Source organism: Prosthecodimorpha hirschii (genome assembly GCF_001305515.1).
Taxonomy (GTDB): domain Bacteria; phylum Pseudomonadota; class Alphaproteobacteria; order Rhizobiales; family Ancalomicrobiaceae; genus Prosthecodimorpha; species Prosthecodimorpha hirschii.
In genome coordinates this window covers 4,652,677-4,695,524 of sequence record NZ_LJYW01000001.1, presented here as the reverse complement: position 1 = coordinate 4,695,524, position 42,848 = coordinate 4,652,677, and the positions used below count along the sequence as shown (strand labels likewise).

The following is a 42,848-nucleotide window of genomic DNA, read 5'->3' as shown; positions in this document are numbered from 1 at the left end:
CGTCCACGAACGCCTCGATCGCCTTGTCGTCGTTGCCGATCTGCCGCCACGTGCCGCCCCGGCCCTCGTAGACGTCGAGGACCATCTTGGAGACGTCGATTCCGATCACGTCAGGGTGTATCTTCATGGCGCCTACCCCTGTGCTGCGGGGTCCGCGGCAACGGCCCCGATCAACTGTTCAGGCTGGGTATTTGCAGGCGGGCGGGGATCACAGCCGGCTCACGGTCGACAACGACCAGGGACCCAACGATCTCCCGCCCGCCAACCCACAATGCCACACTCGGCACACACAGGGACCCACTCTGCTGGCGACGCGTCGCAAGGCATTGGTTCTCATCAAGATTTTGACGCGGCTGCGATCGCAATGGGCCCCGGATCGGCGGCCCTGCGGGCCTTGTCCGGGGATGCACTGAGAGATCGAGGGCAGCCCCGAACCTCGCGACGCGGAGAACCAGCGAGCGGAAAGTCCCGGGAGCGGGCGCACCGCCCCCGAAGGGCCGCATTCCCGGCCGGAGCGCAAGCGGAGAGCCGGGACCCACTCCCCCGGGAGACGTGCCGCAAGGCATTGGTTCTCATCAAGATTTTGACGCAACTGTGATGCGAGTAGGCCCCGGATCGGCGGCCCTCATGGGCCTTGTCCGGGGATACGCTGGGAGATCGGGGGCCAACCCCGCAACCCGCGACGCGGAAGACCAGCGAGCGGAAAGTTCGGGGAGCGGGCGCACCGCCCCCGACGGGCCGCATTCCCGGCCGGAGCGCAGCGCAGAGCCGGGACCCACTCTCCGGGCAACGCGCCGCAAGGCATTGGTTCTCATCAAGATTTTGACGCGCCTGTGATGCGAGTAGGCCCCGGATCGGCGGCCCTTCGGGCCTTGTCCGGGGATACGCTGGGAGATTGGGGGCCAACCCCGCAACCCGCGACGCGGAGGACTAGCGAGCGGAAAGTTCGGGGAGCGGCCGCACCACCCCCGAAAGGGCCGCGTTCCCGGTCGGAGCGCAGCGGAGAGCCGGGACCCACTCTCCGGGCGACATGCCGCAAGGCCTTGGTTCGCATCACGATTTTGACGCGGCTGCGATTGAAATGGGCCCCGGATCGGCGGCCCTCACGGGCCTTGTCCGGGGATACGCTGGGAGATTGGGACCAACCCCGAACCTCCCGACGCGGAGGACCAGCGAGCGGAAAGATCGGGGAGCGGCGGCGCGCCCCCCGAAGGGCCGCATTCCCGGCCGGAGCGCAGCGCAGAGCCGGGACCCACTCCCCCGGCGACGTGCCGCAAGGCATTGGTCCGCATCAAGATTTTGACGCGGCTGTGATGCGAGTAGGCCCCGGATCGGCGGCCCTCACGGGCCTTGTCCGGGGATACGCTGGGAGATTGGGGGCCAACCCCACTTCTCGTAAAGAGTAGCACCAGCGAGCGGAAAGTTCTGGGAGCGGGCGCACCACCCCCGAAAGGGCCGCATTCCCGGCCGGAGCGCAGCGCAGAGCCGGGACCCACTCTCCGGGCGAACTGCCGCAAGGCCTTGGTTCTCATCAAGATTTTGACACGACTGCGATCCCCATGGGCCCCGGATCGGCGGCCCTCACGGGCCTTGTCCGGGGATACGCTGGAAGATTGGGAGCAGCCGCGCAACTCGCGACTGCAGGGATTGGGGAGCTGAGGCACCATCACGAACCGGTGAGGCTTGATCTATTTATTTGCATTTCGCACTTTGCAAATTATATGTAGCGCCATCAGCCGATCGGAGACCGGTCGGCATGGCACCGGCAAGAGGTCCGTCATGGCCATCATCACCCGCTATCCCTTTCTCACCCAGGCTCGTGTCGAAGCCGCGTCCTTCCTGGCGGTGTTCCGGCAGGGACGGCTGGTGCGCTCCGGCCGCGGCATCGCCGCCTGGTTCGCGAGCGGGGGACCGACCTCGCTGGTCGAGATCCCGGCCGACGATCGCGATCACGTCCTGAACGTCTCGGCCACCACGGCCGACTTCCAGACCGTCAGCGCGCTCGGCCTCGCGACCTGGCGGGCGGTCGACCCGGTTCTCCTGGCCGGGCGCATCGACTTCACGGTCGAGCCGAAGACCGGCCAGCATCGCGGCGAGCCGATCGCCCAGGTCGAGAGCCTGATCGACGGTCTGGTCGCCTCGGCGGTCGAGCGCTTCGTCGCCGCCCGCACGGTCGCGCAATTGCTCGAAGAGGGCATCGGCGCGCTTCTGGCCGCGGTCGAGCGCGAATTCGCGATGACCGGCCGGCTCGCCGCGATCGGCATCGAGATCGCCGGCATCCGCCTGACCGACCTGTCGCCGGCGCCCGAACTGGTCCGCGCGCTGCGCCAGCCGACGATCGAGAAGCTCCAGCAGGGCGCCGACGAGGCGACCTTCGCCCGCCGCGCCGCCGCGGTCGAGAAGGAGGCGGCCATCGCCGAGAACGAGACCCGCGCCAAGATCCGGCTCGAAGACGAACGCGGCCGGCTGATCGCCAAGGAACGGGACAACGAACTGGCCCGCGCGCATATCGCGCAGGAAACCGCCCGCATCGAAGCGGAGGGCGAGGCGCATGTGCGCGAAATCCAGTCGCTGGCCGCCGCGGCCGCGCTGGCGACCTCGTCGGAGGCCGAGGCCCGCGCGCTCGAGCGGACCGATGCCGTCCGGCTGGCCACCGAGCAGGCCCGCGCCGAGATCGCCAAGGGCCTGCCGCCGGTCGTCACCCTCGCCCATGCGCTGGAAACCGGGCTCGCCGCCGCCAAGATCGGCACGCTCAATCTCGGCCCGGACGCGGTCGGCCTGATCGGCCAGACCTTCGCCAAGGCGGTCGCCGGCAAGACCTGAATGCCGCAGCTTCCAGGCGACCCCATTCGCCCTTCGGTCCCCTTCTCCCCCTTTCAGGGGCGAAGGGGACCGGGCCGGGGGATCACGGGCCGGCGAATTCCATCGATCCATCAGCGAGTTGTTCCCTTCTCCCCCAAGGAGGAAAAAGAGACGGGACCGGGAAATCCGGATGTGGCGAGCTCCCCAAATCCATCAGCGCTTGGCCCCCTTCTCCGCCCGCAGGGGCGAAGGGGAAGCGGCCGGGGGAACCGGCAAACCGAGATCCTTCGAACCGTCCGGGCCCTGTCCTCTTCCACCCGTCGGAACATATCCCTGCCTTGGGGCGGCTCGCCGGGTTCCCCTCCGAGCCCAACCCATCACCACCGACCGCCCAGCCTCAGGAGGCCGCCATGGCCGTGCTCACGCCCCGGATCGTCATCGTCCGCCGCGAGACCGATCTCGATCGCGTCCGCGCCACCCATGCCTCGATGGCCACCGCCCGCTTCGTGCTGGAAAGGCGCGGCCTGTCGCTGGAGGCCGTCGAGGCCGAACATGCCGCCTTCACGGAGGTGCTGCGGCGGGTGCGTGCGGCGATCCCGGCCGACTGGCGCCAGGCCATGCTGATGCGCGCCGAGGTCGAGCGTTTCGTGTTCGGCCCGGAGGATGTCGTGGTCGCGGTCGGCCAGGACGGGCTGGTCGCCAATGTCGCCAAGTATCTGACCGGGCAGACCGTGGTCGGCATCGATCCGCGCCCGGGACGCAATGCCGGCGTACTGGTCCGCTTCCGCGTCGAGGCGGCGAAGGAGGCGATCGCGGCGGCTGCCGCCGGCCGGCTGACCCTGGAGGCGCGCACCATGGCGGAGGTCCGGCTCGAATCCGGCGAGCGCCTGACCGCGCTCAACGAGATCTATCTCGGCCACCGCACCCACCAGTCGGCGCGCTACCGCATCGCCTTCGAGGGCGCCAGCGAGCGCCAATCCTCCTCCGGCCTGATCGTGGCGACCGGCACCGGCGCGACCGGCTGGGCGTCCTCGATCGCCCGTGCCACCGGCCGCCGCCTCGACCTCGCCCCGACCGACGCCAAGCTGCAGTTCCTGGTCCGCGAGGCCTGGGCGAGCCCGTCGACCGGCGCCGACCTCGTCGCCGGCACCGTCACCCGCGCGCCCGTCACCATCACCTCCGAAATGGACGAGGAGGGCACCATCTTCGCCGACGGCATCGAATCCGACCGCCTCGCCTTCCCCTGGGGCCGCATCGCCACGGTCGCAGTGGCGGAGCAGAGGCTGATGCTGGGGGTCGGGTGACGGTCGTGCGGTGCGGTGTCAGTCCTTCGTATCGGAATCGAGCTTCCGTTCCAGCGCGGTCACGACCGCGTGGGTCGTCCCGATGTCTGGCACCGAAAGACCCTCGGAGAGGCGGTTGATCCAGGGAGCCTGCAGCCGCATGGCCGCTGCGAACGCGTCCCGTCCGCGGGCGGTGAGCACGACCAGTTGGGCCCGGCGATGATGGGGATTGGCCTGAAAGTCGACCAGCCCCTCGGCCGCCAGATCGTTGACGATCCTCTGCACATTCTGACGGTTGGCGCCCATGTCGCGGGCCAGCCAGGCGACCGGTTGGGGACGCTCGGCGGCGACGATGGAGCCTAGAACCTGCCAGCGGGCGCTGGTCAGTCCGAGCCCGGCCACGAGCCGATCGCCGGCGGCGAGCATCCGATTGCTCAGCCGGAAGAGGTCAAGGATGAGCGCCGTCAAGGCTGCACCGGCCTCGGAACGCTCCGGGTCGCATATCGGCATCACAGCTTCCTTTTGACATCATAATGTCAATTCGATACATACACTCATATTGACTGAATAGTGACATTCCAAGAGGAGCTTGTCATGCTCGCATTCCGTCCTCTGGATGCGGCTTATCCCGCCCAGGCGCAGCTTGCGCTCCAAACCGGGCCGGTCGCCCTGGCCGATCTGTCCACGCTCGACCCAGCGGACGAGCCGGCCTTCCTGACAGTCTGGGCGGAGGATGCGGCGGTCATGAAGGCCCATCCGGGCTTCATCTCGACCCAGTTGCCTCGCGGCATCGGCAACCGCCCGACCCATTCCGACCACGCGGTCCGGGAGTCCAACGCCCATTTCCGGACCGCGTTCGGCAGTCCCGAATTCCAGGCCACGTTCGGCGCCCATCCGCCGTCCGGTATCGCGTCTCGGCATCTCTTCGCGAAGGTTGCCGTGCCGGGCATCTGCGTGGCGTGACAAGACCCGCAGCGCCCCGATCCCTGCCACCACCCTCACCGACCCAGGAACCGATCATGCTGAAACGGCTTCATCCTGTCGCAGGCGCCATCGCGGTCCTGACGATCGCGCTCTTCTGGCTGTCGACAGTCGTCTCCGAACTCCTCGGCACGCCGTCGATGATCGTGGCCGTGAAAACGGCGATCCCGTGGGGGTTTCTGCTCCTGGTCCCGACCCTCGCCCTGACCGCGGGGACCGGCTTCAAGCGCGCCGGAAATCGGCGCGGCAGCCTGGTATCTGCCAAAATCCGGCGAATGCCCTGGATCGCCGCCAACGGCCTCGTCATTCTGGTGCCATCGGCCCTGTTCCTGGCGTGGAAAGCTCAGGCCGGGGCATTCGACGCGACCTTCTATGCAATCCAGGCGCTCGAACTCATCGCCGGCGCCGGCAATCTGATCCTTCTTGGTCTGAACATGCGCGACGGCCTCACGATGTCGGGCCGCCTGCGATCCAGACCCGCGTGACCCGGCGCCGGTCTCGTCGCAGGCCCGTCACCACACGTGCTTGACAGACCGAGGCCATCCACTATTCTATACAAATGACTTCTATTATAGACGACACCGGCACCCTGATCGCCCGTCGCATCCGGCTGGAGCGGGAGGCGCGGGGGTGGTCGCTGGCGGATCTGGCGGAGCGGGCCGGGGTCGCCAAGGCGACGATCAGCAAGATCGAGCGCGAGGAGGCGAGCCCGACGGCGGTGGTGCTGGTGCGGCTGGCGCGGGCCTTCGACCTGACGCTGGCCGGGCTCCTGCTGCGCGCCGAGGATGGCGGCGGGCGGCTGATCCGCGCGGCCGACCAGCCGGTCTGGCGCGATCCGGAGACCGGCTACCGGCGCCGGCAGGTCTTCTCGCGGCCGGACCACCCGGTCGAGATCGTCGAGGTCGAGATGCCGGCCGGCGGGCGCGTGACGTTGCCGTCGGACTCCTATGCCCGCATCCGTCAGGCGCTGTGGGTGCTGTCGGGCCGGCTGGTGTTGACCGAAGGCGGCACCCGCCACGCGCTGGAGGCCGGCGACTGCCTCGGCTTCGGCCCGCCGGCTGAGGTCACCTTCGCCAACGTAACCGACCGGCCCTGCCGCTATGTCGTCGCCCTCGCCCGGACCTGAAGCCATGGCCCTCGAAGCCCCCATGCCCCTCGACGAGACCACCCCCGCCGTCGCGATCCGCCCGCTCGACGCCACGCCCGAAACGATCGCGGCGCTGGCCGATCTTCTGATCGAGACCGTCGCCCATGGCGGCTCGGTCAGCTTCATGCACCCGCTGGCGCGCGCGGACGCCGAGGCCTTCTGGACCGGCTCGCTCGCCGCGGCCGCACGCGGCGGGCGCGTCGTGTTCGGCGCCTTCCTGGGCGACCGGCTCGCCGGCACCGTGACGCTGCTGCTCGACTGCCCGCCCAACCAGCCGCATCGCGGCGAGATCGCCAAGATGATGACCGCCGTCGCCGATCGCCGCCGCGGCATCGGCCGGGCGCTCTTGGAGGCGGCCGAGCGCGTCGCCGTGGCGCGCGGCCGCACGCTTCTGGTGCTCGACACCGCCACCGACGAAGGCGCCGCCTGGCTCTACGAGAAGGCCGGCTTCCACTTCGCCGGCGAGATCCCCGACTACGCCCTGAAGCCCCATGGCGGCCTGACCGGCACGCTGATCTACTGGAAACGCATCGGCGCGGCGGCGTGACGCGCGCCTTCAGCTGCGCCCGAACAGGCGCTCGATGTCGGTCAGCTTGAGCTCGACCCAGGTCGGGCGGCCGTGGTTGCACTGGCCGGAATTGGGCGTCGCCTCCATCTCGCGCAGGAGCGCGTCCATCTCCTCGGGGCGCAGGCGGCGGCCGGTGCGCACCGAGCCGTGGCAGGCCATGGTGGAGAGGATGTGGTTGATCCGCTCGTCGAGCCGGGACGAGGCGTCGCGGTCGGCGAGATCGTCGGCGATGTCGCGGACGAGGCCGGCAATGTCGAGGCGCTTGAAGAGGGCCGGCGTCTCGCGCACCGCGATCGCGACCGGGCCGAAGGGCTCGAGCACCAGCCCGGCCTCGGCCAGCGCCCCGGCATGGGCGGCGAGCCGGCCGGCATCCTCCTCGGGCAGTTCGACGATCTCCGGCACCAGGAGCATCTGGCGCGGAATGCCGGCCTCGGCGCGCTGGCGCTTCAGCCGCTCGTAGGTCAGCCGCTCATGCGCCGCATGGGCATCGACCAGGATGAAGCCGTCGCGGGTCTGCGAGACGATGTAGTTCTCGTGAAGTTGCGCGCGGGCGGCGCCGAGCGGGCGGGCGGCGCGTTCGGCGTCCTGGGCCGGATCGGCGGCCCTGATGTCGGCCGAGACGCCGAAACCCGGCGCGAAGCCGGCCTGCATCGCCTCGCCGAAGCCGGAAAGCGGCGCGTCGCCTTGTGGCTCGTCCGGGATGGGGTCAATGCCCGACTGGCCCGGATCCCCGTCCGCCGGATCCTGCGCCCGGTCCATCGGATCAGGCCGGAACGGCGAGACGCGCCAGTCCCAGGCCTCGCGCGGCACGCCGCCGGAGGGGCGGAGCGGATCGCGGCCGTAGGAGGATGGGGAACGGCCGGCGGCCGCGCCGGGGCTCTCGGGCCGGCCGAAGCCGCGCGGCGTGGTCGCGGCCTGATGGTGGCCGGCCGGCGGCGCGGCGTCGGGTCCTAGGCCGGGGCCGAGGCCGGTGCGGAAGGCGGCGAGCGTGGCGGCGCCGACGGTGGTCGAGGCGCGGTGACCGGCCCGCGCCATCGCCTCGCGGATCGCGCCGACCACCAGCCCGCGCACCAGGCCCTGCTCGCGGAAGCGCACGTCGGCCTTGGTCGGATGCACGTTGACGTCGACCTCGTGCGGGTCGAGCCGGATGTCGAGCACCACGACCGGGTGGCGGTCCGCGCGCATCAGGTCCTGATAGGCGCCGCGCAGCGCGCCGAACAGCTGCCGGTCGCGCACCGGCCGCCCGTTGACCATCAGAAATTGCCAGGTCGAGGCGGCGCGATGGTAGGTCGGCAGGCCGGCATAGCCGACCAGTTCGACGCCCTCGCGTGCGGCATCGATCGGCACCGCATTGTCGGGGAAATCCGCGCCGACCACCTGGGCGATGCGGACGAGCCGGGCATCGGCGCCGCGTGCCACCGGCAGGTCGAGCGCGCTGCGGTCGGCGCCGGAGAGCGAGAAGCGCACGTCCGGCCGCGCCAGCGCCAGCCGCTTGACCACCTCGGTGATCGCCGCCGCCTCGGCGCGCTCGGTCTTCAGGAATTTGAGCCGCGCCGGCGTCGAGAAGAACAGGTCGCGCACTTCCACGCGCGTGCCGCGGGCGAGGCCGGCCGGGCGCGGCTCGCCCTTCAGCCCGCCTTCGAGCGTGATCTCCCAGCCATGCGGCTCGCTCGCGTGCCGGGTCGCGATGGCGAGCCGCGACACCGCGCCGATCGACGGCAGCGCCTCGCCGCGAAAGCCGAGCGTGTGGATGTCGAGCAGGTCGTCGGCGCGGAGCTTGGAGGTGCAGTGCCGCTCGACCGCCAGCGCGAGATCGTCGCGGCTCATGCCCGAGCCGTCGTCGGTCACCCGGATCAGGGTCTTGCCGCCGCCGGCCGTGACGATCTCGACCCGTCCGGCGCCGGCATCGACGGCATTCTCGACCAGTTCCTTGACCACGCTCGCCGGCCGCTCGATCACCTCGCCGGCGGCGATGCGGTTGATCGTATCGTCGGAAAGCTGGCGGACGACGGACGGCGCGGACGACATGGGCGGGAAGACCTCCGCGCCCCTTATCGCGGATTCGCGTGCCGCCGTCACCGGCACCGATGCCCCGGGGGCCGCCGGTCGCCAGCGCAGGGCCGGCGATGCCCGCAGCCGCGGCGTCACCGGGGCAAGCCGGGCTCAACAGCGCCATTGCCTCGCGCCCCGCCCCCCGCTACTGATCCGGCGCCCTGCCCTCCCGACGGAACGCGCCGCCATCATGAAAGACGTCCACCCGCCTCTCGTCTCCGGCCTGTCCGTGCTCGCGCCGCGCTATCGCGCCGTGCTGAGCGACGTCTGGGGGGTGCTGCACAACGGGATGACGGCGTTCCAGCCGGCCCACGAGGCGCTCTCGGCCTACCGGGCCGCCGGCGGCAAGGTGGTGCTGATCACCAATGCGCCGCGGCCGGCGGGGCCGATCCACCAGCAGCTCGCCGGCTACGGCGTGCCGCGCCACGCCTATGACGACATCGTCACCTCCGGCGACGTGACGCGCGACCTGCTCGCCACCCGTCCCGAACGGGCCGTGATCCATATCGGCCCGGACCGCGACCTGACCCTCTATGACGGCCTGCCCGGCCGGCTGGCCGACGACACGGCCGGCGAGATCGTCTCGGTCACCGGCCTCCTCGATGACGACATCGAGAGCCCGGACGACTATCGCGACCGTCTCGCCGCCCTGGCCGCCCGCGGGCTGCCGATGGTCTGCGCCAATCCGGACATCGTGGTCGAGCGCGGCGACAAGCTGGTCTGGTGCGCCGGGGCGCTCGCCCGGCTCTACGAGGAGTTCGGCGGCGAGGTGATCATGCTCGGCAAGCCGTTCCGGCCGATCTACGACGCGGCCCGCGCCCGCATCGAGGCGCTGTGCAGCGGCCCGCTCGGCAATCGCGACATCCTGGCGATCGGCGACGGCCTGCCGACCGACATCCGCGGCGCCGACGCGCAGGGCTTCGACGTCCTCTTCGTCACCGGCGGCATCCACGCCGCCGATTTCGGCGATCCGGAGGCCCCCGACCTGGCGCTGGTCGCCGCCCGCCTGCGCTCCGAGGGGCTCGGCGCCGCCGCCGTCATGCCGCGGCTGGTCTGGTAGGGCCGGCGGCCCTTCGATCTAAGGACCGGCCGGCTGGGCGCGCTGCGGCGCCCGGCGCGGCGTCGGGATCGAAATTTTCACTCTGCTTCGCCTCCCGGCGGCGGGAAATCTTGACTTCGCGGCCGTCCGGGCCTATCTCCGCCTCGGCTGCTAGCACTCCCTTTTGGTGAGTGCCAATCCGGCCGGGCACCGCGGTTGCCGCGCGAGCCCCCTCGATTTCAGTAATCCCAAGGGTTCAAAGCCAATGGCCACCAAGACCAAGTTCCGCCCGCTGCACGACCGCATCGTCGTCAAGCGGATCGAAGCCGAGCAGAAGACCGCGGGCGGGATCATCATCCCGGATACCGCCAAGGAAAAGCCCCAGGAGGGCGAGGTGGTCGCCGTCGGCCCCGGCGCGCGCGACGAGAGCGGCAAGATCGTCGCCCTGGACGTGAAGGTCGGCGACAAGGTCCTCTTCGGCAAGTGGTCGGGCACCGAGGTCCGCCTCGACGGCCAGGACCTCCTGATCATGAAGGAAAGCGACATCATGGGCGTGATCGCCTGATCGGCCGGCCGGACTTGTCCGGCCGTCTCTGATCGGCGCTTGAGCTTCGGGCGCGTCGTCGCGCCCAGGGAACAAGACCATGCCCGGATCCCCAGGCCGTCCGCTTCTGACCGAGGAATGGCAGATCGCCCTTGCCACGGTCACGATCATGTCGGTGGCCTGGATCCTCTTCCGCATCGCCCGGCGGATCGCAGAGCGCCTGCGCTCGGATCGCGACCAGGGCGGCGACACCGATTGAAACTCATTCCAGGAGAAATCCCATGGCTGCCAAGGACGTGAAGTTCGGTGGCGACGCGCGTGACCGGATGCTGCGCGGCGTCGACATCCTCGCCAATGCCGTCAAGGTGACGCTCGGCCCGAAGGGCCGCAACGTGGTCATCGAGAAGTCGTTCGGCGCCCCGCGCATCACCAAGGACGGCGTCACCGTCGCCAAGGAGATCGAGCTCGAGGACAAGTTCGAGAACATGGGCGCCCAGATGGTGCGCGAAGTGGCCTCGAAGACCAACGACCTCGCCGGTGACGGCACCACCACCGCGACCGTGCTGGCCCAGTCGATCGTCAAGGAAGGCGCCAAGGCCGTGGCCGCCGGCATGAACCCGATGGACCTGAAGCGCGGCGTCGATCTCGCCGTCGCCGAGGCCATCAAGGACCTGCAGAAGCGCGCCAAGAAGATCAAGACCTCGGCCGAAGTCGCCCAGGTCGGCACCATCTCGGCCAATGGCGAGAAGGCCATCGGCGAGATGATCGCCGAGGCGATGCAGAAGGTCGGCAACGAGGGCGTGATCACGGTCGAGGAGGCCAAGAGCCTCGAGACCGAGCTCGACGTCGTCGAAGGCATGCAGTTCGACCGCGGCTACCTGTCGCCCTACTTCATCACCAACGCCGACAAGATGATCGCCGAGCTGGAAGACCCCTTCATTCTCATCCATGAGAAGAAGCTGTCCTCCCTGCAGGCCATGCTGCCGATCCTCGAAGCGGTCGTGCAGTCGGGCAAGCCGCTCCTGATCATCGCCGAGGACATCGAAGGCGAGGCGCTTGCGACCCTGGTGGTCAACAAGCTGCGCGGCGGCCTCAAGGTCGCGGCCGTCAAGGCGCCGGGCTTCGGCGATCGCCGCAAGGCGATGCTCGAGGACATCGCCATCCTGACCTCCGGCCAGGTGATCTCCGAGGATCTCGGCATCAAGCTCGAGAACGTCGGCGTCGAGTTCCTCGGCCGCGCCAAGAAGGTGACGATCGCCAAGGAAAACACCACGATCGTCGACGGCGCCGGCAAGAAGAAGGAAATCGAGGCTCGCGTCTCGCAGATCAAGGCGCAGATCGAGGAGACCACCTCGGACTACGACCGCGAGAAGCTGCAGGAGCGTCTGGCCAAGCTCGCCGGCGGCGTCGCGGTGATCCGCGTCGGCGGCGCGACCGAGGTCGAGGTCAAGGAGCGCAAGGATCGCGTCGATGACGCTCTGAACGCCACCCGCGCCGCGGTCGAGGAAGGCATCGTCCCGGGCGGCGGCGTCGCCCTGCTGCGCGCCAAGGCGGCCGTCGCCAAGGTCAAGTCGGACGTGGCCGACGTGCAGGCCGGCATCAACATCGTGATGAAGGCCCTCGAAGCCCCGATCCGCCAGATCGCCGAGAATGCCGGCGTGGAAGGCTCGATCGTGGTCGGCAAGCTGCTCGAGTCCAAGAGCGCCACGGCCGGCTTCGACGCCCAGTCCGAGACCTATGTCGACATGGTCGAGGCGGGCATCATCGACCCGGCCAAGGTCGTGCGCACCGCCCTGCAGGACGCGGCCTCGGTCGCCGGCCTGCTGATCACCACCGAAGCCATGGTCGCGGAGCTCCCCAAGGACAAGCCCGCGATGCCGGCCGGCGGTGGCGGCGGCATGGGCGGCATGGACTTCTGATCAGCAAGTCAGCACGCTGACTGAATCGAGACGGGGAGCGGGCAACCGCTCCCCGTTTTCGTTTGCGGGTCGGCGCCGGAGGTCCGGGCCCGACCCGGCGCCCCGGCCCGTCCCGGAGAGCAGGGCCCGTCCCGGCGACCCGATCCCCGACGGCCAGCCGGCCGCGAACAGGTTCGCGGACCGGCCGGCAAGCGTTCACTCGACCCCAGTCGGCGCCGGGTCCGGTCGCCCGCTGGCACTCTGCATGCCAGACTTCCGCGCGCCGTCCCGCTCTGCCATCATGGCGGCGGGAGGAGCCCGGCATGACTTTCGAAGACGAAATGCGTGTGTTGACCTGCCTGACCGAGGCCTGGTCGGCGGAGAGTTCGTCGCAGTGGAGCCCGCACAATCCGGCGGCCGGCCAGTGCGGCGTGACCGCGGCCCTGGTCCAGGACCGTTTCGGCGGCCGCATCCTGAAGACCCGGATCGGGTCCAGCTTCCACTATTACAACGAGATCGCGGGGCGCCGGATCGACTTCACGGAGTCGCAGTTCGACGAGCCGCCGGATCCCGAAGACCGGCCCGCGCTTCGCGACGAGGCCGCCGCCGACGGCACGCCGGCACAATTCGCCGCCCTGACGGCCCGCTTCGACGCCGCGTGGCGGCGCCGGAAGCAGGGTAGCTCGTGACCGCGTCCGCCCGATCGGTCCGGACGGCGCTCGACCGGCTCAGGCGCTGCGCCAGGTCAGGACCGAACTGGCCGCATAGTTGAACACCGCCCCCATCACGGCGCCGGTCAGGCCGGCGATCCAGGGGACCGGGTGGAAGCCGTGGATCCAGCTGGCGACGCCGACATTGGCGACCGTGCCGATGCTGCAGACCAGATAGAAGGTCAACAGGCCGGAGAAGAAGCGGATGCCGGTCAGCCGCCGGTCGCGATAGGTCAGCTGGTTGTTGAGGATGTAGTTCCAGGTCATCGCCGTCATGACGGCGAAGAACTGGCTCCACTCGAAGCCGTAGCCGAGAATGTCGAGCGCGAAATAGAGCGCCATGATATGCGCGATGACGCCGCTGGCGCCGACCGCTGCGAACATCAGGAAGCGTACCGGCAGCACGCCGCCGGAAATCTTGGAGAAGAGCAGGCCCAGATACTCGGCCGTGACCAGGCTGTCGAGCTTGGAATCGCCGGCATGGCGGCTGCGGAAGGTGAACGGCAGCTCGACGATCTTCATCGGCTCTTCGATCGCCGAGACGATGTCGAGCAGGATCTTGAAGCCTTCGCGCGACAGTTCGCCGGCGACGCCCTCGACCTTCTCGCGCCGGATCATGAAGAAGCCGCTCATCGGATCGGAAAGCTCGACGCCGAGGGCCTGCTTGGCAAGCCGCGTGGCGGTCTCGCTGCCCCATTTGCGGATCGAGGACAGGCCGTCACCCGAGGAACCGCCGCCGACATAGCGGCTGCCGACCGCCAGATCGGCGCCATCCCGGATCGCCTGCAGCATCTGCGGCAGCAGCGCCTCGTCATGCTGCAGGTCGGCATCCATCACCGCCACGATCGGGGCGGAGGAGGACAGCATGCCCTCGATGCAGGCACCCGCCAGACCGCGCCGGCCGACGCGGCGGATGCAGCGCACCCGCGTGTCCTTCGCGGCCATCGCCTTGACCACGCCCGCCGTGCCGTCCGGGCTGTCGTCGTCGACGACGATGATTTCCCAGGCGACGCCTTCGAGCGCCTTGGACAGAAGCTCGACCAGGACGGGGACGTTCTGGCTCTCGTTATAGGTCGGAACCACGACCGAAAGTTCCGGTGCCAGCGAGGCGGCAGGCACGATCGAAATGCGCGGCTCCATTCCCGTCCACCCTTCGCGACCGGTCACCAGGCCGCACCAGATGCGCCGCCCGGGCCTTGGAGCGGCACCCGCTCCTTGCCGGCCGGCGCCACCATCGATCCTGCTACGCTCGCAAGCCCTTGACGATCGGCATTCTGCACGGGATCGGTTGCTCTCGGGTTAGCGCGGGACGCTTTCCGCCGGTGAGCGTCGATCACGAACCCGGGAGGGCGGGCGAGACAGCGCATTGAGACCGATCCGATCGCCGCGTCAAGCGGCAGCCTGAAGCTTCCGTTAATTCCAGCCGGACCGTGAGGGAAGTCGCGCGGCCCGGCCGCGCTTGCCCCGTCGCGCGCCATGGTCTAGGAACGCGGTGCCCGCCCCGCAAGGCGGGCTTTCGGCGTTGATGATCGGCATTCGAGGCAGAACCATGACAGGCGGCGACAGGCTCAAGGCGCGGCTCCCGCGCGGTTTCGTCGACCGGATGCCCGACGAGATCCGCGCCGTCGACGCGATGTTGGCGAAGATCCGCGAGACCTACGAACTCTACGGCTTCGAGCCGGTCGAGACGCCGCTGGTCGAATATACCGACGCGCTCGGCAAGTTCCTGCCCGACCAGGACCGCCCGAACGAGGGCGTCTTCTCGGTCCAGGACGACGACGAGCAGTGGCTGAGCCTGCGCTACGACCTGACCGCGCCGCTCGCCCGCTACGTCGCGGAGAATTACGAGAAGCTGCCGAAGCCCTATCGCAGCTATCGCGCCGGCTGGGTGTTCCGCAACGAGAAGCCCGGCCCCGGCCGCTTCCGCCAGTTCATGCAGTTCGACGCCGACACGGTCGGCGCGCCCTCGGTCGCCGCCGACGCCGAGATCTGCATGATGGCCGCCGACACGCTGGAAAATCTCGGCATTGCCCGCGGCGACTATGTCGTCAAGGTCAACAACCGCAAGGTTCTCGACGGCGTGCTCGAGGTGATCGGGCTCTCCGGCGACGACGCGGCGCATCGCCGGCTGATCGCGCTCAGGGCCATCGACAAGCTCGACCGGCTCGGCGCCGAAGGCGTGCGCCACCTGCTCGGCGACGGCCGCAAGGACGAATCCGGCGACTTCACGCCCGGCGCCCGGCTGACGCCGGAGGCGATCGACACCGTCCTGGCCTTCGTCGGCGCCGGCGGGGCGACGACCGAAGAGACGCTCGCCACGCTGCGCCGTGTCGTCGGCTCCAGCGCGCGCGGCTCGGAAGGCGTCGAGGAACTGGCCGAGATCGGCCGGCTGGTCGCCGCCGCCGGCTATGACGACGGCCGCGTGCGCATCGACCCCTCGGTGGTGCGCGGGCTCGAATACTATACCGGCCCGGTCTACGAGGCCGAGCTGACCTTCGAGATCGTCAACGACGACGGCCACACCGTGCGCTTCGGCTCGGTCGCCGGCGGTGGACGCTATGACGGGCTGGTGTCGCGCTTCATCGGCGAGCCGGTGCCGGCAACCGGCTTTTCGATCGGCGTCTCGCGGCTGACCGCCGCGCTCAAGAGCCGCGGCCTGATCGGCGGCCAGACCGCGCCCGGACCGGTCGTCGTGCTGGTCATGGACCGCAGCGAGACCGCCCGCTACCAGGCGATCGTGGCGCGCCTGCGCGCCGCCGGCATCCGCGCCGAACTCTATCTCGGCGGCTCCGGCATGAAGGCGCAGATGAAATATGCCGACCGCCGCCGCGCGCCCTGCGTGGTCATCCAGGGATCGGACGAACGCGACCGCGGCGTCGTGCAGGTCAAGGATCTGATCGAGGGCAAGCGCCTGTCCGGCACGATCACCGACAACAAGGAATGGCGCGAAAGCCGTCCGGCGCAGTTCGAGGTGTCGGAGGCGCCCGAGGCGCTGGTGCCGGCCATTCTCGCATTGCTGCAGGGCGCGAAAGGCTGAGGAGGCCCCATGGCCAGGACGCCGAAGAAGCCCCCCGCCCCCGGCGAGATCACCCGCATGTTCGAGGAGATGGTCGGTGCGCCGATGGACGAGTGGCCCGATCCGGACGCCCTTCCGGACGAGGACCCGATCTCCGAACTGATCGACCTGTTCGTCGCCGCCGAGGCCGAGATCGTCTCGCCGCCGATCCTGCAGCCCGCCGACGTATTCCTCGATACCGCCGGCGAGGACATCCGCCGCCGCCTGTTCGTGACCACCGGCGCGGACGGCGAGGAACTCTGCCTGCGGCCGGACTTCACGATTCCCGTCTGTCGGGAATATTTGAGCCGCGGCGTGCCCGGCCGGGTCGCCACCATGGCGTATATGGGCTCCGTTTTCCGCCAGCGCCCCGGCGAGAGCGGCGAGTTTCAGCAGGCCGGCATCGAACGCTTCGGCGAGACCGACCGGCCGCGCGCCGATGCCGAGATCTTCCGGATGGCGATCGAGGCGACCGAGTTGTTCGACGTGCTCGATCCCGAGATCCAGATCGGCGACGAGGGCCTGTTCACGGCGCTGCTCGAAGCGCTGGAACTGCCCCTGCCCGTCCGCCGGCGCCTGCGCTCGCTGTTCGGCGACCGCGCCAAGCTCGAAGCCGGCCTGGAGCAGCTGGTCGCGCGCGACGGCGGCGACATCGTCGCCCATGCGGGCTTTCTCGGCGCGCTGGCCGGCGCCAATCCGGAGGCCGCCCGCGCGGTGGTCGAGGATCTGCTGGCCATTGCCGGCATCACGGCGGTCGGCGGGCGGACCGCCCACGAGATCGCCGACCGCTTCCTGCAGCAGGCCGCCCTCAAGGCCGAGGGCGGACTGACCCGCGAAAAGGCCGACACGATCGGCCGCTTCCTGACCATTTCGGGCGATCCGGTCAAGGCGGCACGCGAGCTCGACCGCTTCCAGCGCGAGATGCATATCGACATCGCCGAGGCGGTCGCCACCTTCCGGGCCCGCTCCAAGGCCATGAAGGCGCTCGGCATCGATCTGGCGTCGCTGGCCTTCCGCGCCGATTTCGGCCGCAACCTCGACTATTACACCGGCTTCGTGTTCGAGATCCGCGACCCCGCCCGCCGGGACGGAAAGCCGGTGGTCGGCGGCGGACGCTACGACGGACTGATCGAGCGGCTCGGCGCCCGGGTCTCGGTGCCGGCGGTCGGCTTCTCGATGTGGCTCGACCGGCTGGCCGGCGTGGAACTGGACGGGGGTCTGGCGTGAGCGAGGGCGATCTCGTCATCGGGGTGCCGTCCAAGGGACGGCTGCAGGAGAATGCCGCCGAATTCTTCAAGCGCTCGGGCCTGTCGATCCTGCAGCCGGGCGGCGCGCGCAACTATCGCGGCCGGCTCGGCGGCATCGAGGGCGTCGAGGTCGCCTTCCTGTCGGCCTCCGAGATCACCAAGGAACTCGGCGCCGGCAACATCCATTTCGGCGTCACCGGCCTCGATCTCGTCCAGGAGACCATCCCGGCCTGGGCCGACAAGGTGCATCTGGTCACCGAACTCGGCTTCGGCCATGCCGACGTGGTGGTCGCGGTGCCGATGGCCTGGATCGACGTGGCGACGATGGCGGATCTGGCCGACATCGCCTCGGAATTCCGGCTCCGCCACGGCCATCACCTGCGCGTCGCCACCAAATACATCAACCTGACGCGCCGCTTCTTCGCCCAGCAGGGCATCGCCGCCTACCGCATCGTCGAGAGCCTCGGGGCGACCGAGGGCGCGCCGGCGGCCGGCAATGCCGAGGCGATCGTCGACATCACCTCGACCGGCTCGACCCTGACCGCCAACAACCTGAAGGTCGTCGGCGACGGCGTCATCCTCAAGAGCCAGGCCCATCTGGTCGCCTCGCTGACGGCGCCCTGGACCGTCCGCGCCCGCGCCCAGGCCCGCGCGATCCTCGACCGGATCGCGGCGGAAGCCGCCGCGCGCGGCCTGAGCGAGGTCCGCGCCGCGGTGCCGGATCCGGCCGCCGCCGCCGCGATCGCCGCGGCCCTCGGCGCCACCGCCCCGTTCGGTGCCGACCAGCCGGGCCCGCTCGTCCTGCATCTGCCGACCGCTCGGGTGCCGGGGCTCGCCGCGGCCTTGCGCGAACAGGGCGCCTCGGTCGTCACCGCCGCCCGGCTCGATTACGTCTTCGCCGCCGCCAACCCGCTCGCCGACGGCCTGGTCGCCCGCATCGAGCGCGCCACGGCCTGAGCCATCGGGACGGATCCGGCCGGGCCGGGATCGCCGGCGCGACCGCACGAAGGGTCGGTCGGCGGGACCGTTCGACGGGACCGGTCAGCCCGGCCGCACGAAGACCGCGCGGTCGGCTTCGCATTCGTCGCGCACGAAGCAGCCTTCCAGATGGTCGTTGACCATCCCCATCGCCTGCATGAAGGCATAGACGGTGGTCGGCCCGACGAAGCTCCAGCCGCGTGCCTTCAGGTCCTTGGACAGCGCCTTCGAGGCGGCACTGGTCGGATTGGCGGTCAGCGTCGCGTGGTCGAAGCGCGACGGGCGGGCCGAAGCGTCGGGCTCGAAGCGCCAGACATAGGCGGCGAGCGAGCCGAATGCCTCGGTCACGGCCAGCGCCCGGCGGGCATTGTTGATGGTCGATTCGATCTTGCCGCGATGGCGCACGATGCCGGCATCGGCGAGCAGGCGCTCGACATCGGCCGGCCCGAAGGCCGCCACGGTCGCAGCGTCGAAATGGGCGAAGGCGGCGCGAAAATTCTCGCGCTTGCGCAGGATGGTCAGCCAGGAGAGGCCGGACTGGAAGCCCTCGAGGACGATCTTCTCGAACAGGCGACGGTCGTCGGCGACGGGACGGCCCCATTCCCGGTCGTGATAGGCCTGATAGAAGGGCTCGCCGCCATGCCACCAGCAGCGACAGCGGCCGTCCTCGCCGCGCAACAGACCCTTCGGCAATTCCTCGGCGATCATGCCCGTCTCCCCGGATTCGCGGCGGCGAGACTATCACGGGCGGAATGTCGAGCGATGTCAGGAGTGCGGTGCATCGGCCGGCCGGGCGCGTCCCGTTCGGCCGATGCCGGACCGGTCAGGCGAACAGGGCATCGATATCGTCCTGCGAGGCGATGCCGTTGTCGGTCTCGAGCGCCGGGCCGTTGAGCAGCGCCTGGTCGCCCATGCGGTGTTCGAGTTCGACCTCGATGTCCTTGAAGCTGTCGATGCCGCCCCAGATCTCCATCATGCGGATGATCCGCTCCTCGACGAAGCGCAGCGTGTTGACCACCTTGGTGATGCGCTGGCCGGTCAGGTCCTGGAAATTGCACGCCTCGAAGATCTGGACGACCTGATCTTGAATGTCGGTCGCGACGGCCTGGCTCTCGCCCTTCAGGCTGGAGGCCAGCACGGCGGACTGGTTGTCGATGCGCTCGGCGGCGGCCAGGATCTGCTCGGTCGCCCCCTCCGTGCCGAACACGACGGCGTCGAGTTCGTCGGTGACGCGGGACAGTTCACGGCCGTTGCAGCCGGAGACGTGCAGGGTGGCGATCTCGCGCTTGGTCTTGTGGATCGCCTCGTAGATCGAGTCGAGCTCGACCTTGAGCTTCATCGCCTCCGTGTGCTCCTTGCGCATGGCCTCGATGGCCTTTTCGCTGAGCTCCTGCGTCGGCTGCATGATCCGTCGGATCGCCTGCAGTTCCGCCATGATGTCGCGGTACTGGCGGTCAGGGCCGGAATCGGACGCTGCGACGTCTCCGCGACCGATCGTTTCGATCCGAAACACCTTCCTGGCCGCCATTGATCAACGCCCCGCGCTTTCCATCCCAGTCGAAAGACCATAGATCGATCACGCTTAAGAAACGGTTCCCGCACGGCAGTCGGATTTTCCTCGAATCGCTTGCACCTGCCGCCGGGGCCGTCGTAGCGATGACGGCCCAGAACCGGCCGGGCGGGTCCGGGAGGGAGACGAATGCCTTGCTTCTCTGTCTAAGGCTTGCAGGACTACTGCTGGTAGGCAGCATCGCGGCGGGTGCCGTCACCGCCTCTGCGGCGGTCCACCAGCCGAAGCCGCGCAGCTATTCGGATGCCGAGCTGATCGACGGTTTCGACAAGACGGTGTTCGGCGTCGAATCCGCCGGACGCGGGTCCGGCGACGAAGCGCGGCAGGTCAAGAAATGGGCCGGGCCGGTCGCCTACCGGATCGTCAATCTGTCCAGGACCGACCGGGTGGTGGCGGCCGAGACCTTCATTGCCGGCCTCAACCGGACCGTCCGCAACCTGCGTCTCGAACCGGCGCCGTCGGGCAGCCGCGGTCCCGGCCTGCTCCTGTTCCTGGTCGACCGGGCCGACTACCAGGCTCTCATCCGCCGCACCGTCACCGATCGACGCGAGGCGGCCTTCCTGGTCCGGCAGGACTGCTCGGCAGTGACCGGCGGTCCGAAGCCGCATGTCCTGTCGCAGGCACTGGTCTTCGTCATCGCCGACGAGGGCGACGACAAGTTCCGCCATTGCCTGGTCGAGGAACTGACCCAGAGCCTCGGGCCCGTCAACGACCATGCGTCGCTCGCCGATTCGATCTACAACGACGACAATGCGGTCGACACCTTCACGGTGTTCGACTGGTTCATCCTGAACATGCTCTACGACGAGCGGGTGCGTCCGGGCATGACCCGCCGCGAAGCCCGCCGCGTGCTCGGCGCCGTGATCCAGGATGGCCGCGCGCGGCTGGCGCCCCTGATCTCGGAAGGCTGGCCGGACGACCCGACCCTGCCGCGCACCGCCCGCTGATCCCGCACCGCCCGCTGATCCCGCGCCCCCTCCCGTCCCGACACGGCCAGCCGGAGCCCGGGCGGATCTGCTGCGCAGCCGTGGTTTGGTAAAGGCTTAACCGTCCGCAGGTGCAACCGACGGTTAACCATAAGGGGAGGTTTCCGACGGGCCGGGTCCGTTCACCATGCCGGCATTCACCATTCGGTGGCAACTCGGGCCGAGACTCCGGGACCAAAGCCGGCCCCATGCCGGCTGCGACCGCCGGTATCGTTCCCGAGGCCGGCGGTGGCGCGACTCCCGTTTTGTAACCGCAGCGTCGCCCGGAACCCCTCGCTCCGGGCATTGCAGAGTGTCGCCCATGCCGCACGACCGTGCCGTCCTCCTCGCCCTGACCGGCCTTGCCACGCTCGGCGCGGGTCTCGCCCTTTCCGGGGCCACCCCCGCGACCGCCCAGGAGTCCCGCTTCGCGCCGCGCCCGCCGGTGGTGCTGTCGCCGAACCTGACCGAGCCCTGGATGCTGCAGCTCAGGCCGCGCTATCGCGACATGACCGATGCCGCGCTGCCCGCCCCGGCTGCGGCCATGCCCGCCCCGATCGCCATCGTGGCGCCGGTGGCCACCCCTGAACCGGAGCCGGCGGCCGTTGCGGCACCCGCGCCGCGGTCCGGCTTCTTCGCCGCCTTCGGCCTGGCACCGACCCCGGAGAGCCATGTCGACCAGCAGGTGCCGGCGCCGGCCGCCCGCCGGGCCGTGCGCGAGGTGCGCGACGAATTCCTGCCGACCGTGGTGCCCTATCGCGGGCCGCACGCGCCCGGCACGATCGTGATCGACACCAATGCGCGCCATCTCTTCCTGGTCCAGGAGGGCGGCACCGCGCGCCGCTACGGCGTCGGCGTCGGCCGGCCGGGCTTCGAATGGGCCGGCGAGCACCGCGTCACCCGCAAGGCCGAATGGCCGTCCTGGCGCCCGCCGGCGGAGATGCTGAAGCGTCAGCCGAAGCTGCCGCGCTTCATGGAGGGCGGCCCCGGCAATCCGCTCGGCGCGCGCGCCATGTATCTCGGCTCGTCGATGTACCGCATCCACGGCTCCAACGAGCCCTGGACGATCGGCCAGGCGGTCTCCTCGGGCTGCATCCGGATGCGCAACGAGGACGTGACCGACCTCTACGAACGGGTCAAGGTCGGCACCCGCGTCATCGTGATGTGACGCCCCGCCCGGGGTCCCCAATCTGCCGGGACCCGGCCCACTCTCGGAGGCGATCGCCCGAGGCTCAATGGCCGCTGCGCAGGGTCGCGGCGGCCACCCCGGCGCCGATCAGCAGCGTGCCGCCGACCCGGTTGATCGCCCGGATGGTGCCCTCCCGCCGGACCAGGCCGCGCGCCCGGGCGGCGACCAGCGCGTAGGTGAAGGCGTTGGCGAAGGCGAGCGTCAGGAAGGTCGCCTCGAAGATCAGCATTTGGGTCAGGAAATCCCCGGCCGGGTCGAGAAACTGCGGCAGGAAGGCGACGAAGAAGGTGATGCTCTTCGGATTGAGCGCCGTCACCAGCCAGGCATGGGCCAGCATCCGGGCCGCCGAGGCCGCGTCCCGGCGTGGTTCCGCCTCCAGCCGGCCGCCGGCGCGCCAGAGCTTGACGCCGAGCCAGACCAGATAGGCCGCGCCGATCCACTTCAGCACCGTGAACACCGTCGCCGAGGCCGCCAGCAGCGCGCCGATCCCGAGCATCGACAGCGTCATCGCGGTGAAGTCGCCAAGCGCGACGCCTGCCGCCATCGGCAGCGCGGTCCGCCAGCCGGCGCCGAGCGCGTAGGACACGACCAGCAGGATGGTCGGCCCCGGGATCACCAGGAGGACCGCGGAGGCGGCGGCAAACGCGAGCCAGGTATCGAGGGACATGGGACGCTCCGGAGCAGTGGGCAATCGGCCGTGGGCAGTGGGCGCGATGGTGCGCCCGATCGCCGGCCCGGGCAAGGGACTGAGAGCGCCGATCCGGGGGGCAGCCGGCCAGGCCACGGTTTCCGGTTCGGCCATTGAATCAGAATGTTGCGGCAGGCGATCCGCGCGGCGTTTCGCGGTGCGTCCAAGGTCCCGCGCGGGCGCCGCGGCCCGCGTTCAACCGATGAACGGTGCATGAAATCGGCTCTCAGGGTCCGTGCATGCGCGTGCGGTTAGAACGGGCGTCAAGTCGAGCCGCCCTTCGCCGGCCAACCAGAACCAGAGAGAACCGCCATGATCCGCACCGTCGCCCTCGCCACCCTGTCGATCGCCCTGCTGGCCGGTGCCGCGGGCGCCGCCGAGATCGTCACCAACGGCGCGACGGACGCGAGCGCCTCGCATCCGATCCGGCCGATCGAAGCCTTCGTCGAGGTGGTCGGTCAGGACCGCTTCGCCGGCTATTTCGTCACCGACGAGCATGGCTGCGCGGTCACGCTGATCCGGACCGCCGCCAACGACGAGGCGCTGGCCCATCCGATCGCCAAGATGGCGCTGATCGTGCAGCCCTCGAGCCGCATCGACATTCCCGCAAGCGGCAGCCAGGCGCTGCGAATCGCCTGCGCCAGCGGCGCGGCGGAACTGCAGATCGGCACCCTCGACCGCAACCTGCCGCCGCGCCGCACGCTGCTGGATTGAGGCTGCCGGACTGGGCACGGGACGCGGTCGCGATCCCGCCTGTCGCGGCCGGACGGCCCGCCCGGCCTCGGATCGCGGGCGCCGATTGACCGCAGGTCCCCGCCATGGGACCGTCACTCGGGTCCGGCGGGGGACTTCGGCATGGAAGAGCTGGCGCTCAATTTCAAGAAGTACATCATCATCCCGCAAGGCGCGGTCGTCGTGCTGGTGCCCTTCGTTCTCTGGCACCTGTTCCGCGGCAACCGCATCCTGCCGCTCGCCGTCATCCAGATCCTGGCCGGCGTGCTGCTCGGTCCCTCGGTCTTCGGCGCGCTCGACCCGGACGGCTTCAAGGCGCTGTTCGGCAAGGAGCTGACCGGCGGCGTGCAGGGGCTGGCGCTGGTCGCCGTGACCCTGTTCGGCTTCATCGCCGGCACCGATGCCGACCGCGAGCAGATCGCCCATGCCGGCCGCAGCGTCGTCGCCATCTCGCTCGGCGGCATGGCCTTCACGGCGGCGATCGGTGCCGTGGCCGGCTATTTCGTGGCGCGGGGCTATCCATGCGCCAGTCCGGAGCAGCTGTCCTGCGCGACCGGCCGCAATCCGAGCCTCGTCCTGTTCGCCGCCGCCTTCGCGCTGGCGGTGGCGATTCCCGCGCTGCCGATCCTGGTCATCCTGACGCGCGAACTCGGCCTGATGCGGGCGCGCGTCGGCCAGGTGGCGCTCGCCTCGGCCGGCGTCGGCGACGTGGTCTCCTGGGCCTCGATCGCCCTGATCCTGCCCTTCGCCAAGGGCACCGGCATCGGCGAGGCGCTGGCCGTCGCGGTCGGCGGTGCCGGGCTCAACTACCTATTCCTGCGCCACGGCGCGACGCGCTATTTCGAGCATCTGCTCGCCGTCGGCGCGGCCGAGCGGGTGATCCTCAGCGTGATCGGCATCACCATCTTCCTGTCGGGCACGATCACGGCCGTCGCCGGCCTGCACCCGGTCATCGGCGCCTTCATGGCCGGCATCTTCCTGCCCGAGCGCATCCGCGAATTCGCCGCCGCCAAACTCGACCAGCCGACCCAACTGGTGCTGATGCCCTTCTTCTTCCTGAACACCGGCCTCAACACCAGCTTCGACTTCGCCGATCCGGTGGTCTGGACCCTGTTCGGCGTCGGCTTCCTGGCCTGCACGGTCGGCCGCGTCGCCGGCACCATGCTGGCGGCACGCGCGGTCGGCGAGACCTGGGCCTTCGGGCTGGCGGCCGGCTCGCTTCTGCAGACCAAGGGCCTGATGGCCATCGTGGTGATGACCATCTTCGCCAAGGAACAGGTGGTCAGCCAGACGACCTTCTCGGCCGCCGTCGTCATGGCGCTCGCCTCCACCGCCCTGACCATGCCGCTGGTCCGGCTGATCATGGCGCGCTTCGGCGATGCCGTGCACGGGTCGGGGCGGCGGCCGGCGGCGAACCCTTCGGCCCAGACGGCCTGACGGCGGCACGGTCGCCCGATCGTTCCCGCCGGGGCCGGCCATTCGGAGCCGGCGGGGGTCCTATCCCGGCAGGGCCGTGTCGCCCGCGCCGATCGGCCGCTGCATCAGGACGCTGTCGACCCAGCGGCCGAACTTGAAGCCGACCGACCGCATCAGGCCGGCATGCTCGAAGCCCGCGGAGGCATGCAGGCGGATCGAGGCGTCGTTGGCGCTGTCGCCGATCACCGCCACCATCTGGCGGACGCCGCGCGCCGCGCAGGCCTCGATCAGCGCCGCGATCAGCGCCCGGCCGACGCCCCGGCCGCGTGCGGCTTCGGCGACATAGACCGAATTCTCGACCGTGAAGCGGTAGGCCGGGCGCGGCCGGTAGGGGCCGGCATAGCTGTAGCCGAGCACGGCGCCGTCGCGCTCGGCGACCAGATACGGAAAACCCGCGCCCACGATGGCCGCGTGGCGTCGGGTCATTTCGTCGAGATCGGGGGCCGCCAGTTCGAAGGAGGCGAGGCCGGTCTCCACCGCGAGGGCGTAGATGGCCAGGATGCCGGGAAGGTCGCGGGGCTCCGCCGGGCGGATCGTGAAGTCTGCTACGTGCATTGGTCTTCCGGGGCTGGTCGCGATCGGCCAGAGGCCGATCGCTCGGGAGCGCACCGGAAGGTCGGGCTCGATCCGACCCGCCGCGAGGGCGGGCCGGCCTCTGCCGGTCAGGGCGCGACGGCCTTCCGGTAGACGTGCCAGGTGGCATGTCCGAGCATCGGCAATACCACGAAGAGGCCGATGAAGCCCGGCAGGATCGCGACACCCAGCAATGTGCCGATGAAGATGCCCCAGCCTATCATCGGGCCCGGATTGGCCAGCACGACCCGGATCGAGGTGATCATGGCGGTGACGAAATCGACCTCCCGGTCGAGCAGCATCGGGTAGGAGACGACGCTGACCGAGAACAGGCCGAGCGCGATCACCGCGCCGACCACGTTGCCGAGCAGGAAGAAGGCGATCCCGCGCGGCGTCGACACCACGGTCGAGACGATCTGCGAGAATTCGAAGCCGTGCAGGCCGAAGAAGACCGCATAGAGGAAGCCGGCGCTGTAGACCCAGACGATCAGGCCGAACACCGCGACCAGCGCCATGTAGCCGAGTTCGCGCGCGCCGTGATGCGGCACCGCAGCCAGCACCGCCGACCAGGTCGGCGTCTCGCCCCGGCTCCAGGAGCCGGCTGACCTCGTAGAGCCCGACGGCGACCAGCGGCGCCACGATGGCGAAGCCGGCGGCGAGCGGATAGGCCAGGAAGACCAGATCGAGTTCCATGCTGACCAGGGTCAGCAGGATGCCGCCGACCACGTAGAAGCCGGCGAAGACCAGCCCGAACATCGGCGCCGCGCGGAAGTCCCGCAGACCTGCCGCCAGCGCGAGCGAGATGTCGTCGACCGTCACGGTGCGGACGACGGGATCGTTGCGACGGCTCGGTGCCGACAGATCGGGGCCGGCCAGATGGCCGGCGGTCATGTCGCTCATGATTTCCTCTCCTGGCAATCTTGCCTCCGCCTCGCCCGGACGGTTTTCTGCGACAGGATGGCACGTCACGGGCCGATTGCAACGCTCTTGCATCAGCAAAGCGTGATGGACCGGGCGGCGGCAAGAAAATGCCCGGGCCGGGCGGTTCGGCCGTAGTGGTCAAAGAGTGAGTGGTTCGGATTCACGAGACGGATGGGGACCATCCGTCTCGATCGAACCACTGGGTCCGGGCAAAGCAGGTTCGGTCAGGGGATGGATATCCACAGGACCGGCTTCAGGGGTCGGGATCGGCGATCGCCTCAGGCGACCAGGCGATAGGCCGGCAGCGTCAGGAAGGCCTCCAGGCGGTCGGACAGGATCAGCTGCTCGAACAGCGCGATCGCCTGCGGGAAGCGACCGGCATCGTAGGCTTCCGCCCCGAGTTCGCCGCGCACCCGCTCCATCTCTTCCGCCAGGCAGGTCCGGAACAGCGCCTCGTCGACCGTGCGGCCGTCCTCCAGCGTCGCGCCGAAATGCAGCCACTGCCAGATCTGCGTGCGGCTGATCTCCGCGGTCGCCGCATCCTCCATCAGGTTGTAGATCGGCACCGCGCCGCGGCCGCCGAGCCAGGCTTCGACATACTGCACGCCGACGCGGATATTCTCGCGCAGGCCGGCCTCGGTGCGGGTGCCCTCGTGGATGGCGAGGAGATCGTCGCGACCGATGGCGCGGTCGGCCGGCATGAAGCCGAGCTGATTCGGGGCCGGCATCTTCTCGTCGAACACCGCCTTGGCGACCCCGACGAGATCCGGATGGGCGACCCAGGTGCCGTCATGACCCTCGCGCGCCTCGCGCTCCTTGTCGGCCTTGACCTTGGCGAGCGCGGCGGCGTTGCGCTCCGGATCGTTCTTGATCGGGATCTGCGCCGCCATGCCGCCCATCGCGAAGGCGCCGCGGCGATGGCAGGTGCGGACCAGGAGTTCGGCATAGTTGCCCAGGAAGGCCTTGCCCATCACCACCTTGGCGCGGTCGGGCAGCAGACAGTCCCGATGCGCGCGCAGCGTCTTGATGAAGGAGAAGATGTAGTCCCAGCGGCCGCAGTTGAGGCCGGTGATCCGCTCGCGCAGCTCGTAGAGGATCTCGTCCATCTCGAAGGCCGCCGGCAGGGTCTCGATCAGCACCGTGCAGCGGATCGAGGCCGCCGGCAGGCCGAGGGTCGTCTCGGCATGGGCGAAGACATCGTTCCAGAGCCGCGCCTCCAGATGGCTCTCCATCTTCGGCAGATAGAAATAGGGGCCGGAGCCGGCCGCGAGGGACGCCTTGGCGCAGTGGAAGGCATAGAGGCCGAAATCGAACAGGGCGCCCGACAGGGTCGCGCCGTCGACAGTCACATGGCTTTCCGGCAGGTGCCAGCCGCGCGGACGGATGATCAGCACGGCCGGATCGGACTTCAGCGCATAGGTCTTGCCGTTGCGGGCGTCGACGAAATCGATCGCGCCGGCCCAGCGGTCCTTCAGGTTCAGCTGGCCGTCGAGGAGGTTCGCCCAGGTCGGGCAGGTCGCATCCTCGAAATCGCCCATGAACACGTTGGCGCCGGAGTTCAGCGCGTTGACGATCATCTTGCGGTCGACCGGGCCGGTGATCTCGACGCGCCGGTCGGTCAGATCGGCCGGGGCCGGGGCGACGCGCCAGTCGCCGGCGCGGATCGCGGCGGTCTCGGGCAGGAAGTCGGGCAGCTCGCCGGCATCGAAACGGGCCTGGCGGGCGGCACGCGCGGCGAGCAGTTCGAGCCGGCGGGCGTCGAAGCGGCGGTGCAGCCCGGCCACGAAGGCGAGCGCGTCGGCGGTCAGGATCTCGCTGTAGCGCGGGCCGATGAGGCCCGTCACGACGACACCCTGGACGGCGGGCGGAACCATATCGGCGGCAGTCATGGCAAGGTCTCCTCGTCAGCGGCAAGCAAAGCAGGTCTTGGCGCGGCCGATCGCCGCGCGCCTGTCTGGGCATGACAATAATTCATCGAGCCCCGCCGTAAACGACATCGCTCGATCCATCACTTTTTCCACCAGGGAAATAATCCGGTTCCGGAAGCCGTTTCAATCGGTCCAAAATGTCGAGGCGGGCCCCGAGACGCCGCGGCCGACGCCGGCTTCGGGAAGCCGTCGACCCTTCACCGGCGGCACGGTGCGTCGAACCGCCACCGGCGCGGCGTCGTCATCCACCGGTGCAGCCCGCATTGCGCGGTCACGAATATTTCGACGACCAGACCATTGACCGTCATCCTTCGGAACATTAAGTATCCATCAATGAATTTATGCTCCGGATGACCAAGAAATACTCATGAAACATCTTCGAAACACGCCTGAAATATTCTTCGTGGTTTCGGCCATTCTGGCCACGGCGGAGGCCCTGCCGGCCTCGGCAGGCCAAGGCCGCCTGCCCGAGGCCCTGACCGGGCTCTGGGCCACCGAGGCGGCGTCCTGCGCCAAGCCGGACAATGACGACCGCGTCGAGATCACGCGCGACCGGATCGAGTTCTTCGCCGCCTCGTGCCGGATCGACGCCCTGCGCCAGACGAAGGCCGGCGACTATCGGATGGACGAGACCTGCGAGGCGGAGGGCGAGGCCGATGCGATCGCCGGCCGCCTGATCGTCAAGGGCCGGGACCGGATCGAGATCCGCCAGGGCGAGACGCGCCATGCCCTGCTGCGCTGCCCGAAGCCGGCGGCTGCGGCCAGGTCGAACCTGCAATAGCCCGACCGGGAGCACGATCGGGGCCGCGGCATCGCGCGGCCCGTTCGCCGTTCGCGCGGGCGGTCAGCCGACCGCGCTGCGCCAGGCGCCCATCACGATGCTGACCAGACCCATGCCGAACAGGCCGGTCGCCACCACATAGGTGCCGCCGCCCCCGCCGGAAGCCGCGACGCTGTAGGTGCCGAAGGTGATGACCGCACCGAGCGCCAGCATCGCGCAACCGAAGCCGAGCGCCTTGAGGCCGCGCATGCGGAACTCGCGCCGCTTGATCTGCAGACCCCGGTTCGCGATCGCTGCCGCCAGATCCGGCGGACAGCCGTCGGACTGCAGAGCGGCGAGGATGTCGGCGCGCGCCTTGCCTTGCGCGAACTGTACGGCAGACCGGATCACGAGATCGGAAATCAGCTGCTGGACCTGCTGGTCGTCGGTCATGACGCGCTCTCCATCGGCAGTGCGACGATATCGTCGGCTCGGATGCGATGAGAGACGCTAGCATCGGCCCGCAAAGAGCCGGGATTCTAAAGGAATTTGATGCTCCCAAAGCCTTTGGCACCCCGCCCCGGGGAGCCCGGCCGGCAGCCTGGATCCCTCCCCCCACGGCGCGCGCATCGCCCTGCGGGGACCATCAGGCCTGCCCTCTGCGACGACCTGCCGGAGTGGCTCCGAGACACCAAACACCTACGGATCGCCCGGCGCTTCCGGCCTTCCAAGCGTTATCGAGCCGCCAGGCGGCTCCGAGCCGCCCTCCGCTCGAGCCCCGGCGACTATTCCGCCGCCGCGGCCGATACCGGCAGGCGCCCGTCCAGCGCCTCGGGCAGTGGGCCGCCATGGACCCAGTCGAGCAGTTCGACGGTGTGGACGATCGGGATTGCGGTGCCGCCGGCGATCTGGGTCATGCAGCCGATATTGCCGGTGGCGATCAGGTCCGGCGCGGTCTTCTCGATATTGGCGACCTTGCGGTCGCGCAGGCGGGTCGCGATCTCGGGCTGCAGAATGTTGTAGGTGCCGGCCGAACCGCAGCAGAGATGGCCCTCCGGCACGTCGCGGACCGTGAAGCCGGCCGTCTGCAGCAGGGTTTTCGGCTCGGTGCGGATCTTCTGGCCGTGCTGCATCGAACAGGCCGAATGGTAGGCGACCACGATCCCGTTCGGCGCGCGGGCCGGCAGATCGAGCCCGACCAGAAGCTCGCTGACATCCTTGGCCAGCGCCGAGACCGCCGCCGCCTTGTCCTTCCAGACCGGATCGTTGCGGAACATGAAGCCGTAATCCTTGACGGTCGTGCCGCAGCCCGAGGCCGTGATCACGATCGCATCGAGGCCGGCGCCGCCGCCCTCCCGCGTCTCCCGCCACCAGGCTTCGATATTGCGCGCGGCTTGGGCATGGGAGCGCTCGTCCTGCCCCATGTGATGGACCAGCGCGCCGCAGCAGCCCTCGCCCTTCGGCACCACCACCTCGACGCCGAGCCGGGTCAAAAGGCGGATGGTCGCCTCGTTGATGCCGGGCTTCAGCACCGGCTGGGCGCAGCCGGTCAGGAGCGCGACCCGGGCCCGCCGCACACCCGACGCGCCATGCACGCCGGGCGCCTCCGCCGCCGAACGGCCGGCCATGCGCGAGGGCGCCAGGGCCAGCATGGCGGCGAGCTTCGGGCCGATGCCGGGGATGAATTTCAAGAGACCGGCAAAGGGCTTGGCATAGAAGGCGGCGAGCAGGGCGGCCCGGAATCCGGTCCGTGTCGGCAGCACGGTCGCGAGCACGCCGCGCAGCATCCGTTCGGCCAGCGGCCGCTTCCAGGTCTTCTCGATATGGGCGCGGGCGTGATCGACCAGGTGCATGTAGTTCACGCCCGACGGACAGGTCGTCATGCAGGACAGGCACGACAGGCAGCGGTCGACATGCTTCACCGTCTCGGCATCGGCCGGCCGGTCGTTCTCCAGCATCTCCTTGATCAGGTAGATGCGGCCGCGCGGGCTGTCGAGTTCGTCGCCGAGCAGCGCGAAGGTCGGACAGGTCGCGGTGCAGAAGCCGCAATGCACGCATTTGCGCAGGATCGACTCGGCTTCCGCGACGCCCGGATCGGCAAGCTGGGCGGGGGTGAAGTTGGTTTTCATCGGCTCCGCCTCACGCCATCCGGCCGGGATTGAGAATGCCCTTCGGGTCGAACTGCGCCTTCAGGCGTTCGGCGAGCGCGGCCAGCGGCGCGGGCTGCGGCTCGAACACCGGCACGGCGGCGCGGGTCGCGGCATCCGCCCGGATCAGGGTCGCATGACCGCCACCGGCGGCCGCGACGGCACGGCGCACCGGCCCCACACCGGCTTCCGGCACCGCCGCACCGGTGCCCGTGGGCGCCGCAGGCAGGCAGAGCCAGACCAGCCCGCCCTGCCAATCGTAATAGGCCCGGCTCCCCGGCACCGCCTTGGCCATGGCCGCCACGACCGACGGACCTTCGCCGGGAGCGACGGAGACGCGCCAGAGCACCGTCCCCGGCGCCCTGTCGGGCGTGAAGGCCGCAACATCGCGCACCGCCCGCCACAGCGGTTCGGACTCCGCACCGCCCAGGCGCTCGACCCGGCCGAAGGGCGCCAGCAGGCGCGACAGACTGTCGGCCCGGTGCGCGATCGACACCGGCACGCCTTCGAGGCGGACGATGGTCGCCGATTGCCCGTTGCGCCCGACCGCCCCCCCGGCCGCACCGCCGATCGCGACCGCGGCGTCGGCCGGCAGATGGGCGGCGCCGGAGACTTCCGTTGAGGAGCCCATGGCGGCCGCCAGGGCAGCGATCGCCCGCCGGTCGTCCAGGCCGGGCAGCAGGATCGTCTCGCAGGCCTCGGCGCGCGGCAGCACCTTGAAGGTCACCTCGGTCAGGACCGCGAGCGTGCCCCAGGACCCGCTAAGCCCGCGCGCGAGATCGTAGCCGGTGACGTTCTTGACCACCCGCCCCCCGGACTTGAAGGCCTCGCCGCGGCCGGACACGGCCTTGATGCCGAGCACATGGTCGCGCGCCGCCCCCTTCGAGATGCGGCGCGGGCCGGCCAGATTGGTCGCCAACAGCCCACCGATCGTGCCCAGGCCCGGCGCGGTTCCGAGAACCGGTCCGTAGTCCATCGGCTCGAAGGCCAGTTCCTGGCCGCGGGCGGCAACCGCCGCCTCGATCTCGGCGACCGGCGTGCCGGCGCGCGCCGACAGCACCAGTTCCTCCGGCTCGTAAAGCGTGATGCCGGAAAGTCCCGACAGGTCGAGCGTCAGTTCGGCCTGCACCGGTCGTCCGATCGCACGCTTGGAGCCCTGGCCGATCACCTCGACGGGCTTCTCCTCGGCCATCGCCCAGGCCAGGAAGGCCCGGGTCTCGTCGGCGTCGCGCGGGGCATAGGTCTCGGCCATCGGCGGCATGCCTTCAGAAGCGGGGAATGTCGGGATGCGGCAGGGCGCCGCGCTGGACATGCAGCCGGCCAAGTTCGGCGCAGCGGTGCAGTTGCGGGAAGACCTTGCCCGGATTGAGCAGCTGTTTCGGGTCGAAGGCGCATTTCACCCGGATCTGATGGGCGAGATCGATCTCGTCGAACATCGCCGGCATCAGGTCGCGCTTTTCCACCCCGACGCCGTGCTCGCCGGTCAGGCAGCCGCCGACCTCGACGCAGAGCCGCAGGATGTCGGCGCCGAAGGCCTCGGCCTTGTCGAGTTCGCCGGGAACGTTGGCATCGAACAGGATCAGCGGATGCAGGTTGCCGTCGCCGGCATGGAAGACGTTGGCGCAGCGCAAGCCGTAGTGTTCGCCCATCGCGCGCATGCGGGCGAGCACATGCGGCAGTTCCTTGCGCGGAATGGTGCCGTCCATGCACAGATAGTCGGGCGAGATGCGGCCGACCGCCGGGAAGGCGGCCTTGCGCCCGGCCCAGAAGACCAGCCGCTCGGCATCGGAATTGGAGACGCGCAGGTCGACGCAGCCGTTGCCGCGCGCGATCTCGGCGACGCGCTCGATCAGGTGCGAGACCTCCGCGGCCGGCCCGTCCAGTTCGACGATCAGCAGCGCCTCGGCATCGCGCGGATAGCCGGCATGGACGAAGTCCTCGGCCGCGTGGATCGCCGGACGGTCCATCATCTCCATGCCGCCCGGAATGATGCCGGCCGCGATGATGTCAGCGACGGTCTGGCCGCCCGCCTCGCTGGAATTGAACCCGACCAGCACGGCGCGCGCGGTCTCCGGAGCCCGCAGGATGCGCACGGTGACTTCGGTGACGACGCCGAGCAGGCCTTCGGAACCGACGATCAGGCCCATCAGGTCGTAGCCGGGGCTGTCGAGATGCTTGCCGCCGATGCGCAGCACCGTGCCGTCCATCAGCACCATCTCGACGCCGAGGACGTTGTTGGTGGTCAGCCCGTATTTCAGGCAATGCACCCCGCCGGAATTCTCCGCGACATTGCCGCCGATCGAGCAGGCGATCTGCGAGGACGGATCGGGGGCGTAATAGAAGCCTTCATGCTCGACCGCGCGGGTGATGCCGAGATTGGTGACGCCGGGCTGGACGACCGCGCAGCGGTTCGGGAAGTCGATGTCCAGCACCCGGTTGAACTTCATCATCGACATCAGCACGCCGTCGGCGAGCGGCAGCGCGCCGCCGGACAGCGAGGTCCCGGCGCCGCGCGGCACCACCTTGATGCCCTCCTGGTGGCAATAGGCGAGCACCCTCGAGACCTGCTCGACGGTCTCCGGCAGCACGACGACCAGCGGCGCCTGGGCATAGACGGTGACGCCGTCGGACTCGTAGGGCGCCAGGCCGCGCGCGTCGGCGATCACGCCCTCGCCCGGCACGATCTCGCCGAGCCTGCGAACGATCTCGGCCCGCCGGGCGAAGACGCCGGCATCCGGCTCGGGCATTCTCAGCGCGGTCATGGCCCCTCCGATGGTCTGTTTAATTGACCACATCCAGATGCCTATCTACGGGACAATCGCACGCTCGGACAAGCGCCGGCAGGGCGCCGCGCGACGGATTTCGCGCGTGTCGTCGTCGGCGTGGGACATTTTCAGGCTTGATTGGTCCGAATCCGAGCCGCCCCCGTATATCGACCGGAAAGCCGAGACGGCAAACCGGTCCCGAGGCGGGATCGAAGCCGGAATTCGATGGAATTGGGGTCGCCATGAGCAACTTCATGGACATGGAAATCTTCGCCCGGGTCGTGACGGCGGGCAGCATGTCGGCCGCCGGCCGCGAGATGGGCCTTTCCCCCGCGGTGGTCTCGAAACGCCTGCGCCGGCTGGAAGACCGGCTCGGGACGCGGCTGCTGCAGCGCACCACGCGCCAGATTTCGCTGACCGAGGCCGGACACGGCTTCTATGAACGCGTCATCGCCATCCTGGCCTCGATCGAGGAGGCGGAAGCCTTCGTGTCGCGTCGCTCGGCGCTGGCCCGCGGGACCCTCAAGGTGTCGGCGCCGACGTCCTTCGGCCGGCTGCACATCGCTCCGCATCTCGGTCCGTTCCTGGTCCAGAATCCGGACCTCGCCATCCATCTCGACCTGTCGGACGATTTCGTCGACATCGTCGGCGGCGGCTTCGACCTGGCCATCCGGATCGCCGAACTGTCGGATTCGAGCCTCGTCGCGCGCCGCCTGGCGCCGATCCACCGCGTGCTTTGTGCCGCACCGTCCTATCTGGAACGCCACGGCACGCCGCGCACCATCGCCGATCTCGCCGAGCATGCCTGCCTGACCGCCGCGCCGCAGGACCATTGGCGGCTCGAGGGTCCCGAGGGCATCGTGATGGTCAAGCCGGTCGGGCCGATCCAGACCAATTCCAGCGAGGTGGTGCGGGAATCGGTGCTGGCCGGGCTCGGCATCGCGCTGCGCTCGACCTGGGACGTGGGTCCCGACCTGTCGGCCGGCCGGCTGCGGCTGGTCATGCCGCACTACCGCGCCTCGCGCCATGTCGGCGTTCATGCGGTCTATCCGAGCCGGCGCTTCCTGCCGGCCAAGGTGCGCGTGTTCATCGACTTCCTGGCCCAGCTCTACGGACCCTCGCCCTACTGGGATCAGGGCCTCGCGCTGCTGCTGCCGAACGGAGCCGGCGGCGAGGCTGCCGCCACGGAACGACCGGGTGGCTCGGAGGAACCGATTCGCCTTGTCGGTCAGCCAGTTGCAAGCTTGGTGGCGAACTGACTTTGCGGCAGGCGGGTTGCCGGTCACATTTTCGGAACCATCGGGGCAAACCCGCTGCTTCCAAATGTCGCTGGACAGGAATTGGACTAAATTCCTTGTTCCGATCGCTCGTCGTCTCGGATAGGACGCTGAATGTCGGGAGAGAACGCGATCGCGGCGGCATCCGGCCTTCGGGCTCGGACTCCGCGGAGGCGATCCGAATGAATGGTCCGGCGATCGCACTCCGGGCGGGGAGCGATCAGGCCGGGTGTCCGAGAACCCAACGCCTCATGGGAGTCGAACTTATGACGAAATTCCTGGCCATCGCCGCCGCTGCCTTCCTGACTGCCGTCTCCGTTGCCAAGGCCGACGACGGCGATGCCGCGAACGGCGAGAAGGTCTTCAACAAGTGCAAGGCCTGCCACGCGATCGGCGAAGGCGCGACCAACAAGGTCGGCCCGCAGCTGAACGGCGTCGTCGGCCGCAAGATGGGCGCCGTCGAAGGCTACGCCTATTCTCCGGCGCTGAAGAAGGCCAACGAGGAAGGCACCATCCTGACCGAAGAGCATATCTCCAAGTGGGTCTCCAATCCGAAGGCCTACCTGCCGGGCAACAAGATGTCCTTCGTCGGCCTCCAGAAGGAAGAGGAAGTCAAGGACGTGATCGCCTATCTGAAGCAGTTCGACGCTTCCGGCAAGAAGAAGTGAATTTTCGCCTTTGGCGAAATTCGAGCCGGGTCCCGCGGGGCCCGGCTTTTTCATGTCGGATGCGACCGGAGACGAACCGAAATCCGATCAGGACCCGGTGTGATCGTCGTCCGAATGAGCGGCGCGGATGCGGCGGACGACCAGGGCGACCGCCAGCAGGACCACCGGCACGGCGAGGCCCGTCGCCAGGCCAGGGTCGACCGGCAGGCGGCCGGCTTCCTTCATCGCCTTGAAGACGTAGCCGATCAGCCCGACCACATAGTAGCTGACCGCCGCCACCGAGAGCCCTTCGACGGTTTGCTGCAGGCGCAGCTGCTGGCGGGCGCGGCGGTTCATGGATTCGAGCAGATCGCGGTTCTGCTGCTCCAACTCGATATCGACCCGCGTGCGCAGCAACTGTGCCGCCCGGTTCAGCTTTTCCGACAAGTCCTCCTGCCGCTGCAGGGTCGCCCGGACGGTGCGCATGGCCGGCCCGGTGCGCCGGGCGAGGAAGCTCGACCAGGTGCCATAGCCGGGCACATGGTGCTCGTGAATGGCGCCGAGCCGGTCCTTGACGATGTCGTCATAGGCGCGGCTGGCGCCGAACCGGTAGGAGCTCTCCGCCGCCCCGGCCTCCAGATCGGCGGTCAGCCGGGTGATGTCGGAGAGGAGCAGGCGGTTGGCCTCGAGTCCGTCGGTCGATCGGATGCGGTGGCCGATATCGGCCAGTTCGCGCTCGATGCGGCGGATGTCCGGGCCGATCCGCTGCGCCTCGGGCAGGCCGAGCAGCGCGATGGTGCGGTAGGTCTCGATTTCCAGCAGCCGCTGCGCCAGCCCGCCGGCCTGCTGGTCGTTCAGGCCCCGATCGATCGCCAGGATGCGGGTGCGCCCGTCGCCGTCCTGGCGGAAATCGGTGACCGCCACGGCCGAGCCGCCGAAGCAGTCGGAGACGCACAGGCTGGCGGGGTCGAACAGATGGGCGACCGATTCGACATCGCCACCGAGCCGCAACAGGTCGAGCCGGACCGCGACCAGGAGCGGCCCCGGCGGCACGAAGCCCGAGCCGAACGGATGGGCGATCGGCCGCTCGGCGAAGGGCGCCGCCCCCTCGGGCAGCGGGCCGTCCCAGCTGTAGGTCGTGAATTCCGCATGCCGCTCCCATTTCAGCGTGCCGGTGCCGAAGGGGATGACATGGTGGCGGGCATCCGGCCCCGGGCCGGGCTGGCCCTGCGCACGGCACAATTCATTGAAAGCGATTCGGTCCGGTTTGGAGGCGCCTCGAACGACTTCGAAGGCGTAATGCAAGAAAACCCGCGGCGCGCTGACCAGCCGGAACGGGCGCGCATGGATCTCGCCGAGGATCTCGGCCCGCAGCGGATGCGGCTCGAAGGACCGGGCTTCCGGGGACCAGGCGTCCGCGATCCGGACATCCGGATCCCTGTTCGGCAGCGATGCGGCTTCGGTCTCCATCGGCGCCATTCCCTGAATTGGAGCGGTGAGATCGTCCCTGTTTACCCGCCCGGCGGCGCGCGCGCCATGGCGGCGCCGGTTCCCATCGCCGCAGGCGCCCCTTGCCGAAGACGACTATCGCCGCAGGCGACAGTGGACAAGAAAATTGACCAGCGGCGCCGTCGGGTCTAATCTGGCCGGATCGGTCCGATCGCGTCCGGCGCCCGGCCGGATCCCGCGACGGTCGCGACGCCGTTCGAGAAGCGATGGTGTTCCTGTAGCGATGGTGTTCGAGAAGATCACCCACAACCGCACCGCCGACGCGGTCGCCGAGCAGATCGAGCTCCTGATCCTGCAGGGCATCCTGCGGCCGGGCGACCGGCTGCCGGGCGAGCGGGAACTGTCGGCCCAGGTCGACGTGTCGCGGCCGATCCTGCGCGAGGCCCTGAAGACGCTGGAAGACCGCCACCTGCTGGTCTCCCGCCACGGCGAGGGCACCTATGTGGCCGACGTGATCGGTGCGGTCTTCTCCGAACCCGTGGTCGACCTGATCCGCCGCTACCCCGAGGCCGTCGCCGACTATCTGGAGTTCCGCCGCGCGATCGAAGGCTGGTCGGCCTCGCTCGCCGCCACCCGCGCGACCGCGGCCGACCGCGAGATCCTGACCCGGGTGATCGAGGACATGCAGGCCGCGCACGCCGCCGGCATCGCCGAGGACGAGGCGGCGCTCGACCTGGAATTCCACACCGCGGTCGGCGAGGCGGCGCACAACATCGTGCTCCTGCACACGCTGCGCTCCTGCTACCGGCTGCTCGCCGACGGCGTCTTCTACCACCGCTCCCGCCTCTATGGGCGCGATGCCGCGCGCACCCAACTGATGACCCAGCATCTCGCCATCCATGCGGCGATTCTGGCCGGCGACCCGGAGCGCGCCCGCCGCGCCGCCGAAGACCATATCGACTATGTCGAGGCGACCACGCGCGAGGTCGAGCGGATCGATACCCGCGCGCACAGCGCGGCCCTGCGCCTGGAACTGCTCGACAGCCGCCGCCTGCGTGCCAACCGCCCGGCCGCAAGGCCCGCCTGAAACCCCTTTCGTCCCGTCCCCGAAGCCGACCAGGAACCCGAAGCCCATGTCCACCGCCCCCGCACGCCGGCCGCGCGTCGCCCTCTTCGTCACCTGTCTGGTCGACCTGTTCCGGCCCTCGGTCGGCTTCGCCGCCGTGAAGCTCCTGGAGGATGCCGGCTGCGACGTTGACGTGCCGGCGGCGCAGACCTGCTGCGGTCAGCCGGCCTTCAATTCCGGCGACCGGGCCGATGCGCGCGCGCTCGCCGAGGGCGTCATCAAGGCCTTCGAGGGCTACGACTACGTGGTCGCGCCGTCCGGCTCCTGCGGCGGCATGATCAAGATGCACTATGCCGAGCTCTTCGCCGACGTGCCGGCCTGGAAGGCGCGCGCCGAGGCACTCTCGGCCAAGACCTTCGAACTGGTCTCGTTCCTCGCCGACGTGCTCGGCGTCGAGACCACCGGCGCCCGCTTCGAGGGCACCGTGACCTATCACGACAGCTGTTCGGGCCTGCGCGAACTCGGCATCCGCGAGCAGCCGCGCCGCCTGCTCGCCCATGTCGACGGCCTGACCGTCAAGGAGATGCAGGATTCCGATGTCTGCTGCGGCTTCGGCGGCACCTTCTGCGTCAAGTATCCGGACATCTCCAACCACATCGTCGAGAAGAAGGTCGCCACCATCGCGGCGACCGGCGCCGGCACGCTGGTCGCCGGCGACCTCGGCTGCCTGATGAACATGGCCGGCAAGCTGAAGCGCGCCGGCAGCCCGGTCGAGGCCCGCCACGTCGCCGAGATTCTCGCCGGCGCCAAGGGCCCGGCCATCGGCGAGGGGCGCTGAACCTTGAGCCGTCCCTCGCCGACCCTTCGCCCCGCTCCCTTCCGCCCCTGGAGACCTGAACGGCCGCCATGCAGCTGACCTCGCCCGCCTTCAAGGACAATGCCGCCCACGCGCTCCACGACCCGAACCTGCAGAAGGCGCTCGGGCATGTCGAGAAGGGCTTCATCGACAAGCGCAAGGCTGCGGCCGACCGCCTGCCGGAGTTCGAGGCCCTGCGCGACCGGGCCCGCGACATCAAGAACCACACCCTGGCGCATATCGACCTCTATCTGGAGGCCTACGAGCGCAAGGTGATCGCCTCCGGCGGCCATGTGCACTGGGCCGAGACGGCCGAGGAGGCGCGCGCGATCGTGCTCGACATCTGCCGGCGCCTCGACGCCCGCACGGTGACCAAGGGCAAGACGATGATCGCCGAGGAGATCGGCCTCAACGACTACCTGGAGGAGCACGGCGTCCGGCCGGTCGAGACCGATCTCGGCGAATACATCATCCAGATCCGCAACGAGGGGCCGAGCCACATCATCGCCCCGGCGGTTCACGTCACCAAGGAACAGGTCGAAGCCGATTTCCGCCGGGTCCATACCCATCTGGCGACCGACCGCGACCTGACCGAACCGACCACCCTGCTCGGCGAGGCTCGCGCGGTGCTCAGGCGCGAGTTCCTGACCGCCGATGTCGGCATCACGGGCGCGAACTTCCTGGTCGCGGAGACCGGCACCTCGATCATCGTCACCAACGAGGGCAACGGCGACCTGACCCAGACGCTGCCCAAGGCCCATATCGTGCTGGCCTCGATCGAGAAGATCACGCCGACGCTCGACGACGTGGCGCAGATCCTGCGCGTGCTCGCGCGTTCGGCGACCGGGCAGGACATGTCCTGCTACACGACCTTCTCGACCGGCCCGCGCCGGCCGGAAGACCCGGACGGGCCGGGCGAATACCACGTCGTGATCCTCGACAACGGCCGCTCGGCGATGCTCGGCACCGAGTTCCAGGACATGCTGCGCTGCATCCGCTGCGGCGCCTGCATGAACCACTGCCCGGTCTATCATTCGGTCGGCGGCCACGCCTATGGCTGGGTCTATCCCGGCCCGATGGGCTCGGTGCTGACGCCTTCGCTGGTCGGCGTCGACAAGGCCGGCCACCTGCCCAACGCTTCGACCTTCTGCGGCCGTTGCGAGAGCGTCTGCCCGATGCGCATCCCGCTGCCCAAGATGATGCGGCACTGGCGCGAGCGCGAGTTCGAACGGCACCTGAACCCGGCCGCGGCGCGCTGGGGGCTCGGCCTGTGGGCCTTCTTCGCCCGCCGGCCGAAGCTCTACCGGCTCGCCACCGGCGTTGCCGCCAACCTGCTCGGCTGGCTCGGCCGCCGCGCCGGCGGCCGCTTCGCAACGATGCCGATGGCCGGCGGCTGGACGAAATACCGCGACCTGCCGGCGCCGGAGGGCCGCACCTTCCACGACTTGTGGGCCGAACGCCTGGCGCGCCAGGCCGCGAAGGCCGCCAAGTCCCCCGCTCCCGCTTCTGCCGCCAAGGGTCACTGATGAGCCGCGACGCCATTCTCTCCCGGATCCGCCGCTCGCTCGGCGTTGCCGCGACCGACATCGACCGTCGCGCCACGGTCTCCGACCGGCTGATGCGTCCGCCACGCGGCCTGATCCCCAAGCGCGGACAATTGCCGCCGGCCGAACGGACGCGCCTCTTCGCCATGATGGCCGAGCGGGTCAACTGCACGGTGGCGCGCGTCGCCGACGCGGAGGCGATCCCGGAAGCGGTCGCCGACTATCTGCGCGGCCGCAATCTGCCGGCGGCCCTACGCCGCGGCGCCGACCCGCGCCTCGCCGCCCTGCCCTGGGACGGACAACCGCAGCTCGCCGTCTCGGTCGGCCCGTCGGACGGGCAGGACATGGTCGGGCTCAGCCATGCCTTCGCGGGCGTGGCGGAGACCGGCACGCTGGTGCTGGTGTCCGGCGAGGACAACCCGACGACGCTCAATTTCCTGCCCGAATACCACATCGTGGTGGTCCGGGCGGAGGAGATCGAGGGCGATACCGAGACGGTCTGGGACCGGCTGCGCCGGGTCTACGGCAAGGGCGTGATGCCGCGCACGGTCAACATGGTCACCGGGCCGTCGCGCTCCGGCGACATCGAGCAGACCATCCTGCTCGGCGCCCATGGCCCGCGCAGCCTGCACATCCTCGTGGTCGGCGGACAGGACTGAAGGTCCCCGGGCGGCCGGGCCGCCCCGGAAGCCGCCGCTGCGGCCGGACTGCGCCCGGACTGCGCCGGAAGCCGTGACTGCGGCCGGACTGCGCCGGAAGCCGGGGTTGCGGCCGGACTGCGCCGGCCGGGCCCCGACTCAAGGGGCGAGGCAGATGGTCACGCCGTGACCGGCATCGGTCGCGGCGGCGCCGCAGGGCCGGCCGGTCGGCGCCAGACCGTCATGGCCGGCCGGCCAGGTCGCCGTGGGCAAGGTCGCAGCGGGCAAGGTCGAAGCGGGCCAGGTTGCCGCGGGCCAGGCCGGCACGACGGCGCCGCCGACCGGATGGGCGCCGTCCGCAGCGGCCGGGCCGCCGCCCGCCCCGGTTCCGGTGGCAGAACCGGCCGCGGCGCCGCTGCCGAACCAGGCGATCGGCATCGGCTCTCCCGTGCGCAGGAAATGCGCGGCGACGCCGAGCGCACCGGCGCCGAACAGGATCTCGAAGGCCAGGCTGGTCGCCGCCAGGGCGGAGCCGACATCGCGGACCCGCCCGAGCGTGCGCAGGACCATGCCGCCCGAGATGGCGACGGCACACCAGGCCGCGCCGTAGGTGAACGTCTCGGTGATTGCCATCGCCACCCCCTCGTCTCCGCCGCCGCTTTCGGGCGTGCGGTATGGTTAACGATGGCACAATCGCGCCGGTTGCGGAGGCGGGGCGGCAGCCCGTCGGCCTGCAATGCGTTTGCCACCCCGAAGAATGCGCCGCGTGAACCGGAAAAGTCTCGGTCGGGCCACAGTCGCGCGTTAACATTTGCGCGTGCGAGCAGGTCCGTTCCGGCCGGATTCACCGGTGCGAAAGGGAAATGCTCGAAAGTCAAAGGCTTGAGCGGCACCCGTGGCCTTACCGTGGCGGCGGGCGCCGGTTTCGTGGTCGGTCGGCGTCCAGGGGCGCGGCCGGAACAGGGCTGGCGGCATGGCGAATTGGTTCGAGCGTTGGTTCGGACGCAGGCGGGAGCGGGAACCGGAGCCGAGGCCCGTGCCGGGTCCGCACGGGCCGGTCGACCCGTCGACGGCCATGAGCGGGGGCAACTTTCCGGCCCCGGCGGGACCGGCGCAGCCTGCGGCCGCGGCAACCTCCGGCAACGCGGCCGCCATGGCGGCTGCCGCGGCCGGCGGCGTGCTGATCGGCGCCGACATTCTCGCCCGCCACGGCGGTCACGCGGCGCCGGCACCGGCCCACGATGCGCCCGCGGACGCGCCCGGCGACCAGGAGGGACAGCCCGGCGATGCCGGCGCCGATCCCCATGCCGCACCGGGCGCCGGCCAGGGCGCGCAGGATCACGGCGCGGGCGA

General features: G+C 69.8%; 41 protein-coding genes and 1 pseudogene (1 of these 42 running past the window's edge). 26 read left to right on the top strand and 16 right to left on the bottom strand.

Annotated elements, in window-relative coordinates; genetic code table 11:
- Nucleotides 1–1,779: 1,779 nt before the first annotated feature.
- Together ABB55_RS20650 and ABB55_RS20645 are read left to right on the top strand one after the other, a co-directional pair.
- Nucleotides 1,780–2,823, top strand: coding sequence for an SPFH domain-containing protein (locus ABB55_RS20650; RefSeq protein ID WP_054360491.1), 1,044 nt, complete (start codon nt 1,780–1,782; stop codon nt 2,821–2,823).
- Between the two features lie 389 nt (nt 2,824–3,212).
- Nucleotides 3,213–4,106, top strand: coding sequence for an NAD(+)/NADH kinase (locus tag ABB55_RS20645; RefSeq protein ID WP_054360490.1), 894 nt, complete (start codon nt 3,213–3,215; stop codon nt 4,104–4,106).
- Between the two features lie 18 nt (nt 4,107–4,124).
- On the opposite strand, the gene ABB55_RS20640 is transcribed toward ABB55_RS20645, so the two are convergent.
- Entirely contained in the window at nt 4,125–4,595 is a 471-nt protein-coding gene (locus ABB55_RS20640) for a MarR family winged helix-turn-helix transcriptional regulator (protein WP_054360489.1), read from the bottom strand.
- A gap of 84 nt (nt 4,596–4,679) precedes the next feature.
- Between ABB55_RS20640 and ABB55_RS20635 the strand changes: the two genes are divergently transcribed.
- The 4 genes from ABB55_RS20635 to ABB55_RS20620 all read left to right on the top strand — a co-directional run bounded on the left by ABB55_RS20635 (nt 4,680) and on the right by ABB55_RS20620 (nt 6,760).
- Nucleotides 4,680–5,048 carry an antibiotic biosynthesis monooxygenase family protein gene (locus ABB55_RS20635; protein ID WP_054360488.1) on the top strand — a complete coding sequence of 123 codons (369 nt, stop codon included), beginning with the start codon at nt 4,680–4,682 and terminating at the stop codon, nt 5,046–5,048.
- Nucleotides 5,049–5,104: 56 nt separating this feature from the next.
- On the top strand, nt 5,105–5,551 hold the full coding sequence (locus ABB55_RS20630; protein ID WP_054360487.1) for a hypothetical protein: 447 nt from the start codon (nt 5,105–5,107) through the stop codon (nt 5,549–5,551).
- A 74-nt stretch (nt 5,552–5,625) separates the two neighbouring features.
- Nucleotides 5,626–6,192, top strand: a complete 567-nt coding sequence (locus ABB55_RS20625; protein ID WP_054360486.1) for a helix-turn-helix domain-containing protein — start codon at nt 5,626–5,628, stop codon at nt 6,190–6,192.
- A gap of 4 nt (nt 6,193–6,196) precedes the next feature.
- Nucleotides 6,197–6,760 (top strand): GNAT family N-acetyltransferase, encoded by a 564-nt coding sequence (locus tag ABB55_RS20620; RefSeq protein ID WP_244472087.1) that lies wholly within the window; start codon nt 6,197–6,199, stop codon nt 6,758–6,760.
- A 9-nt stretch (nt 6,761–6,769) separates the two neighbouring features.
- On the opposite strand, the gene mutL is transcribed toward ABB55_RS20620, so the two are convergent.
- Nucleotides 6,770–8,809, bottom strand: a complete 2,040-nt coding sequence (mutL, locus tag ABB55_RS20615) for a DNA mismatch repair endonuclease MutL (protein WP_054360485.1) — start codon at nt 8,807–8,809, stop codon at nt 6,770–6,772.
- 214 nt (nt 8,810–9,023) lie between these two features.
- Between mutL and ABB55_RS20610 the strand changes: the two genes are divergently transcribed.
- From ABB55_RS20610 to ABB55_RS20595, 5 genes are all read left to right on the top strand, one after another.
- Nucleotides 9,024–9,893 (top strand): TIGR01459 family HAD-type hydrolase, encoded by an 870-nt coding sequence (locus ABB55_RS20610; RefSeq protein ID WP_054360484.1) that lies wholly within the window; start codon nt 9,024–9,026, stop codon nt 9,891–9,893.
- A gap of 244 nt (nt 9,894–10,137) precedes the next feature.
- Nucleotides 10,138–10,437, top strand: coding sequence for a co-chaperone GroES (gene groES, locus ABB55_RS20605; RefSeq protein WP_054360483.1), 300 nt, complete (start codon nt 10,138–10,140; stop codon nt 10,435–10,437).
- A gap of 79 nt (nt 10,438–10,516) precedes the next feature.
- Entirely contained in the window at nt 10,517–10,675 is a 159-nt protein-coding gene (locus ABB55_RS30465; RefSeq protein ID WP_160321280.1) for a hypothetical protein, read from the top strand.
- A 22-nt stretch (nt 10,676–10,697) separates the two neighbouring features.
- Nucleotides 10,698–12,335: a chaperonin GroEL gene (gene groL, locus ABB55_RS20600; RefSeq protein WP_054360482.1), complete on the top strand. Its 1,638-nt coding sequence runs from the start codon at nt 10,698–10,700 to the stop codon at nt 12,333–12,335.
- A gap of 302 nt (nt 12,336–12,637) precedes the next feature.
- Nucleotides 12,638–13,003, top strand: coding sequence for a YunG family protein (locus ABB55_RS20595; protein WP_054360481.1), 366 nt, complete (start codon nt 12,638–12,640; stop codon nt 13,001–13,003).
- A 39-nt stretch (nt 13,004–13,042) separates the two neighbouring features.
- Here the strand turns inward: ABB55_RS20595 and ABB55_RS20590 are convergent, their stop codons facing one another.
- Nucleotides 13,043–14,164: a glycosyltransferase family 2 protein gene (locus tag ABB55_RS20590; RefSeq protein WP_054360480.1), complete on the bottom strand. Its 1,122-nt coding sequence runs from the start codon at nt 14,162–14,164 to the stop codon at nt 13,043–13,045.
- A 409-nt stretch (nt 14,165–14,573) separates the two neighbouring features.
- Between ABB55_RS20590 and hisS the strand changes: the two genes are divergently transcribed.
- Genes hisS through hisG form a run of 3 tightly spaced genes read left to right on the top strand, consistent with a single transcriptional unit; the run spans nt 14,574 to nt 18,283 of the window.
- The gene (hisS, locus tag ABB55_RS20585; RefSeq protein WP_054360479.1) at nt 14,574–16,061 is read left to right on the top strand and encodes a histidine--tRNA ligase; all 1,488 of its coding nucleotides are present in this window, start codon (nt 14,574–14,576) and stop codon (nt 16,059–16,061) included.
- A gap of 9 nt (nt 16,062–16,070) precedes the next feature.
- Entirely contained in the window at nt 16,071–17,306 is a 1,236-nt protein-coding gene (locus ABB55_RS20580) for an ATP phosphoribosyltransferase regulatory subunit (RefSeq protein ID WP_244472086.1), read from the top strand.
- On the top strand, nt 17,303–18,283 hold the full coding sequence (gene hisG, locus ABB55_RS20575) for an ATP phosphoribosyltransferase (protein ID WP_054360478.1): 981 nt from the start codon (nt 17,303–17,305) through the stop codon (nt 18,281–18,283). The genes ABB55_RS20580 and hisG overlap by 4 nt, the downstream gene beginning before the upstream one ends.
- Before the next feature lie 84 nt (nt 18,284–18,367).
- Here hisG and ABB55_RS20570 read toward each other — a convergent pair whose 3' ends face one another.
- Both ABB55_RS20570 and ABB55_RS20565 read right to left on the bottom strand, forming a co-directional pair.
- Nucleotides 18,368–19,012, bottom strand: coding sequence for a DNA-3-methyladenine glycosylase I (locus ABB55_RS20570; protein ID WP_054360477.1), 645 nt, complete (start codon nt 19,010–19,012; stop codon nt 18,368–18,370).
- 115 nt (nt 19,013–19,127) lie between these two features.
- Nucleotides 19,128–19,832: a protein phosphatase CheZ gene (locus ABB55_RS20565; protein WP_054360476.1), complete on the bottom strand. Its 705-nt coding sequence runs from the start codon at nt 19,830–19,832 to the stop codon at nt 19,128–19,130.
- Between the two features lie 176 nt (nt 19,833–20,008).
- On the opposite strand from ABB55_RS20565, the gene ABB55_RS20560 reads away from it, so the two are divergent.
- Entirely contained in the window at nt 20,009–20,821 is an 813-nt protein-coding gene (locus ABB55_RS20560) for a DUF2927 domain-containing protein (RefSeq protein ID WP_054360475.1), read from the top strand.
- Between the two features lie 340 nt (nt 20,822–21,161).
- Nucleotides 21,162–22,007 carry a L,D-transpeptidase gene (locus ABB55_RS20555; protein WP_083463798.1) on the top strand — a complete coding sequence of 282 codons (846 nt, stop codon included), beginning with the start codon at nt 21,162–21,164 and terminating at the stop codon, nt 22,005–22,007.
- A gap of 64 nt (nt 22,008–22,071) precedes the next feature.
- Here the strand turns inward: ABB55_RS20555 and ABB55_RS20550 are convergent, their stop codons facing one another.
- Complete coding sequence (locus ABB55_RS20550; RefSeq protein ID WP_054360474.1) at nt 22,072–22,695, bottom strand: LysE family translocator; 624 nt, start codon at nt 22,693–22,695, stop codon at nt 22,072–22,074.
- A 333-nt stretch (nt 22,696–23,028) separates the two neighbouring features.
- Between ABB55_RS20550 and ABB55_RS20545 the strand changes: the two genes are divergently transcribed.
- Nucleotides 23,029–23,430 (top strand): hypothetical protein, encoded by a 402-nt coding sequence (locus ABB55_RS20545; RefSeq protein ID WP_054360473.1) that lies wholly within the window; start codon nt 23,029–23,031, stop codon nt 23,428–23,430.
- Between the two features lie 141 nt (nt 23,431–23,571).
- The gene (locus tag ABB55_RS20540; RefSeq protein WP_054360472.1) at nt 23,572–24,885 is read left to right on the top strand and encodes a cation:proton antiporter; all 1,314 of its coding nucleotides are present in this window, start codon (nt 23,572–23,574) and stop codon (nt 24,883–24,885) included.
- 60 nt (nt 24,886–24,945) lie between these two features.
- On the opposite strand, the gene ABB55_RS20535 is transcribed toward ABB55_RS20540, so the two are convergent.
- The 4 genes and pseudogenes from ABB55_RS20535 to aceB form a co-directional block, all read right to left on the bottom strand.
- Nucleotides 24,946–25,479, bottom strand: a complete 534-nt coding sequence (locus ABB55_RS20535; RefSeq protein ID WP_054360471.1) for a GNAT family N-acetyltransferase — start codon at nt 25,477–25,479, stop codon at nt 24,946–24,948.
- A gap of 107 nt (nt 25,480–25,586) precedes the next feature.
- Nucleotides 25,587–26,057, bottom strand: a complete 471-nt coding sequence (locus ABB55_RS20530) for a DUF2189 domain-containing protein (RefSeq protein ID WP_276326425.1) — start codon at nt 26,055–26,057, stop codon at nt 25,587–25,589.
- 64 nt (nt 26,058–26,121) lie between these two features.
- Nucleotides 26,122–26,190: pseudogene (locus tag ABB55_RS31155) on the bottom strand (hypothetical protein); the annotation flags it as partial.
- A gap of 506 nt (nt 26,191–26,696) precedes the next feature.
- The gene (gene aceB / locus ABB55_RS20525; protein ID WP_083463797.1) at nt 26,697–28,307 is read right to left on the bottom strand and encodes a malate synthase A; all 1,611 of its coding nucleotides are present in this window, start codon (nt 28,305–28,307) and stop codon (nt 26,697–26,699) included.
- A 406-nt stretch (nt 28,308–28,713) separates the two neighbouring features.
- On the opposite strand from aceB, the gene ABB55_RS20520 reads away from it, so the two are divergent.
- Nucleotides 28,714–29,127 (top strand): hypothetical protein, encoded by a 414-nt coding sequence (locus tag ABB55_RS20520; RefSeq protein WP_152982122.1) that lies wholly within the window; start codon nt 28,714–28,716, stop codon nt 29,125–29,127.
- Between the two features lie 63 nt (nt 29,128–29,190).
- Here ABB55_RS20520 and ABB55_RS20515 read toward each other — a convergent pair whose 3' ends face one another.
- The 4 genes from ABB55_RS20515 to ABB55_RS20500 form a co-directional block, all read right to left on the bottom strand.
- Nucleotides 29,191–29,559, bottom strand: coding sequence for a hypothetical protein (locus ABB55_RS20515; protein WP_054360469.1), 369 nt, complete (start codon nt 29,557–29,559; stop codon nt 29,191–29,193).
- 332 nt (nt 29,560–29,891) lie between these two features.
- Entirely contained in the window at nt 29,892–31,235 is a 1,344-nt protein-coding gene (gene glcF / locus ABB55_RS20510; RefSeq protein ID WP_054360468.1) for a glycolate oxidase subunit GlcF, read from the bottom strand.
- 10 nt (nt 31,236–31,245) lie between these two features.
- Complete coding sequence (locus ABB55_RS20505) at nt 31,246–32,505, bottom strand: FAD-binding protein (protein ID WP_054362201.1); 1,260 nt, start codon at nt 32,503–32,505, stop codon at nt 31,246–31,248.
- Between the two features lie 13 nt (nt 32,506–32,518).
- Nucleotides 32,519–34,015, bottom strand: coding sequence for an FAD-linked oxidase C-terminal domain-containing protein (locus tag ABB55_RS20500; protein WP_054360467.1), 1,497 nt, complete (start codon nt 34,013–34,015; stop codon nt 32,519–32,521).
- A 245-nt stretch (nt 34,016–34,260) separates the two neighbouring features.
- Here ABB55_RS20500 and ABB55_RS20495 point away from each other — a divergent pair, with 245 nt between their 5' ends.
- Together ABB55_RS20495 and ABB55_RS20490 are read left to right on the top strand one after the other, a co-directional pair.
- Entirely contained in the window at nt 34,261–35,277 is a 1,017-nt protein-coding gene (locus ABB55_RS20495) for a LysR family transcriptional regulator (protein ID WP_083463796.1), read from the top strand.
- A gap of 284 nt (nt 35,278–35,561) precedes the next feature.
- Complete coding sequence (locus ABB55_RS20490) at nt 35,562–35,963, top strand: c-type cytochrome (protein WP_054360466.1); 402 nt, start codon at nt 35,562–35,564, stop codon at nt 35,961–35,963.
- Between the two features lie 87 nt (nt 35,964–36,050).
- Here the strand turns inward: ABB55_RS20490 and ABB55_RS20485 are convergent, their stop codons facing one another.
- On the bottom strand, nt 36,051–37,412 hold the full coding sequence (locus tag ABB55_RS20485; RefSeq protein ID WP_083464161.1) for a DUF3422 family protein: 1,362 nt from the start codon (nt 37,410–37,412) through the stop codon (nt 36,051–36,053).
- A gap of 262 nt (nt 37,413–37,674) precedes the next feature.
- Between ABB55_RS20485 and ABB55_RS20480 the strand changes: the two genes are divergently transcribed.
- The 4 genes from ABB55_RS20480 (at nt 37,675) to ABB55_RS20465 (ending at nt 41,516) form a co-directional block, all read left to right on the top strand.
- Nucleotides 37,675–38,478 carry an FCD domain-containing protein gene (locus ABB55_RS20480; RefSeq protein ID WP_054360465.1) on the top strand — a complete coding sequence of 268 codons (804 nt, stop codon included), beginning with the start codon at nt 37,675–37,677 and terminating at the stop codon, nt 38,476–38,478.
- Nucleotides 38,479–38,524: 46 nt separating this feature from the next.
- Entirely contained in the window at nt 38,525–39,295 is a 771-nt protein-coding gene (locus tag ABB55_RS20475) for a (Fe-S)-binding protein (protein WP_054360464.1), read from the top strand.
- Between the two features lie 68 nt (nt 39,296–39,363).
- Nucleotides 39,364–40,839 (top strand): LutB/LldF family L-lactate oxidation iron-sulfur protein, encoded by a 1,476-nt coding sequence (locus ABB55_RS20470; protein ID WP_054360463.1) that lies wholly within the window; start codon nt 39,364–39,366, stop codon nt 40,837–40,839.
- Complete coding sequence (locus ABB55_RS20465; protein ID WP_054360462.1) at nt 40,839–41,516, top strand: LutC/YkgG family protein; 678 nt, start codon at nt 40,839–40,841, stop codon at nt 41,514–41,516. Before ABB55_RS20470 ends, ABB55_RS20465 begins: the two co-directional genes overlap by 1 nt.
- A 138-nt stretch (nt 41,517–41,654) precedes the next feature.
- Here ABB55_RS20465 and ABB55_RS20460 read toward each other — a convergent pair whose 3' ends face one another.
- A complete protein-coding gene (locus tag ABB55_RS20460) occupies nt 41,655–42,134 on the bottom strand; it encodes a hypothetical protein (RefSeq protein WP_152982121.1) in 480 nt (159 codons plus the stop codon).
- 397 nt (nt 42,135–42,531) lie between these two features.
- On the opposite strand from ABB55_RS20460, the gene ABB55_RS20455 reads away from it, so the two are divergent.
- Nucleotides 42,532–42,848, top strand: the 5' end (the start) of a protein-coding gene (locus ABB55_RS20455) for a hypothetical protein (protein WP_152982120.1). It continues 328 nt past the right edge of the window; the window shows 317 of its 645 coding nt (coding positions 1–317); it begins with the start codon at nt 42,532–42,534; the stop codon falls past the right edge of the window.

Excerpts from the sequence above, each read along its gene's own strand:
- ABB55_RS20540 (WP_054360472.1), top strand. The coding sequence starts at position 23,572 with ATGGAAGAGCTGGCGCTCAATTTCAAGAAGTACATCATCATCCCGCAA.
- ABB55_RS20570 (WP_054360477.1), bottom strand. The coding sequence starts at position 19,012 with ATGATCGCCGAGGAATTGCCGAAGGGTCTGTTGCGCGGCGAGGACGGC.
- ABB55_RS20500 (WP_054360467.1), bottom strand. The coding sequence starts at position 34,015 with ATGACCGCGCTGAGAATGCCCGAGCCGGATGCCGGCGTCTTCGCCCGG.
- ABB55_RS20545 (WP_054360473.1), top strand. The coding sequence starts at position 23,029 with ATGATCCGCACCGTCGCCCTCGCCACCCTGTCGATCGCCCTGCTGGCC.
- ABB55_RS20535 (WP_054360471.1), bottom strand. The coding sequence starts at position 25,479 with ATGCACGTAGCAGACTTCACGATCCGCCCGGCGGAGCCCCGCGACCTT.
- groES (WP_054360483.1), top strand. The coding sequence starts at position 10,138 with ATGGCCACCAAGACCAAGTTCCGCCCGCTGCACGACCGCATCGTCGTC.
- ABB55_RS20485 (WP_083464161.1), bottom strand. The coding sequence starts at position 37,412 with ATGGAGACCGAAGCCGCATCGCTGCCGAACAGGGATCCGGATGTCCGG.
- ABB55_RS20475 (WP_054360464.1), top strand. The coding sequence starts at position 38,525 with ATGTCCACCGCCCCCGCACGCCGGCCGCGCGTCGCCCTCTTCGTCACC.
- ABB55_RS20490 (WP_054360466.1), top strand. The coding sequence starts at position 35,562 with ATGACGAAATTCCTGGCCATCGCCGCCGCTGCCTTCCTGACTGCCGTC.
- ABB55_RS30465 (WP_160321280.1), top strand. The coding sequence starts at position 10,517 with ATGCCCGGATCCCCAGGCCGTCCGCTTCTGACCGAGGAATGGCAGATC.
- hisS (WP_054360479.1), top strand. The coding sequence starts at position 14,574 with ATGACAGGCGGCGACAGGCTCAAGGCGCGGCTCCCGCGCGGTTTCGTC.
- glcF (WP_054360468.1), bottom strand. The coding sequence starts at position 31,235 with ATGAAAACCAACTTCACCCCCGCCCAGCTTGCCGATCCGGGCGTCGCG.
- ABB55_RS20470 (WP_054360463.1), top strand. The coding sequence starts at position 39,364 with ATGCAGCTGACCTCGCCCGCCTTCAAGGACAATGCCGCCCACGCGCTC.
- ABB55_RS20515 (WP_054360469.1), bottom strand. The coding sequence starts at position 29,559 with ATGACCGACGACCAGCAGGTCCAGCAGCTGATTTCCGATCTCGTGATC.
- ABB55_RS20645 (WP_054360490.1), top strand. The coding sequence starts at position 3,213 with ATGGCCGTGCTCACGCCCCGGATCGTCATCGTCCGCCGCGAGACCGAT.
- mutL (WP_054360485.1), bottom strand. The coding sequence starts at position 8,809 with ATGTCGTCCGCGCCGTCCGTCGTCCGCCAGCTTTCCGACGATACGATC.
- ABB55_RS20565 (WP_054360476.1), bottom strand. The coding sequence starts at position 19,832 with ATGGCGGCCAGGAAGGTGTTTCGGATCGAAACGATCGGTCGCGGAGAC.
- ABB55_RS20590 (WP_054360480.1), bottom strand. The coding sequence starts at position 14,164 with ATGGAGCCGCGCATTTCGATCGTGCCTGCCGCCTCGCTGGCACCGGAA.
- ABB55_RS20610 (WP_054360484.1), top strand. The coding sequence starts at position 9,024 with ATGAAAGACGTCCACCCGCCTCTCGTCTCCGGCCTGTCCGTGCTCGCG.
- ABB55_RS20520 (WP_152982122.1), top strand. The coding sequence starts at position 28,714 with ATGAAACATCTTCGAAACACGCCTGAAATATTCTTCGTGGTTTCGGCC.
- ABB55_RS20595 (WP_054360481.1), top strand. The coding sequence starts at position 12,638 with ATGACTTTCGAAGACGAAATGCGTGTGTTGACCTGCCTGACCGAGGCC.
- ABB55_RS20620 (WP_244472087.1), top strand. The coding sequence starts at position 6,197 with ATGGCCCTCGAAGCCCCCATGCCCCTCGACGAGACCACCCCCGCCGTC.
- ABB55_RS20550 (WP_054360474.1), bottom strand. The coding sequence starts at position 22,695 with ATGTCCCTCGATACCTGGCTCGCGTTTGCCGCCGCCTCCGCGGTCCTC.
- ABB55_RS20580 (WP_244472086.1), top strand. The coding sequence starts at position 16,071 with ATGGCCAGGACGCCGAAGAAGCCCCCCGCCCCCGGCGAGATCACCCGC.
- ABB55_RS20465 (WP_054360462.1), top strand. The coding sequence starts at position 40,839 with ATGAGCCGCGACGCCATTCTCTCCCGGATCCGCCGCTCGCTCGGCGTT.
- ABB55_RS20480 (WP_054360465.1), top strand. The coding sequence starts at position 37,675 with ATGGTGTTCGAGAAGATCACCCACAACCGCACCGCCGACGCGGTCGCC.
- ABB55_RS20495 (WP_083463796.1), top strand. The coding sequence starts at position 34,261 with ATGAGCAACTTCATGGACATGGAAATCTTCGCCCGGGTCGTGACGGCG.
- ABB55_RS20640 (WP_054360489.1), bottom strand. The coding sequence starts at position 4,595 with ATGCCGATATGCGACCCGGAGCGTTCCGAGGCCGGTGCAGCCTTGACG.
- ABB55_RS20650 (WP_054360491.1), top strand. The coding sequence starts at position 1,780 with ATGGCCATCATCACCCGCTATCCCTTTCTCACCCAGGCTCGTGTCGAA.
- ABB55_RS20555 (WP_083463798.1), top strand. The coding sequence starts at position 21,162 with ATGCCGCACGACCGTGCCGTCCTCCTCGCCCTGACCGGCCTTGCCACG.
- ABB55_RS20630 (WP_054360487.1), top strand. The coding sequence starts at position 5,105 with ATGCTGAAACGGCTTCATCCTGTCGCAGGCGCCATCGCGGTCCTGACG.
- groL (WP_054360482.1), top strand. The coding sequence starts at position 10,698 with ATGGCTGCCAAGGACGTGAAGTTCGGTGGCGACGCGCGTGACCGGATG.
- ABB55_RS20635 (WP_054360488.1), top strand. The coding sequence starts at position 4,680 with ATGCTCGCATTCCGTCCTCTGGATGCGGCTTATCCCGCCCAGGCGCAG.
- ABB55_RS20505 (WP_054362201.1), bottom strand. The coding sequence starts at position 32,505 with ATGGCCGAGACCTATGCCCCGCGCGACGCCGACGAGACCCGGGCCTTC.
- ABB55_RS20625 (WP_054360486.1), top strand. The coding sequence starts at position 5,626 with ATGACTTCTATTATAGACGACACCGGCACCCTGATCGCCCGTCGCATC.
- aceB (WP_083463797.1), bottom strand. The coding sequence starts at position 28,307 with ATGACTGCCGCCGATATGGTTCCGCCCGCCGTCCAGGGTGTCGTCGTG.